The organism is Streptomyces pseudovenezuelae (assembly GCF_001513955.1).
GTDB lineage: Bacteria > Actinomycetota > Actinomycetes > Streptomycetales > Streptomycetaceae > Streptomyces > Streptomyces pseudovenezuelae.
Map to the genome: position 1 here is coordinate 66166 of NZ_KQ948147.1, position 55795 is coordinate 121960.

Genomic DNA, 55795 nt, shown 5'->3' on the forward strand with positions numbered 1-55795 from the left:
GGCGGAGTCCGACCGCCATCTCCTGGCCCGGCTGGGGGAGAACAGTGTGGACGGCCATGCCGTCGCCCTGCTGATGGCGCGACACTGGCAGGCGACCTATGCGTACTCGGTCATCTGCCTGGCGTCTTGGTCGGGTTCGGCTTCGATGGCGGCCGCGGCGGCTTTTCACCGCGTGCTCGGCCGGGCGGGTGACGGTGCACTGCGTCCCCAACTTCTCGTCGCGGTGAGGGAGTTCGTCAAGGAGTGGGCCGCGGACGACGAAATATCCGCCGTACTGCCGGAACTTCGCAAGACGATCGGAGGCCGTGGTCTACGCGCGGCGAGGTCCGTCACCCCCGAAAGGCGACTGCTCGCCGAGCGCGCATTCCGGTCTCTTCCCGGAGCCTCCCAATGCCTCTTGTGGCATGCCGAGGTCGAGGCCGAACCCATATCCGTACCGGCAGGTCTGCTGGGTGTGGACACGGCCCGTGCGGCGGCCGCCCTGGAGCAGGCGCGCGAGCAATTCCGCACCGGATGCGTCCGTGCCCACCGGGAACTCGCGCCCACCAGCGAATGCCGTTTCTACAACCGTCTCCTGGATGTCCCGATTCGTCGGGGCGGGGGCCTTCTGCCCGATGTCCGCAAACATCTGACGGAATGCCGGTACTGCCGTCACGCCGCCGAACAGCTCAGCCATTTCGAGGGCGGCCTCGAAGTGCTGCTCGCCGAGACGGTGCTCGGCTGGGGCGCCCACCGCTATCTCGACTCACGGCCCGCGCGGGCCGCCGAGCGCCCGGCCCCGTCCGGTACGGCCCGTACGAAGCCCGGCGGGCGCCACCGCCCCGATCCGGCGGGCGCGGGCTTCCTCGCCCAGCCGCGCAAGAGCGCCCGGGCCGTCCTCGTGGGCGCGGGTCTGACCTCCCTGGCCCTGCTCGCGACGGTGCTGGTCGCCAAGGGCTGGTCCGACGACGGCGAGGTTCCCACCCCGGGCGCGACCTGGGGCGCGGTGAGCGGCAACACCGTACGGCCGAGCCGGTCGGACGCCTCCCGGGGTGCCGGGGCGCCGTCCACCGCCTCCATGAGCCACTCCGTCGAGGTCGGCCACGGCAGGCTCCGCAGCGCCGACGCCGGCCTGTGTCTCGACACCCACGACGCGCGGACCGCAGCGGGTGCGAAGGCCGTCATGGCGCAGTGCTCCTCCGCCGGGTCCCAGCAATGGACGTACCAGGAGGACGGACTGCTGCGCAGCGCGACCGACCCGGGGCTGTGCCTCGACTCGGACACCGAGAAGCGGTCGGTCGTGATCGCCGACTGCCTGACCGGCACGGGGGAGGTCCGCTACGACCTCACCGTGCGCGGCGAACTGCTGCTGCGCCGGGGGAAGGGGCTCGTGGTCGCGCCCGGCGAGGGCGACACCGTCGTCGTCACCGAGCGGAACGGCTCGAAGGGGCAGCAGTGGCTGCTGGAGTCCACCGGCGAGAGCGCGCCGGCCCCGGAGGGCACGCGGTCGCCGCAGGACACGCAGCCGGGACGGCCCCCCGCGGGGCCCGGCGAGGATCCGGTCACACCCGACCGCGACCCGGCCCCGTCCTCCGGTCCCGACGCCCACGACGAACCGAGTCCCGGCCGGCCCTCGGACCAGCACGGAACCCCGCCCGGGCAGTACGGGACCCGGGTGGCCCAGGTCGACGACAGCGACGGCGGGCCGGCCGTTCCAGCCCTCCCGGGCGCACCGGTCGAGCGGGCCGGGGCCGCGGCGGGCGGGGTCATGGGCGCCGTGACATCGGTGACGGCGCACGGCACTTCGACGCTGGAGGGACTCGTCGCCGGTGCCGTGCGGGGCATCGGCGGGTGAGCTGTCGCCCCGGACGCCGGTGCACGTGAACCGGTAGGCTTCCCGGCGTGCTCCCGCAGCGGGCGCACGCCGGGAACGCGACTCAGGAGGAAGCGGCGTTGCACGTCCAGGAATGGCTCGACACCGTGCCCCCGGCCGCCGTCTATGCCCTGGTGGGCCTGGTCATCGGCCTGGAGAGCCTGGGCATTCCGCTGCCCGGCGAGATCATCCTGGTCTCCGCCGCGCTGCTGTCCTCGCAGCACGCGGGGATCAACCCCGTGGTGCTCGGCGCGTGCGCCAGCGTCGGCGCGGTCGTCGGTGACTCCATCGGCTACGCGATCGGACGCAAGGGCGGCCGGCCGTTGCTCGCCTGGCTGGGCGACAAGTTCCCGAGACACTTCAGCGAGGGCCATGTCGCCACGGCGGAGCGGTCCTTCGAGAAGTGGGGCATGTGGGCCGTGTTCTTCGGCCGCTTCGTCGCACTGCTGAGGATCTTCGCCGGGCCGCTGGCCGGTGTGCTGCGGATGCCGTACTGGAAGTTCCTGATCGCCAACGTCCTGGGCGGGATCATCTGGGCGGGCGGCACGACGGCGGTCATCTACTACGTGGGCATCGTCGCGGAGTCCTGGCTGAAGAAGTTCTCCTGGCTGGGACTGGTGCTGGCCGTGCTGATCGGGCTCACCTCGATGCTCGTGCTGAAGCGCAAGGCGAAGAAGGCGACGGCAGAGACACAGGCGGCCGAACCGGAGCCCGTCCCGGCCGCCGAGTGACGCTCACGGGGTCTCGTGCACCTCGTGGTGGGCCTTGGCCAGGTCCGCGTAGAGCGTTCCGTTCAGGGTGACACCCTGACGCTCCTCCTCCGTCAGTTCCCGCCGCACCTTCGCCGGTACACCCGCGACCAGGGAACCCGGCGGCACCCGCATCCCCTGCGGGACCAGTGCCTGTGCCGCGACCAGGGAACCGGCGCCGATCACCGCGCCGTTGAGGACCGTCGCGCCCATGCCGATCAGGCAGTCGTCCTCGACCGTCGCGCCGTGGACGACGGCGTTGTGCCCCACGGACACCCGCTCGCCGATGGTCACCGGGAAGCCGGGGTCGGCGTGGAGCGTGCAGTTGTCCTGGATGTTGCTCCGGGCGCCGACTGAGATGCGTTCTACGTCGCCGCGGGCCACCGCGCCGTACCAGAGACTCGCCCCGGCCTGAAGCGTCACGTCCCCGATCACCGACGCGGTGGGCGCCACGAAGGCCTCCTCGTCGATCCTCGGTTCCCGGCCTCCGATGCCCGTGATCAACGCCTTGTGCGCCATTTCGCCTCCTGGTTCGCGGTATCCCGAACCGTACGCCACCCGGTGGGGCGAAGATCACAAGCCCTCGGACCCATGGGGACCGCGTGTGCTCAGTACGGTGAGCTCGTGCCGAAGAGCAAGAACACGTTCTCATCCTGGCGGGGCCGCCTCGTACAGCGTGCCGTCCACGCGGGCTGGGCCTGGGTGCAGCGCACCGGCTCGGTCTCGGCCGAGCGCCCGGGGCGCTTCCGCTTCGGCGCGCTGGGCGCGCACAGCCGCCTGGCCTTTCCGCTGGGCACGGTGTTCGGTGAGCCGTGGATCCATGTCGGCTCCCACTGCATCGTCGGCGAGCAGGTCACCCTGACCGCCGGTCTGATGCCCGACCTGGACCTCGGCCCGGAGCCGATCCTGCGCATCGGCGACGGAGTCGTGCTCGGGCGCGGCAGCCACGTCATCGCCGACACCACGGTCAGCATCGGCAGCGACTGCTACTTCGGGCCGTATGTCTACGTGACGTCCACCAATCATTCCTACGACGATCCCCACGAGCCCATCGGCAAGCAGTGGCCGCGGATGGAGCCGGTGGAGATCGGGCCGGGCTGCTGGATCGGGACCGGCGCGGTGATCCTGCCGGGGGCGCGGATCGGACGGAACGTCGTGGTCGCCGCCGGTGCCGTGGTCCGGGGCACGGTGCCGGACCATGCCGTGGTGGCGGGGGCGCCCGCCCGGGTCGTACGCCGATGGACGGCCGAGGACGGCTGGCAGCCGCCGCTGCGCACGCCGGCTCCGGTGCCGATACCTCCGGAGGCCACGGCGGAGCAGCTGAACGCGTTGGCCGGGCTGGACGAGGACACCGTGGCCAGGCTGGCGGAGCTGGACTGAAGGCGGTACGGGGGTCCCGGGGCCGTTGCGGCATCGTCGTGGCCGGTCGCGCGGTTCCCCGCGCCCCTGGGTGGGAGTTGGATCAGCCCGTTGCCAGGAGCACGGTGCCCAGCAGGGCCAGACCTGCCCCCGCCGTCTGGAGGGTCCGCAGTCGTTCGCTGAGGAAGCCCCGGGCCGCCAGAGCCGTCACCACCGGGTAGAGGGAGGCGAGGACCGCGGCCACCGTCACCGGGCCGAGCCGGGCTGCCACCGCGTACGTGCCGTTGGCCGCCACGTCCGCGAGGCCGACGAAGGCGAGCGCGGGCAGGGACGGCCAGGGGAAGCCGGTGGCCGGGAGGGCCGGGGCACCCCGTCTCACCGAGACGTACAGCGCGGCGCCCCCCACCCCCACACTGACCACGCGCTGCACGAACAGGGCGAGGAACAGGCCGGTGACGGTGGTGGACGCCTCCGCGATCAGGACGAACACCGTGCCGAAACCGAGAGCCGCGATCAAGGTGAGGACGATCGCCCGACGCTGCACCGGGGCTCCGCGCATCTGGGGGCCGCCCGCCAGGATCACCCCCGCGACGGCCACCGCGATGCCCATGGCCTGCACCGGCCCGGGACGCTCGCCGAGGAAGAGACCGACGCCGACCGGGATCGCCACGCTCAGCGTGCCCAGTGGGGAGACGACTCCCATCGGGCCCAGCGCGAGCGCCTTGTAGAAGCAGATCAGGGCCACCGGTCCGGCCAGCCCCGCGGCGCACGCGAACCACAGCCGGGGTCCCGCCTCGCTCCAGCCACCCGTCGCCACCACGATCGCGCCGAGGACGGCCGCCGCGATCCCCTGCGACACGACCACCACCGTGAGCGCCGGGAGCCGCCGGGTCAGCACCCCGCCGCCGAAGTCGGCCAGGCCCCACAACAGGCTGGTGGCCAGGGCGAAGAATGCTGTCACGGCTCGCCTCGCAGTACAGTTCGGTGAACGATCGGGTGCACCCCACCGTAGTTCATTCAGTTGCACTGTGTCATACAGAATATTGGACGTGACGTGTCGGACCTCGACCTCCTGACCCAGTCCCTCGCGCGCAACGTCAAGCGCTGGCGGACCGAGCGCGGCTTCACCCTGGACACCCTCGCCGCCCGGGCCGGGGTCAGTCGCGGCATGCTGATCCAGATCGAGCAGGCCCGCACCAATCCCAGCCTCGGCACCGTCGTGAAGATCGGCGACGCCCTCGGGATCAGCATCACCACGCTGCTCGACTACGAGCAGGGACCGAAGGTGCGGATCGTCCCCGCCGAGCAGGCCGTACGGCTGTGGCACACCGACGCGGGCAGCTACAACCGGCTCCTGGCGGGCGCCGAGGCCCCGGGGCCGCTGGAGATGTGGGACTGGCGGCTGATGCCGGGCGAGGCCAGCCCCTCGGACCCGCACCCCACGGGCACGGTCGAACTCGTGCACGTCACGGCCGGCGAGCTCACCCTCACCGTCGACGGGGTGGAGCACCGGGTCCCCGCCGGCGCCAGCGCCTCCTTCGAGGCGAACACCCCGCACACGTACGGAAACCAGGGCGCGGTACCGATGGAGATGGTCATGGCCGTCTCGGTGCCGGCCGTGTCCTGAGCGGCTGTTAGCGTGCCGCCATGGACGCACCCCTCGGACACTTCGACCACGCCGCCCCCGCCCCCGCCGCCCTCGACGACCTGATCCGCCCGGTCGCCGACGCCGTGCGCCACTGGAGCGGCAGCGTCCCCGCCGAGCAGATCGTGTACGTCGAGACCGACCCGCGGTGGGCCGACACCGCCGTCTTCGTGGAGCACTACGGCCGGGAGCTCCTGGAGCGGTCGGCGAACTGTGTCGTGGTGGCCGGCAAGCGCGGTGGGGAGACCACTCTCGCCGCGTGCGTGGCCCTGTCGACCACCCGGGTCGACGTCAACGGGGTCGTCCGTCGCCAACTGGGCGCGCGGAAAGCCTCGTTCGCCTCCATGGACATCGCGACGGGGGAGACCGGCATGGAGTACGGCGGCATCACCCCGCTCGGACTCCCCGCCGGCTGGCCGCTGTTGGTCGACTCGGCCGTGGTCGACCTGCCGTACGTCCTGGTCGGCAGCGGGCGGCGCCAGGGCAAGCTGCTGGTGCCGGGGAAGGCCTTCGCGGAACTGCCGGGCGCGGTGGTTCTCGAAGGGCTCGGCGTCGCCTGACCTCAGGCCGGCGCGTGGTGGGCGAGGGCGTGATGCGGGTCCGTCTCGCCCGGCACCGGGGCCGGGTCGGCGTGCACCAGGGCTGCCGTGAGCCGGGGCACCGCGTGCAGCAGGGCGTGCTCGGCCGCGACGGCGACCGCGTGCGACTGACGTACCGTCATGTCCCCGTCCACCACGACCGCCACCTCCGCGCGCAGCCGGTGCCCGATCCAGCGCAGCCTCAACTCGCCGACCCCGCGCACCCCTTCGACCTCCCGCAGCGCGACCTCGGCCCGGTCCACGAGGGCCGGGTCGACGGCGTCGAGCACCCGCCGGAACACCTCGCGCGCCGCGTCCCGCAGGACCAGCGTGATGGCGGCCGTGATCGCCAACCCCACGATCGGGTCGGCGAGTTGCCAGCCCAGGGCCGAGCCGCCGGCCCCGACGAGCACGGCCAGCGAGGTGAACCCGTCGGTGCGGGCGTGCAGTCCGTCCGCCACCAGCGCCGCCGAGCCGATGTCCCGGCCCACCCGGATGCGGTAGCGGGCGACCCACTCGTTGCCCACGAAGCCCACCAGCGCGGCCGCGGCGACCGCCGGGACGTGCGCCACGGGACGCGGATCGAGCAGCCGGTCGATCGCCACCCACCCCGCGAAGGCGGCGCTCGCGGCGATCGTCAGCACGATCACGATGCCCGCGAGATCCTCGGCACGGCCGTAGCCGTACGTGAAACGGCGGGTCGCCGCACGCCGGCCCAGCACGAAGGCGATGCCCAGCGGCAGGGCGGTCAGCGCGTCCGCCGCGTTGTGCACCGTGTCGCCGAGCAGGGCGACGGAACCGGACACCGCCACGACGGCCGCCTGCGCCAGGGCCGTGACCCCCAGCACCGCCAGCGAGACCCACAGGGCCCGCATGCCGCGGGCGGAGGACTCCAGGGCGGAGTCGAGCTTGTCCGCGGTCTCGTGGGAGTGGGGGGTGAGGAGGTGGGCGAGGCGGTGACGGAAGCCATGGCGTCGGTGCTCGTGCCCGTGCGGATGGCCGTGCTCGTGCCCGTGCTCGTGGTCGCTCACGTGGTGCCCCTTCCGGTGCGCGCGGTGGTGGACGTACCGCGCCCACGGAGCCATTATGTGCGTATGAGCGCACGCATGCACCTATCAACTGCGCACGATGCGCACCCGCGCACCCCCGGCGAGGAACAGTTCGCGCTCGCCGCCGAGATCCTCGCGCTGCTCGGCGACCGCACCCGCCTCACCCTCCTGCACGCCCTGGCCGGGGGAGAGGCCGATGTCACCACCCTCACCGAGGCGTGCGGGGCGGCCCGGCCGGCCGTCAGCCAGCATCTGGCGCGGCTCCGGCTGGCCGGACTGGTGAACACGCGCAAGGACGGGCGCCGGGTGATCTACACCCTGCGCGACGGGCATCTGCGCCGGCTCGTCGACGAGGCCCTGAACGTCGCCGACCACCGGCTCAGCGACCGGCCGGTGCACGACTGAGGGATCAGTACGCGGCCGCCGTGCCGAGATACTGCTCCGCGAAGGCCGCCGCGGCCGCCGGTGAGGTGAACAGGCGGCGGAGGCGGGCGAAGGTGGTGCCCGCACGGTACTCGTCGCCCGACGAGGTGCCGTGGTAGACCTCCGAGAGCCACTGGGAGAACTCCTGGTAGTCCCACACGCGCCGCAGACACGCCTGTGAGTAGCCGTCGAGGCCGCTGCCGTCGTCCTTGTCGAGATAGGCGACGAGCGCGTCGCCGAGCAGGAAGGCGTCGTGCAGGGCGAGGTTCATGCCCTTGGCCGCTATGGGCGCGGTGAGGTGGGCGGAGTCCCCCGCGAGGAAGAGGCGGCCGTACGTCATGGGCTCGACGACGTAGTTGTGCATGTCGAGGACGCGCTTCTCGATCAACGGCCCCTCGGTGAGCGGCGCGCTGCCCTCCGCGCCCAGCCGCTGCTGGAGTTCGGCCCAGACGCGGTCGTGGGACCAGTTGTCGGGGTCGTCGCCGGGCGGGCACTCCAGGTAGTAGCGGGTTACCTCGGGGCTGCGGGCCATGTGCCCCGCGAAGCCGCTCGGGTGGATGCCGAACAGGACGCAGTCGGAGGACGGCGGCGCCTGGGCGAGCAGGGCCAGCCAGCCGATGCCGTAGTCGTGCCGGGCGATGCGCGTGGTCTCGGGAAGCACGGTGCGGCTCACCCCGCGGGCCCCGTCGCAGCCGGCCACGAACTCGCACTCGACCAGCTGCCGTTCACCCGTGCCGGCATCGGTGTACGACACGGACGGCCGGGGCGTCTCCAGGTCGTGCAGCCGGACGTCCCGGACGCCGAAGCGGATCTCACCGCCCCGCACGTCGGCGTACTCCCGGACCAGGTCCGTGACCAACAGGGGCTGCGGGTACACGAAGTGGTGCTGTCCCGTCAGCTCGCCGTAGGCGAAACGGAAGCGCTCGCCGGCGAAGCGGAACTCGCACTCGGTGTGCACCTGAGCGCGCTCCAGCAGGGGGTCGGCCAGACCGCGCCGCTGCAGGCCCCGTACGGCCCACTCCTCGATGACACCGGCGCGGGGCCGCTGCTCGATGAACGCGCGGGTCTCCGCCTCCAGGACGAGGCAGTCCACGCCCGCGGCCCGAAGGATGTTGCCGATCGTCAGTCCGGCCGGCCCGGCACCGACTATGACGACCGGAAAGCGCTGTGGCGCACCGGAGTTGGGAGGGGAGGTCACCCGGACATTATGTCGGCGCCGCGCCGCGCCGCGCCGCGCCGCGGCGGGGGCGGGGGCGGGGGCGGGTGCCGGGTGCCGGGTGCCGCCCCACGCGGAGGCACCCGGTCCGCCTGCCTCAGTGCGCGGGCGCGTCGGTGACGACGACCTCGTCGATGCTGCGCTCGATCTCCGCGACCGGGGACGCGGTGGCCCGCGCCCAGTAGTAGATCGCGAGGGAGAAGGCGGCGATCAGCAGGATGTCCCACCACAGGCCGATCCGGCCCGAGCCGCCGCCGAAGCCGCCCTGCCAGGAGATCAGGCCCAGGCCCACCAGATGGACCGGCAGCCACTGGGCCGCCCTCCAGTCCAGGCGGGGCGCGTCGGGCAGCCCCTTGGCGAGGGCGTAGCGCGCGTAACCGCCGAGCAGCGCGTAGCCGAGGACGATCGCCACGCCCAGCCGCCACAGGGTGTGCCAACCCGCCCAGTAGATGATGAGGTTGGCCACCACGAAGGACACCGGCGACAGGACCGAGCCGGCGGGCAGCCGGTAGGGGCGCTCGTGATGGGGCAGGCGGTCGGCGAAGACGCCGTACGCCAGCGGGGCGCCCGCGTACATCAGGACGCTCGCCGAGGTGATGAAGCCGACCAGCTGCTGCCAGCTCGGGAAGGGCAGGAAGCAGACCACGCCGGTCACGAAGGAGATCGTGAGGCCGAACCAGGGCACGCCCCGCCGGTCGGTCCGCTCGAACAGCCTGGGCGCGTAGCCGTTCCTGGACAGACCGTAGGAGACCCGGGAGGTCGCGGTCGTGTAGATGAGACCGGTGCCGGCCGGCGAGATCACGGCGTCCAGGTACAGCACCACGCTCAGCCAGCCCAGGCCGACCAGGGTCGCCAGACCGGCCCAGGGGCCGCTGATGCCCGCGTAGTCGAGTCTCGCCCAGCCGTGCGCGAACGTACTGTGCGGCAGCGCGCCGATGAACACGATCTGGAGCAGCACGTAGACGACCGCGCCGATCGCGACCGAGCCGATGGTCGCGCGCGGCAGGTCACGCCTGGGGTTGCGGCTCTCGCCCGCCAGCTGGATGGCCTGCTCGAAGCCCAGCAGGGCGAAGATGATGCCGCTGGTGCTGATCGCGCTCAGCACGCCCTTGGCGCCGAACGGCGCGAAGCCCTCCGAGTGGAAGTTGCCCGGGTGGAAGTTGCCGATCGCGATGATGAAGATGGCCGCCAGCGGCACCGCGATCTTCCACCAGGTGGCCGCGCTGTTGGTGTGCGCGAGCGCCCGCACGCCGAGGAAGTTGACGACCACGAAGACCGCCATGAGGAGCACGGCGACGAGGAATCCGCTCGTGGTGAGCGTCTTGTCCGCGTGCTGGAACCCCTGCGCCCACGACCAGTGACCGGCGTAACCGATCATCGCCTCGACCTCGATCGGCGCCACGGTCGCCGCCTGGAGCCAGGAGAACCAGCCGAAGGACATTCCGGCGAGGCCGCCGAAAGCGTAATGCGGATACCGGGCGGTGCCGCCCGCCACCGGGAACATTCCGCCGAGTTCCGCGTGGACGAGGGCGAGCAGCACGATGGCGGCCGCGCCGATCACCCAGGAGATCACGGCCGCGGGGCCGGCCACGACGACCGCCTCCTGGGCGCCGTAGAGCCAGCCCGAGCCGATGATGGAGCCCACCGAGGCCCACATGAGCCCGATCAGCCCCACGTCCCGTCGCAGGCCGCCGCCCGACGTGCCCTTTGTCCCCGGTGCTGAATCGACGCTTACCATAAATTAAGGGGCCTCTCACGAATTACATACATTTACTGTGTGAGCAGCCCCAGATTACGAATCAACCGCCTTTGGATTAAAGGCGGTTGTCGTATGTTTGACTTCTCCGCGGGGAATTCCTTGCGATGTTTCAGGAATTCGGGGGAGGGGTGATGCCATCAGTCCAGGCGGGGGATCTCGATCGCCGGGCACCTGTCCATGACCATATCGAGGCCGGCGGCGCGGGTGCGGTCGTAGGCCGCCTCGTCGATGACGTCCAGCTGGAACCACACGGCCTTCGCGCCCTTGGCCACGGCCTCGTCGGCGACCGGTCCCGCCAGGTCGCTGTTGACGAACACGTCGACCACGTCCACCGCGAAGGGGATGTCGGCGAGGGAGGCGTACCCCTGCTCGCCGTGCACGGTCTCCGCCTTGGGGTGGACCGGCACGATCCGCTTGCCGTGGCGCTGGAGCACCTCGGCGACGCGGTAGGCCGCGCGCCCCTGATTCGACGACAGGCCCACGACGGCCCAGGTGTCGCCGAGTTCGGTGAGGATCTTACGGATGGTCGCTCGGTCGCCGTACACGGTGGATCTCCTAGGGGCGGGGGCATCGGCATGGAGGGAACACCGGCCGCCGTCCTGGTCTTCCCGGCGCCGACGGGCCTTCGGCGTGCGCGCTCCCGTGGCGGAAAGTACGGTGGCGGCCAGGTGTCCGACCTCGGACACGGGACGGCTGCCCGGCAGCCGTCGGAGGGTGGAGGCGGCATGACCGAGAAGGGCGCGGAGAAGCTGACGCGCAAGACCTACGAGAAGGAACTGCTGCGTCTGCAGACGGAGTTGGTGAAGCTCCAGGAGTGGGTGCGGGCCGAGGGCGCCCGGATGGTCGTCGTCTTCGAGGGCCGGGACGCGGCGGGCAAGGGCGGCACCATCAAACGGGTCGCCGAGCACCTCAACCCCCGCGTCGCCCGGATCGCGGCGCTGCCGAAGCCGACCGAGCGCGAGCGCAGCCAGTGGTACTTCCAGCGGTACGTCGAGCACCTGCCCGCGGCCGGCGAGATCGTGCTGTTCGACCGCTCCTGGTACAACCGGGCCGGCGTCGAGCACGTGATGGGCTTCTGCACCAAGGAGGAGCACCAGCTGTTCCTGCGCCATTGCCCGATCTTCGAGCGGATGCTCGTCGAGGCCGGGATCGTGCTGCGCAAGTACTGGTTCTCGGTGAGCGACACCGAGCAGCAGGAGCGGTTCCGCAAGCGTCTGGAGGACCCGCTGCGGCGCTGGAAGCTGTCACCGATGGACCTGGAGTCCATCACCCACTGGGAGGCGTACTCCCGGGCCAAGGACGAGATGCTGGTGCACACCGACATCGCGGAGGCGCCGTGGTTCGTCGTGGAGAGCGACGACAAACGCCGGGCACGGCTGAACATGATCGCCCACCTGCTCGGCTCCGTGCCGTACCGCGAGGTGCCGCCGCCGGTCCTCGAACTGCCCGAGCGGCCGAAGTCGACCGGGTACGAGCGCCCGCCGCGTGATCTGCAGACCTACGTCCCCGACCACGCGGCGAGTCTCTGAGCGCAGCCGCTCACCCCGCCTCGGGCACGATCGCGACCGGGCAGGCGGAGTGGTGCAGCGCCCGGTGGGCCACCCGGCCCAGCTGGAGCCCGAAGTGCCGGGGCCGGCGCCTGGCGCCCACGACCAGCAGGTCGGCGTGGCGCGAGGCGCCGACCAGCACCGCCCCGGCGGGGCCCTCGACCGTACGGCGCCGCAGCTCGGCGCCGCCGGGCGCGTCCCGGAGCGCCGCGTCCAGGGCCTCGACCGCCTGCCGCTCGTGCAGCCGGGCGGTTTCCCCGGTCAGCAGCGCGTCGTCGGTGCTCTCGTGTGCCGGGCAACGCCAGGCCCGTATCGCCTCCACCGGCACCCCGCGCCGCGCGGCCTCCTCGACGGCGAAGGCCAGGGCCGAACTCGTCCGGTCACCGGCCCCGACGACGACGAGGCCGTCCCGCCCGGCCCGGACCCGGTTGTCGTGGCTGCCCCGGACGACGATCACCGGGCAGTGCGCGTGCCCCGCCACGGTCAGGCTGACCGAACCCAGCAGCGCCTCGGCCATGCCGCCGCGGCCACGGGTGCCGGTCACCAGCGCACAGGCGCCGCGGCTCTCCCGCACCAGCGCGTACTCGGGCTCCTCGAAGACCACCTCGGCGGTCACCTTCAGGTCCGGGTGACGGGCGCCGGCCCGCCGGACGGCACTGTGGACCACGTGCTGCGGCAGCGCCCGGGCGGAGGGCTCGCCGAGGTCGTGGGCCAGGGCGGCGCCCTCGTAGCGTTCCCACAGGCAGGCGTTCACGATCCGCAGCGGCACACCCCTCAGGGCGGCCTCGTCGGACGCCCAGTCGACGGCCCGCAGGCTGGGCTCGGAGCCGTCGACACCGACGACGACCGGAAGATCCATCGACATCGCGCTCACCACCCGGCAGCGAGATCGAAGACGATCCGGGCCCTGACCTGACCGCGCAGCACGTCCTCGATGGACTCGTTCACGGAGGCAAGCGGGCGGGTCTCGGAGATCACCCGGGTCCGGCCGGCCGCGTGCAGCTGGAAGACCTCGGCGAGATCCTGCCGGGTGCCGACGATCGAGCCGATCACGCTCGTCCCGTTCAGGACGGTGTCGAAGATCGGGACCTGGACGGTGCCGTGCGCGGGCAGCGCGACCATGACGAGCTTGCCGCCGCGCCGGAGCCCCGAGTTGACGGCGGCGAAGGCGTCCTCGTTCACCGCGAGGGCGATCGCCGCGTGCGCTCCGCCGTACCCCTTGAGCACCTCGCCCACGTCGTGCTTGCGGGCGTCGATGACGAAGTCCGCGCCGAGTTCGGCGGCGAGTTCGAGCTTCTCGTCGGTGACGTCGATCGCGGCCACCTGGGCTCCGGCGATCTTCGCGTACTGCACGGCCAGGTGACCGAGCCCGCCGATCCCGGAGATCGCGACGAGCTGTGCGGGCCGCACACCGGCGACCTTGAGCGCCTTGTACGTGGTCACGCCCGCGCAGGTCAGCGGGGCGGCGTCGACGGCGGTGACACCGTGCGGCACCGGCTGGGCGAAGTCGGCCCGGGCCAGCATCTTCTCCGCGTAACCGCCGTCGCAGCCGTACCCGGTGTTGACCTGCAGCTCGCACAGCGTCTCCCAGCCGGACAGGCAGTGCTCGCACCGCCCGCAGGCGCTGCCCAGCCAGGGCACGGCGACCCGCTGCCCGACGGTCAGGTGGGTGACCCCCGCGCCGAGCTTCTCGACGAGGCCGACGCCCTCGTGGCCGGGCACGAAGGGCGGGTTCGGCCTGACGGGCCAGTCGCCGCGGGCGGCGTGGATGTCGGTGTGGCAGAGGCCGGAAGCCTCGACACGGACGCGGATCTGGCCGGGGCCGGGTTCGGGGTCGGGGCGTTCCTCGATGACCAGGGGCTCGCCGAAGGCTCGGACGACCGCTGCCTTCATGGTTCAACTCCTCAGGGTTGACGGGTCAGTTGTGCGGGACGACGGCGACGGGGGCGATGGAGTGGTGCAGGACGGCGTGGGTGACGGGCCCGATGTGGGCACCGAGCGTGCGGCGGCGGATTCGGCGCCCGACCACGACCAGGGAGGCCTCGCGGGAGGCGTCGACGAGGTGGTTGCCCGGGGTGCCGTAGGACGACTCCTCGGTGACCTCGACGTCCGGGAACTTCCGGCGCCACGGGGCCAGGACCTCGGCCAGGGCGGAGCTCTCACGCCGGGCCAGTGCATCGTGGAGTTCGAGGTCCACGGCCAGGCCGTAGGCGTAGTAGGGGGGCGGGTTCCAGCCGTGCACGACCCGCAGGCAGGTGCCGCGGCGGACGGCGGCGGCGAACGCGAAGGCGATCAGCTCCTCGTCCGGGCTGTCGATGTCGAGACCGACGACGACCGGGCGGAACGGGGTCGCGGCGGACGGGATGCCGACGGGATCCGTCTCGTGCTCGTCGGCGGCCTGCTGGTCGGCGCGGACCAGGACGACCGGCCGCTCGGCGTGCGCCACGACGGAGAGCCCCACCGAGCCGACCATGAACCCGCCGATCCCGCTCAGCCCGCGCGAGCCCAGCACCAGCAGTTCGGCGTCCTTCGCCGCGCCCAGCAGCTCTTCGGCGGGCCGGCCGGACAACTGCCCGATGCTCACGTCGAGTCCGGGGTGGCGCAGCCGGATGCCTTCCGCCGCCTCCCGGGGGACGCGCTCGGTCCAGTGCTGCTGGGTCTCCGCGCCGAGCAGCGGTGCCTGTGCGATGGGCTCGGGCACCGGTTCCCAGACATGGACCAGCCTCAACGGCAGGCCCAGCAGTCCTGCCTCACGTGCGGCCCACTCGGCCGCAGCCCGGCTCTCGCGCGAGCCGTCGAGACCGGCGGTGACGGTACGGACCATGATCTCCACCTCCTGATTCGAGCGTCGTCCTCGGACAGGGCCCACGGCAGGGGTCGTACGTCCCTGCCGTGGGCCGACCGGCCCGGGCCGGTCATCGGTGCGGCGGACCCGTTTCCCCTGAACGGGGCCCGCCGCGCCTCCCGCGGTCAGCGCAGCCAGCGGGTGCGGCTGACGAGCGGGAGCCTGGACCAGAGCCTGCCGAGGCCGAGGGTGTCGCCCGCGGAGACGACGGCCAGGGCGATCAGCACGAGGGCGTAGACGAGGTGGTAGTCGGCGAAGGGGTTCGTCGACATGCTCGGCGAGCCGTCGGAGAGGTGCTGGGCGGGCGGCCACTCCGCGACCCACATCAGCGCCATCATCACGGTGCCCGCGACGGCCGCGAAGCGCAGTGCCACGCCGGCGATCAGGGCGAGGCCGATGCCGCACAGACCCAGCATGAACAGCCAGTCGGCCCAGGTGTCCCCGGCCCAGGAGTGGAAGGTGGACTCCATCGGTCCCGCGGCCACGCCGCCGAGGAAGCCCTTGGTGGGCGAGCCGCCGTCGATCCAGCCCTTGCCGGACGGGGTGGCGTACCCGAGGCCGAAGGTCTTGTCGAGGAACGCCCACAGGAAGACGAACCCGGTGAGCAGGCGCAGGGAGGCGAACACGTAGGCCGGTGCGTCGCTGCGCGCCGACACGGTGGACTCGGCTGCGGGGGTGACCCGGCTCCTGCGCAAGGACGGCAGGTGGAAGCCGCGGCTCCGGTGAGGGTGCTCGTGCACGGCCATGGTGGTGGTCCCTTCAAGGAGCTCCGGTCGGTGCTTGACGTCCCTCACTCTGCTCGGGTGCGGTGGCGTCCGCCGGGTGCCGAAGGTCGGTGGACGGGGGGCTGAACGGCCCTGTGTGGAGGGCCGGTTGGGGGAGGCGGTGCCGCCGCGGGGCTTCCGTCGCGAATTCGGCTGCCTTGGAACGGGGTTCGCCTGCGGGTGCGTCAACTGGGTTCCTTGGGTGGCGTGTAGGGGTACGGCGTCGCGAACTCCCGGGGCTTGCTCGTGGCGGGGGTGGGGGTTGCGCTCCGGGGGTGGGGTCATGCCGGACCAAGGCGGATCCGAGGTGCTGGCCACGGGAGTTGAGGGGCTCACCGGCGGGGTAGGGCGGTTCTGCCGGTCCGGAGGTGGAGCCGGGCGGTCACGTCGGCCCAGGGGCGGAGTCGGGTGGCGGCTGTTCCGAAGCCGAGAGTCGAGCGGGTCGACTGAGGGACGGGGCTCCTGGGCCGGAGACCGGGTGGTGGGCGGGCTGGAGTCGAGTGGGCTGCCCGATGGGCCGGGCTCGGGGCGGGGCGGGGCCGAGCGGGTCGGAGCCGGGGCAGCGCTCGTATCGCGGTTGCGGGGGCGTGCCTGAGAGGCCGGGGCAGGCGGGGCGGCCGGGTCAGCCCGGCCCCGTCGGGCCGAGGCGGGGGCCTGGCGCGGGGTGCCCAGAACCTGAGGTGCCGCCTGAAGGGCGGGGTTCCGGGCTGGAGTCGGGCAGCCGTCTTGCTGGAGTCGGGTGGGCTGACCGCTGGTCGTCCCGACCACGGGGCGGAGTCGGGTGAGGGGTGCACCGGAGTCGGGTGGGCGGCGGCCTGGTGGTGATGCCGGCCGGGGGCGAGCGTCGGGTGTGCCGGAGTCGAGCGGGGCGCCTGTAGGGCGGGGGCCCGGGCTGGAGGCGGGTGCTGGAGTCGGGGGGCTGTTCCTGCGGGGCGGAGGACGGCCGGGGGCGGCTGTGTTGGTGCCGGGTGGCTTGGTGGTGGGGCCGAACGGCCCATGGGACCGGGGTGGGGGCGGGCGGAGGGTGGCTGTAGCAGTACTCCGTCCGTCGAGAGACACGCCATGATCACCACGCCTGCACCCAGCATGCTGCGCGCCCTGCCCGCCGAGTACCGGCACCGGCTGATGCGCGTCGCCCGTGAGGTGTCGTTCCCGCAGGGGGCGCGGCTGTTCGAGGAGGGGGGCCGGGCCGACCGGTTCTGGATCATCCGGACGGGCACCGTCGAGCTCGACATGCGGGTGCCGGGACGCCGGCCGGCCGTCATCGAGGCCCTGCGGCACAACGAACTCGTCGGCTGTTCCTGGCTGTTCGCCCCGCACTGCTGGCACCTGGGCGCCGAGGCGACGAGCCCGGTGCGGGCGTACGAGTTCGACGCCACCGCCGTCCGCCTGATGTGCCAGGAGGACCCGGCCATGGGCAGCGCCGTGGCCCAGTGGGTCGGGGACGTGCTCGCCCACCGACTGCACGCCGCGCGGATCCGGCTCCTGGACCTGTACGCCCCGTACGGCTCCGGCACCATGGTCTGAGGGAGAAGTGGCATCATGCACGGCACTCCGCACATCGTCGGCGACGTCATGACCCGTACCGTCGCCGCCGTCGGCCGCACGGCCGGCTTCATGGAGATCGTGCGGCTGATGCGGGACCGCAGGGTCAGCGCCGTGCCCGTCGTCGACCGCGGGGGCCGGGTCGTCGGGGTCGTCTCCGAGGCCGATCTGCTGCCCAAGGAGGAGTTCCGCGACAGCGACCCGGACCGGTACACCCAGCTGCGGCGCCTGCCCGACCTGGCGAAGGCCGGAGCCGTCACCGCGGAGGAGCTGATGACCTCACCGGCGCTCACCACGCGCCCGGACGCGACGCTCGCCCAGGCCGCCCGCACCATGGCGCACGCCAGGATCAAGCGGCTGCCCGTCGTGGACGAACAGGGCCTGCTGCAGGGCGTCGTCAGCCGGTCCGACCTGCTCAAGGTGTTCCTGCGCGGCGACGAGGAGATCGCCGAGGAGGTGCGGCGCGAGATCGTGGCGTACCTCTTCCCGCCACCGGCCTCCTCGGTCCGCGTCCGGGTGGACGACGGCGCGGTGCGGCTCGTCGGCCGGGTCCGGGACACGTCGCTGATCCCCGTGGCCGCCCGGCTGGTACGAGCCGTGGAAGGCGTCGTGGACGTGGACTTCGAACCGGAGAAGGACACCGAGGAGGACACCCCGTCGGACCCCGCGGTCGCCCAGCGCTCCGGCGCACCTTGGGCCGGTCGGCCCTAGTGCGTCCGGCCCCGGCGCGCGATGATCGTCCATACGGACTGCCCGCGGTACGTCCGCCACCGGGGAACGAGGGATTGTCATGACCGAGCCAGGCACCTTCACGGAGCAGAACCCGATCCGGGTCTTCCTGCTGGACGACCACGAGGTCGTACGACGTGGCCTGACCGACCTGCTCGACGCCGAACCGGACATCTCGGTGGTCGGTGACGCCGGCACCGTCGAGCACGCCCTGGTGCGCGGCCCGGCACTGCGCCCCCACGTGGCCGTGCTGGACGTACGTCTCCCGGACGGCGACGGCATCACCGTCTGCCGGGAACTGCGCAGCCAGATGCCGGAGCTGGCCTGTCTGATGCTGACCTCGTTCGACGACGAGGACGCCCTCCTCGACGCCATCATGGCCGGGGCCTCGGGCTATGTCCTCAAGCAGATCAGGGGATCCGACCTGGTCTCGGCGGTCCGCACGGTCGCCTCCGGCCAGTCCATGCTGGACCCCGCGACCACGGCCCGTCTGATGCGCTCCCTGCGCGCCGAACCCGCCGAGACGCCGGCGCTCGCGCCCGAACTGGCGAGCCTGTCGCCCCGTGAGCGGGACATCCTCGCGCTGATCGGGGACGGACTGACCAACCGCGAGATCGGCAAGAAGCTCTACCTCTCGGAGAAGACCGTCAAGAACCACATCTCCCGGCTGCTGGCCAAGCTCGGCGTCCAGCGCCGCGTCCAGGCCGCGGTCCTGGCCTCGCAGCTGGAGCACCCGGAGTCGGACGACCGCCCCACCAGGTGAGGGCCCGCCTCCGGAGCTTTCGGCTACGGAGCTCTCGGTTGCGGGGGCACCGGCGCCGGGGCGATCGGTTGCGGCGCGGGGCGCAGTGTGCGCAGCAGTCGCACGGCAGGGGGCGGTCGATGCCCGGGTACGACCCGCCGCAGTCCCCTTCCCGCACGACGAGGGACGAGGGCGCAGAGGGGAAGGGCACGGTTGGTTGAATCCCGTGACCGTGTCCGGAATACCGGTCAGTCACCTGCGCGGAGCTCCGTGCCCGCCTACGCTCGCCCCGTGCTGCGCATCACCGACGCCCGAACCGGCGACCCCGTCGACGCCGTCCCCGCCCGCAGGGGCCTGACCCGAGTCGAAGCCCATGTGCCGGGCTACGACACCTCCGCCCTCCGTGTCCTGCTCGTCGCCGACCTCCTCGTCCGCGCCCTGGAGATCGGCGGCACGCCCGTGTGGGCGCTGCTCACCGGTGAGCGAGAACAGGCGGAGCTGCACGCGGGCGCCGCCGCCCTCGGCATCCGGCCCTTCGAGGACCGCCGGGACGTCGGCCCGGGCTGGGGGGAGAGCCAGGTCGTGCATGTCGTCGCGGAGGGCGGTGCGGCCCCGGACGGGATCCGCGTCGCCGTCGCGCCCGTCGGGACGCCGGACCTCCCGGAGGGCGCCGACCCCGCCGAGGTCCGTCTCGCCCTGCTCACCCCGCCCCGGAACACACCCGCACAGCTCGACGAGGCGGCCCTGGCCGAGGCCCACGGCACCCTCGGGCGCTGGCGCCGGGCCGTCGCCGACTGGGCCCGGCACCCGTCCCGGCCCGTCCCCGACAAGGTGCGCGGACGGCTCCGTACCGCCTGGGAGGACGACTTGGACGTACCCGAGGTGCTGCGCGTGCTGCGGTGGGTCGAGGAGTCCGATCTGCCGGAGGGCGCCCGGTTCGAGACGTACGCCTACGCGGACCGGCTGCTCGGCCTCGAACTCACGCGCGACCTGGGGTCCCCGGCATGATCGCGCGCACCGCGACGGGCCCGCTGCGCCGCCTGGTCGTGCTCAGACACGCCAAGTCCGCCTGGCCCGAGGGCGTCGCCGACCACGAACGCCCCCTCGGTCCCCGCGGCCGCCGGGACGCCCCGGAGGCGGGCCGTGTCCTCGCCGCCGCCGACCTGCTCCCCGACCTCGCCCTGTGCTCCACGGCCGTACGCGCCCGGCACACCTGGGAACTGGCGTCCGCGCAATGGGGCACCCCGCCACCGGTGCGCCTGGAGCCCGAGCTGTACGGGGCCGACGTACCGGAGCTGCTGTCGGCCCTGCGCGAGACACCTTCCGACGTCGTGGCCCTGCTGCTCGTCGGGCACAACCCCGGCCTGGAGGAGCTGGTCCTCACCCTGGCCGGGGACGGCGTCGACGACGCGCTGGACGAGGTACGGGTGAAGTTCCCGACGTCGGCGATCGCGGTGCTGGCCTGGCACGGCACGTCCTGGCGGGGGCTTGAGCCGGGGGCGGCGCTGCTCACGTCCGTGATGGTGCCGCGGGGCAGGACGTGACGAGACGGCCCGTCGGGACGCCCGCCACGACGGATTAGGCTGGCCGGATGCCGGACGAGTACCGCACAGTGGCCCGCGCGGGTGTGCACGAGACCGAGGTCAACCGCTCCCGCTTCCTGTGCGCCCTCGCCCCGGCCGCCACCGAGCGGGAGGCCCAGGACTTCGTCGCCTCCGTCCGCAAGGAGCACGCCGACGCCACCCACAACTGCTACGCGTACGTCATCGGCGCCGACGCCGCGATCCAGAAGGCGAGCGACGACGGCGAACCCGGTGGCACCGCAGGCGTCCCCATGCTCCAGATGCTGCTGCGCCGCGACATGCGGTACGTCGTCGCCGTCGTCACCCGCTACTACGGCGGCGTCAAGCTCGGCGCGGGCGGACTCATCCGGGCCTACGGCGGCGCGGTCGGCGAGGCCCTGGACGCGGTCGGCACCCGCACCCGCCGCCGGTTCCGCCTCGCCACGGTGACGGTCGACCACCAGCGCGCCGGCAAGGTGCAGAACGACCTCCGGTCGACCGGCCGCGAGGTGCGCGACGTCCGCTACGCCGAGGCGGTCACGATCGAGATCGGCCTGCCGGACGCGGACGTGGAGACGTTCCGGCAATGGCTGGCGGACGCGACGGCGGGGACGGCGGGGTTCGCGCTCGGGGGAGAGGCGTACGGAGACGCCTGAAGCTTCGCGGATTGCCCTCCTGCCGGCCGCACGACTCGGCGGGGCGGATGCCCGCCACGCGGGCGGCGGTCACCGCCGGCCTCGGCGGTGACCTCCCCCGAACGCGGGAGGAAAACCGAGGTCTGTGAGGGACCAGGTACCGACCGGCGCTAGCGTGGTCGGGTGACGACGAGGGAGCCGGTGGCCGGTCCGGTGCCGGCTCCAGGACTGGACTAGGGGTAAACATGCAGGCCGGAGCGCCACGTTGAGGTTTTTGCACACGTCCGACTGGCATCTCGGCCGCGCGTTCCACCGGGTCAACATGCTCGGGGCCCAGGCCGAGTTCATCGGTCACCTCGTCACCACCGTGCGGGAGCACGCCGTGGACGCGGTGGTCGTGTCGGGGGACGTGTACGACCGGGCCGTGCCGCCGCTGGCCGCGGTCGAGCTGTTCGACGACGCCCTGCACCGGCTCGCCGACCTCGGCGTGCCGACGGTGATGATCTCCGGGAACCACGACTCCGCCCGCCGCCTGGGCGTCGGCGCGGGACTGATCGGGCGCGCCGGCATCCATCTGCGGACCGAGCCGGCGGCGTGCGGGACTCCCGTGGTGCTCTCCGACCCTCATGGGGACGTGGCCTTCTACGGTCTGCCCTATCTCGAACCCGCCCTGGTGAAGGACGAGTTCGGCGTGGCGAAGGCGGGTCACGAGGCCGTGCTCGCCGCCGCCATGGACCGGGTCCGCGCCGACCTCGCGACGCGCCCGCCGGGCACGCGGTCCGTGGTCCTCGCCCATGCCTTCGTCACCGGCGGCGAGGCCAGCGACAGCGAGCGGGACATCACTGTGGGGGGAGTGGCCGCCGTGCCCGCCGGTGTCTTCGACGGGGTCGACTACGTGGCCCTCGGACATCTGCACGGCAGCCAGACCATCACCGAGCGGGTGCGCTACTCCGGCTCCCCGCTGCCGTACTCCTTCTCGGAGAGCGACCACCGCAAGAGCATGTGGCTGGTCGACCTGGACGCGGAGGGCGCGGTCGGCGCCGAGCGTCTCGACTGCCCGGTGCCCCGGGCGCTGGCCCGGATCCGCGGGACGCTGGAGGAACTCCTCGCCGACCCGCGGCTCGTGCCGCAGGAGGAGGCCTGGGTCGAGGCGACCCTCACCGACCCGGTCCGCCCCGCCGAACCCATGGCCCGCCTCAGCGAACGCTTCCCGCACACGCTCAGCCTCGTGTTCGACCCCGAGCGGGCACCGGACGACCCCGACGTGTCCTACGCCCGGCGGCTGGCCGGGCGCAGTGACCAGGAGATCGCCGAGGACTTCGTGGCCCATGTGCGCGGTGCCGGGCCCGACGAGCGCGAACAGGACGTGCTGCGGGCCGCGTTCGACGCCGTGCGCGCGGACGAGGCCGTGCGGGAGGTGGCGCGGTGAGGCTGCACCGGCTGGACATCACCGCCTTCGGACCGTTCGGCGGCTCCCAGACGGTCGACTTCGACGAACTGTCGGCGGCCGGACTGTTCCTGTTGCACGGTCCGACCGGCGCCGGGAAGACCTCCGTGCTGGACGCCGTCTGCTTCGCGTTGTACGGCTCGGCCCCGGGAGCCCGGCAGAGCGGCCAGGGGACGGCACTGCGCAGCGATCACGCCGCGCCGAGCACCCGCACCGAGATCCGGCTCGAACTGACCGTCGCGGGGCGCCGGTTGGAGATCACCCGGCAACCTCCCTGGGAGCGCGCCAAGAAGCGCGGCACCGGTACGACGCTCGACAAGGCGCAGAGCTGGCTGCGCGAGTACGACGGACCCGCCGGCGCCTGGAAGGACCTGAGCCGGTCCCACCAGGAGATCGGTGAGGAGATCACCCAGCTGCTCGGCATGAGCCGCGAGCAGTTCTGCCAGGTCGTGCTGTTGCCGCAGGGCGACTTCGCGCGCTTCCTGCGGGCCGACGCCGAGGCGCGCGGCAAGCTGCTGGGACGGCTCTTCGACACCCACCGGTTCGCCGAGGTCGAGAAGCGGCTGGCCGAGCGGCGCCGCGCGGCCGAGGCACAGGTGCGCGAGGGCGACGCGGCCCTGCTGGCCGACGCGCACCGCATGCAGCAGGCGGCCGGCGAGGCCATGGAGCTGCCCGAACTGGCCCCCGGCGAGCCGGGGCTGGCCGAGGCCGTCCTGAGCGCGGCCGCCGTCGCCCGCAGCACCGCCCGCGAACAGCTGACGATCACCCACTGCGGGCTCGGTGCCGCCGAGTCCGCCCAGGCCGCCGCCGAGCGCGCCCTGGCCGACGTACGCGAGGTCGACCGGCTGCAACGCCGGTTCGCCCAGGCCCACGAGCGGGCCGCGCTGCTGGAGGAGCGGGCCGACGGCTACCGCCAGGCGCAGGCCCGGATGGAGCGGGCCCGCAAGGCGGAGGCGGTGGCGCCCGCACTGGAACTGCGGGAGGCGGCCGAGGCCGAGCACCGGCGGGCCGCCGAAGCCGAGACCCGCGCGCGCGGACAGCTGCCGGCTTCCTTCGCGGACGCGGGCGCCCCCGGACTCGCGGCCGCCGCACGCCGGGCGGCCGAGGAGCTGGGCGGACTGGACTCGGCCCGGCGCGCCGAGCAGCGGCTCGCCGAACTCGTGGCTGAGCGGGTCGAGTTGGACAGCGAGGAGCGGTCCGACGAGGACGTCCTCCAGGAGGCCGAGAGCTGGCTCGCAGGGTGGCAGGAGACCCGCGCCGGGCTCCAGCAGGCCGTCGAGTCGGCGCAGGAGGCGGCCACCCGCGCCGAGCAGCTGGCCGTGCAGCGCGAGCCCGCCCGCAAGCGGCTCGCCGCCGCTCGGCAGCGCGACCAGTTCGCCCGGGACACCGACGATGCCCAGCAGCGGGTCATCGACGCGACGGACCTCGCGCTGAAGGCCCGCGCCGACTGGCTGGACGTCAAGGAGCGGCGGCTGAACGGCATCGCCGCCGAGTTGGCCGCACAGCTCACCGAGGGCGAGCCCTGCGCGGTCTGCGGCGCCACCGAACACCCTGCCCCCGCCCGCAAGGACGCCGGACACGTCGACCGCGAGAGCGAGGAGCGCGCGCTCACCGCCTCTCAGCAGGCCGACGAACAGCGGGCCGAGACCGAGCGGCGGCTCGCCTTCGTCCAGCGGGCGCTGGCCGCCGCCCAGGGCGAGGCGGGCGACGCCTCCACCGAGGAACTCGCCCTCCAGGCGGAGGACTTGGAGCGCGAGTACGCCGAGGTCCGCACCCTCGCCTCGGCGCTGCACGCCGTGACGGAACGGCTGCGGCAGGCCGAGCGGGAGCGTGAACAACGGCTGACCGCTCAGCAGGAGGCCGCGGTGCGCACGGCCACCCGTGGCGCCCGCCGGGACGCCCTGGACCGGGAACGCACCACCCTGGAAGCGGAGTTGGCCGAGGCGCGCGGTGCCGCCGGCAGTGTGGCCGCCCGCGCCGCCCAGCTGGAGCGGCAGGCCGCACTGCTCACCGACGCCGCCGACACCGCGCGCGTCGCCGAGGACACCGCCCAACGGCTCAAGGACGCGGATGCCCGCCTCGCCGACGCCGCCTTCCGGGCCGGCTTCGACACCCCGCAGGCCGCGGCCGCCGCCCTCCTCGACGACGCCGCCCACCGTGACCTCCAGCACCGGCTCGATGCCTGGCAGGCCGAGGAGGCCGCCGTACGGGCCGTGCTCGCCGAGGCCGACACCGCCGAGGCGGCCCGGCAGCCGTCCGCCGACGTGGTCGCGGCCGAGCGGGCCGCCGCCGACGCGGGACGCCGGGTACGCGAGGCCGCCTCCGCGCTCGACGCGGCCGCCCGGCGCTGCGCCGAACTCGACCGGCTCTCCGCCCGCTCGGCCACCGGCCTCAGGCGGCTCGCCCCCCTGCGCGAGGAGTACGACCGGGTGGCCCGGCTGTCCGCGCTCGCCGCGGGCACCTCCGCGGACAACGACCGCAAGATGCGTCTGGAGTCCTATGTGCTCGCGGCCCGCCTGGAGCAGGTGGCGGCCGCCGCGACCGTGCGCCTGCAACGCATGTCGTCCGGCCGCTACACCCTCGTCCACTCCGACGACCGCGCCGGCCGCGGCCGCAGCGGACTCGGACTGCACGTCGTCGACGCCTGGACCGGACGGGAACGGGACACGGCGACCCTGTCGGGCGGCGAGACCTTCTTCGCCTCGCTCGCCCTGGCGCTCGGCCTCGCGGACGTCGTCACCGACGAGGCGGGCGGGGTCCGGCTCGACACCCTCTTCATCGACGAGGGCTTCGGCAGCCTCGACGACCAGACCCTGGACGAGGTCCTCGACGTCCTGGACTCCCTGCGCGAACGCGACCGCAGCGTGGGCATCGTGAGCCATGTCGCCGATCTGCGCCGCCGTGTCCACGCGCAACTGGAGGTCGTGAAGGGGCGGACGGGGTCGGTGCTGAAACAGCGCGGCAGCGGCGGAAGCTGAGGCTGAGGCTGAGGTCAGCGCCCCACGGGCCGCCGGGGCAGCGGGGACGAGTAGACGACACTCGTGGTCACCGAGCCCAGGGTGCCGATCCTGCCCGACACCTCCTCCAGGTGCCGCATCGAGCGGGCGGCGACCTTGATGACGAAGCAGTCGTCGCCGGTCACGTGGTGCGCCTCCAGGATCTCGGGCGTCACGGCGACCAGGTCGTGGAAGGGCTTGTAGTTGCCGGTGGGGTACCGGAGGCGGACGAACGCCAGGATCGGCAGGCCCAGCCGGTCGGGGTCCACGACGGCGGCGTACCCCTGGATGACACCCGCCTCCTCCAGCCGCCGCACCCGCTCGGTGACCGCGCTCGCGGACATCGAGACGGCACGGGCGAGCTCGGCGAAACTGGCCCGGCCCTCCCGCTGGAGGACGTCGAGGATGCGCCAGTCGGTGGCGTCCGGGGAATACGCGGTCATGTCCGAGAGATAGCAGGGGAATCCCCGGCCGGGCAACACCGGTGCCGTGGAATCCCCCTTCAGGTCGGTGATCACCCGCCGTAGATTTCTGGCCATGACGACAACCCACTCGCTCACCGCGAACCCCGTCCTGCGTGTCGCCCCCGCCGCCCCGGCCGAGGCCGCCGCCTACTTCCGCGCCAACCTGGTCTTCCACGCGGACGTCTCCGACGTCGCCGCGGCCCTCACCGGGGACGGCGACCCCGGTTTCTCGGTCCTCGACTCCCGCTCCACCGCCGCCTGGGACCAGGGCCACATCCCCGGCGCGGTCCATCTGCCCACCGCCCTCATCCCCGAGCAGGCCGAACAGCTCCTGGACCAGGCCGTGCCGGTGGTGACGTACTGCTGGGGTCCGGGCTGCAACGGCGCCACCCGCGCCGCGCTCGCCCTCGCCGAACTCGGCTACCAGGTCAAGGAGATGCTCGGCGGATTCGAGTACTGGGTGCGCGAGGGCTTCGCGTTCGAGACCTGGGAGGGCCGTGAGCGGCGCGCCGCCGACGTGTTGACCGCGCCTGCCGACTCGCAGGACTGCGGCTGCTGAGCCCTGGGGGTTCCCGTCGGATTCCTGTGCAGGTGCAACCTTGCGGTTCCTGTGCGTGTAGGTTCTGGCCCATGGTGCGATACGCGGAGCCGGGCGCGGTGGAGTGGGTGGAGTCGGGCGGCGGTCCGCTCATAGCGGTGCCGGAGACGGTGCTGCCGTTCTGGGCGGGCGCCGACGGCGACGAGACGGCCTCCGACTACGACCGGGCCTGTGAAGTCGACGGCTGTGTGGGCCTGTTGCCGGTCGGGGACGCCGCGGCCCTGGTCCTCGGGGACGAGCCCGCCTCGACCTCCTATCTGCCCGACCACGACACCTTCGTACGGTGGTGCGCCGCCGACTCCGAGGACGAACTCCTCGCCGAAGTCCCCACCGCCCTCGCCGCGGCCGTCTGGGAGGACGAGGTGAGCTGGACGGTACCGGGCCCCGTCGTCCTCTTCGACGCGGCCTGGTCCGGCAACGACTCCGTCGGAACCGACCACTTGAAGGTCTCGCTCACCCCCGGCCGCTACGCGGTCCGCGCCGCCAACGTACGGCCCGGACCGGAAACCTGGCTGGGCCTGGTGCAGTTGCGGCGACTTCCGGACTGACCGGACTGACCGGACTGAGGGGATACGCGGGCGGGACGGGGTGCGGGGGAGGCCTGCCGCCTGTGCGCTCCGGACGCTGGCGCGACCTTGGCGGGTGACCCGGGGCGTGCGGGGGCCTCGGTGGGTGACCGGGGCGTGGCGGACGCCGTAACCGACCAAGGTGTGGCGGAAGTCCTGGTCGGTGACCAGGCGGGGTGACAGCCGCGACCGGCGACCGGCGACCGGCGACCGGCGACCGGCGATCGCGGTTCGGCGGTTGGCGTTCGGGGTTCAGGGTTCGGCAATCAGGGCCTGGCGGCGCGGGTCTGGCGGGCGGCGACTGGCGATCGGGGGCCGGTGACCGGAGTTCGGCGATCAAGGACTGGCGACCGGTGACCGGGGTCCGGCGACTGGCGACCGGCACGCGGCGACCGGAGTTCGGCGATCAGGGACTGGCGACTGGCGACCGGGGTCCGGCAATCTGGGCCTGGCGACTGGGGTCCGGCCGGCGGCGACTAGGGACCAGGGTTCGGCGATCAGGGACTGGCGACTGGCGACCGGGGTCCGGCAACGAGGGTCCAGGGACCCAGCGTCCGGCGGACGCCGTAGTCCGCGGTGACGTCGCCTGCAAGGCCCCGTAGTCCACGGCGGACTCGCCTGCAAGGCCCCGCCGGCGACCGGGCCGTCGTCCGGCGCTCGGACCCATTGCCCGGCGGCTCCCGGACGTCCGGACCACCCGGTGGGGCCAGCTGGGCGCCGGACTCGGCGGACGGGGCGTGCCCCGGGTCCGCCGACCCGGGGCACCCCCTTCGCTGCCGACCCGATGCGCCGGTCAGAGCTGTGACAGCTCGTCCACCAGGTCGTCGAGGCCCAGTGAACCCTGCGACAGCGCGGCCATGTGCCAGGCCTTGAGGTCGAAGGCGTCGCCGTGCCGCTCGCGGGCCTTCTCGCGGCCCAGCAGCCAGGCCCGCTCGCCGAGCTTGTAGCCGATCGCCTGGCCGGGGATCGTGAGGTAGCGGGTCAGCTCGCTCTCCACGAAGTCCGCCGGACGGCTGCTGTGCGCGCCGAAGAACTCCTGCGCCAGCTCGGGCGTCCAGCGCTCACCCGGGTGGAACGGGGAGTCCGCCGGGATCTCCAGCTCCAGGTGCATGCCGATGTCGACGATGACCCGGGCGGCCCGCATCATCTGCGCGTCGAGGTAGCCGAGCCGCTGCTCCGCGTCCGTGAGGAAGCCGAGCTCGTCCATCAGCCGCTCCGCGTAGAGCGCCCAGCCCTCGGCGTTGGCGCTCACCCCGCCCACCGAGGCCTGGTAGCGGGAGAGGGTGCCCGCGACATGCGTCCACTGCGCGAGCTGGAGGTGATGTCCGGGCACGCCCTCGTGGTACCAGGTCGAGACGAGGTCGTAGACCGGGAACCGGGTCTGGCCCATCGTCGGCAGCCAGGTGCGGCCGGGACGCGAGAAGTCCTCCGAGGGGGCCGTGTAGTACGGGGCCGCCGCACCGCCGGGCGGCGCGATGCAGGACTCCACCTTCCGTACCCGCTCGGCGAGTTCGAAGTGGGTGCCGTCCAGCGCGTCGATCGCCTGGTCCATCAGGCCCTGGAGCCAGTCGCGGACCTCGTCGACGCCGTCGATGTGCTTGCCGTGCTCGTCGAGGTGGGCGAGGGCCACCCACGGCGTCTCGGCGCCCGGCAGGATCTTCTCGGCCTCCTGCTTCATCTCGCCGAGCAGCCGGTGGTACTCGGACCAGCCGTACGCGTACGCCTCGTCGAGGTCGAGGTCGGTGCCGTTGAAGTAGCGGGCCCAGCGGGCGTACCGCTCCCGGCCCACGGTGTTCGGGGCGCCCTCGATCGCCGGGGTGTACACCTCCCGCATCCAGTCGCGCAGCTCCACCACGGAGGCGGTGGCGACGCGGGCGGCCTCGTCCAGCTCGGCGCGCAGCGCGTCGGGGCCCGCCGAGACGAAGTCCTCGAACCAGCCGCGGCCGTTGCCGTCGGTGTCCGCCCACTCGGTGAGCTGCTCGACGAAGGTGGCGGTCGGGCGCGGCGCCGCGTACAGCTTGCGCTCCAGCCCGAGTTCGAGGGACTGGCGGTAGCCCGCGTAGGCCGTGGGCACGGCACGCAGGCGCTCGGCGATCGCCGCCCAGTCCTCGTCGGTCCCGTTCGGGGTGACGGTGAAGATCTCACGGATGGAGTGCGCGGGCGTGGCCATGTTGCCGACCGCGCGCAGGCCCTCGTCGGCCTCGTGCACGGCGAGCTCGGCCGTCAGGCGTTCGCGCAGCAGCCGGCCGCACCGGCGCTCGCTGTCGCTGTCCGCACCTGGCTGCCGCTCGGCCTCGTCGAGCTTCGCGAGCGTGGCCCGCTGCAGCTCCGCGAGCGCCTCCTGGCCCGCCGGCGAGGTGTCGGGCAGCTTGCTCGAACTCTCCTTCACACCCAGGTAGGTACCGGTGATCGGATCGAGGGCGATGAGCTCGTCGACGTAGGCGTCGGCGACCTGGCGGGGCAGCGGGCTCTGAGTCTCAGACATGCCGTCCATCCTCGTACGGCGACCTCGTGGGAGTCACGCCGATTCCGCTGTGGGCGTGGCAGGCGGAAGCAGCGGCCCGCACTCCCACTGCTGGAAGATCAGCCGGGTCTCCACCCGGGCCACCTCGGGCCGGGACGTGAACCCGTCGAGCACCAGCCGCTGCAGATCCGCCATGTCCGCCACGGCCACGTGCACGAGGTAGTCGTCGGGCCCGGTCAGATGGAAGACGGTCCGCGACTCCGGCAGCGCCCGGATGCGCTCCACGAACGGCCCCACCAGCTCCCGCCGGTGCGGCCTGACCTGCACCGACAGCAGCGCTTCCAGGCCCCGGCCCAGCTTCGCCGGATCCAGCCGCAGCTGATGCCCGAGGATGACGCCCGAGCGGCGCAGCCGGGTCACCCGGTCCAGGCAGGTCGAGGGGGCGACACCCACCTGGGCGGCGAGATCGCGGTAGGTGGTCCGGGCGTCGTTCTGCAACAGCCGCAGCAGATGCAGGTCCACCGGGTCCAGTACGACAGATTCGGCCATCGGCCGAACGTAGCACGGGCTTCGACCCGCGAACGCCGTTCGGTGTTCACTCTGGGGCCATGGACTCAGCGCGCACCGCCACCGCCTCCCGTACGCCGCTCAGAGCTCTGGCCACCGAGGCCGTCCACGCCGGCCGCGACGACCTCGCCCGCCAGGGGCTGCACGCCCCGCCCATCGACCTGTCGACGACCTACCCGTCCTACGACAGCCGCGGTGAGGCCGCCCGTATCGACGCCTTCGCCGCGACCGGCGCCGAGCCGGAGGGCCCGCCGGTGTACGGACGCCTCGGCAACCCGACCGTCGCGCGCTTCGAGACGGCCCTGGCCCGCCTGGAGAACACCGAGGCCGCGGTCGCCTTCGCCAGCGGCATGGCCGCCCTCACGGCGGTCCTTCTCGTACGGGCCTCCCTGGGCCTGCGCCACGTCGTCGCCGTACGCCCCCTGTACGGCTGCAGCGACCACCTCCTGACCGCCGGACTCCTCGGCACGGAGGTCACCTGGACCGACCCGGCGGGAGTCGCCGACGCCCTGCGCCCGGACACCGGCCTGGTCCTGGTCGAGTCCCCCGCCAACCCCACCCTCGCGGAGATCGACCTGCGCGCCCTGGCCCACTCCTGCGGCTCGGTGCCCCTCCTCGCGGACAACACCTTCGCCACACCGGTCCTCCAGCGCCCCGCGGAACAGGGCGCCCGCCTCGTGCTGCACAGCGCCACCAAGTACCTCGGCGGGCACGGGGACGTGATGGCGGGGGTGGTGGCCTGCGACGAGGAGTTCGCCGGGCGACTGCGGCAGGTCCGTTTCGCCACCGGCGGCGTCCTGCACCCCCTCGCCGGCTACCTCCTGCTGCGCGGGCTGGCGACCCTCCCGGTCCGGGTCCGCGCCGCCTCCACGACCGCCGCGGACCTCGCCGGGCGCCTGGCCGCCGATCCCCGGGTCGCCCGGGTCCACTACCCGCGCATCGGCGGCGCGATGGTCGCCTTCGAGGTCGACGGCGACCCGCACGAGGTGATCGACCGGGTCCGTCTGATCACCCCGGCGGTGAGCCTGGGCAGCGTCGACACCCTCATCCAGCACCCGGCGTCGATCAGTCACCGCATCGTGCACGCGGACGACCGCCGGGGCGCCGGCGTCAGCGACCTGCTGCTGCGCCTGTCGGTGGGACTGGAGGACGTGGAGGACCTGTGGGCGGACCTGGACACCGCCCTCCGGGCGACCTCGGCCGCTACGGCGTCTCGGTCCGCGTGACTCCCACCGCGCGCTCGGACCCCGCCTGCGAACCGATGCGCGCTGTGATCACCAGGGTCCCCTCCTCGATCTGATAGTCGAGGGGGAGGCCCAGCCCCCGCATCGCGGCGACCATCCCGGTGTTCGACGACTGGGTCACGGCGTACACGCTGGCGCACCCGGCCTCGGCGGCCAGAGACACCAGCCGCTCCAGCAGCTCGCCCCCGATGCCCCGCCGCTGCCACGCGTCCTCGACGAGGAGCGCCACCTCGGTCTCGTCCCCGTCCCACAGCAGGTGCCCGAGCCCCACGATCCGCCCCGACGCGGCCCGTACGGCGAGGGTCTGCCCGAACCGCGGACTGAGCAGGTGCTTCAGATAGCGGTCGGCGTCACCGACCGGCCCGTGGTAGCGCAGGCTCAACGTCCGCGCCGAGCACCGCTCGTGCATCGCCACCGCGGCCTCCAGGTCCCCGGTGTCGGCCCGGCGCACGGTGATGTCGTGGCCCTCCGGCAGAGTCAGGACGTCCTGGCTGCGCGGCACCCGCGGACCGAGCCGGGCGTCCAGCTCGACCAGCGCCCGGGCGCGGGCGAACTCCGTCGGGGTGAACGGCAGATACGGCCGCTCCACGGTGATCACTCCGCCCTCCGGCGCCCGCAGGCGCATCACGGTGTCCTCCAGGACTCCCTCCACGGGCACCCCCTCCGGTCCTCGACCGCCTCCCACCGGGACGGCCGGCAGGGACCGGATCGTGCACCGGCCCAGCAACTGCCGCAGCGCGAGGGGCAGTTCGGCCGCGTCCAGCGCGGTGCGGGTGGCGAGGCCGAGCACCCGGGTCGGGGCGTCCACCAGATCGTGCGTGTCGGCCCGCTCGATCCAGGTGTCGGTGCCGCCGGCCCCCGCCACGGCCCGGGTGATCTCGGAGCCCTCCAGCGGGCCGGGGGCGCGCAGCAGGAACTCGTCGACCGTGCCCGCGGCCAGCGGGTGGGTCTGCAGGCTGAGGATGTCGACACGCTGTCCGGCGAGGACCGTGCACAGGGCGGCCAGTGAGCCCGGTGCGTCCTTCACCGTGGTGCGCATCCGCCACAGCGTGCTCTCCGCGGCCTCGGGGTCCGCGGTGCGCGACGGCTGGTCGGACGGCCCGGCCCGCTCGCCCTCGGGCAGCGGCCGGGCGCTCGTATCGCCCGTCGGGGGCGCGTGGCCGTGGCGGCGTGCCCACCAGGTGTGGAATCCCGCCGTGGCGGCCAGGGCCACCGCCGAGATCACCAGGAGCGCGGCACCGTCGGGGCCGTGCCCGATCAGGTTGGCCACGGTGTCGGCCACCGCGACGGCCGTGAACAGGGCGGCGAGTTCGATCACGTCGCGCCGCCAGTGGTGCACGGGGCGACCGTTCTTCGCACGGGTCACTTGGGACATGTCTCGAGTCATGCAGCCACTGTGGAGGAACGGTGTTGCGTGATCACGAACGCATTGTGACTGGGCGGTAAAGTGTGGGTCCGTACGTTTTGTGCCCTTTTCAACCGTTCGCGGGCCGCGCACCGGGGGATGACGCCGGTACGCGACCCGCCGTAGAGCGTACGGGAGTTACTGGCCGACCCGGCCCGGCTGGAGCACCTGGGTGAACAGCACCGTGCCGTCCTGCTCGCGCAGCCGCACGGTCAGCTCGCCGCTGTGGCCGTCGATGTCGACCTCGCCGAAGAACTGGTAGCCGCCCGCGGGGGAGACGTTCGAGGCGGTCGGCGCCTTCACGAACACCCGCTCCGGGCCGAAGGTGGCGTCGAGCGCGCTGGCCGGGAAGGCACCCGCGTTCAGCGGACCCGACACGAACTCCCAGAACGGCTCGAAGTCGCTGAACGCGGCCCGGGACGGCTGGTAGTGCTGGGCCGAGGTGTGGTGGACGTCGGCCGTCAGCCACACCGTGCCGGTGATCTTCCGGTGCTTGACGTACCGCAGCAGCTCGGCGATCTGCAGCTCACGCCCGAGCGGGGCGCCCGGGTCGCCCTGCGCCACCGCCTCGATGTTGGCCCTGCCCTCCGTGGCGTCGGGCACGACCAGGCCGAGCGGCATGTCGGAGGCGATCACCTTCCACACCGCCCGCGAGCGCGACAGCTCCCGCTTGAGCCACTCCAGCTGCTCCCGGCCGAGGATGCCCTGCGGGTCCACGGTCTGGTCGTCGGGCGAGTTGGCGTTGCGGTACGTCCGCATGTCCAGGACGAACACGTCGAGCAGCGGGCCCTGCCGCAGCACCCGGTAGACGCGGCCGTCCCGGGCCCCCGGCCGCAGCGTGGAGACCGGGAAGTACTCGCTGAACGCGCGCCGCGCCCGGCCCGCGAGCACGTCGACGCTCTTCTCGGTGTAGCGGGTGTCGGAGTCCAGGATGGTCTGGCCCGGGTACCAGTTGTTGCGCACCTCGTGGTCGTCCCACTGGATGATCGAGGGGACCTGGGCGTTGAAGGCCCTCAGGTTGTGGTCGAGCAGGTTGTAGCGGAAGTTGCCGCGGAACTCGGCCAGGGTCTCGGCGACCTTGGACTTCTCCTCGGTGGTGATGTTCCGCCAGGTGCTGCCGTCGGGCAGGGCGGCGGTGGCCGAGATGGGGCCGTCGGCGTAGATGTTGTCGCCGCTGCACAGGAAGAAGTCCGGGTCGAGTTCGGCCATCGCCCGGTAGATCGTGTAGCCGCCGAAATCGGGGTTGATGCCCCAGCCCTGCCCGGCGAGGTCGCCCGACCACAGGAACCGCACCCCGTCACGGCGCTTGGGGGACACCGTGCGGAAGGTGCCGGCGACCGGCTCGCCCGTGCGGCGCGGATCGTCCGGGTCGGCGAGCAGCACGCGGTAGTGGATCTGCTCACCGGAGGGCAGACCGCGCAGCCGGGTGGTCCCCGTGAAGTCGGTGTCCGCGCCGAGCAGCGGGCCGTGCCATCTGCGCGGGTTGCGGAACGACTCGGTCGCGGACGTCTCCACGATCATCCGGGCGGGACGGTCGGAACGCACCCACACCAGACCGGAGTCGCAGGTCACGTCTCCCGTCTGCACCCCCCAGCCCGCCCCGGGCCGTCCGGAGAAGGCGAAGGCCGGCGCGCCCGCGGAGACCGCGGGGAGAGTGAGGGCCGCCGACGCGGCCAGGGAGCCGCGCAGAACGCTGCGGCGGCCGGGGAACGGACGGTGGGACATGAATGCGCCTCCAAGGACGGGATCCGGCCGGTGTGTGCAGCCACACCTACTCGGGCGCCGCAGCGCACAGTGAAACCGCGGGTGAACAACCGGCCGCCGGAACAAGGGAACCCGTGCGCCCAACAGCGCGGCTCACCCGCCGGCCGCCTCGGCCATCAGCCGTACGCCCTCCCGGATCCGCGCCGGCGACAGGTGCGCGTATCCGAGGACCAGCCGCACCCCTGACTCCTCGTCGGGCTCGGCACACACGTGTGCGTAGTCCGTCAGCGGCCGGACGGTCACACCGGCCGCGCCGAGGCGCGCGAGGACCGTGTCCTGGGGGCCGTACCGGTGCGGGAGTGCGGCGATGACATGCAGTCCGGCGGCGATCCCGGACACCTGCGTGCCCGGCAGGTACGCGTCCAGCGCGGAGACCAGCGCATCGCGCCGCTCCCGGTAGGCGCGCTGGCAGCGGCGCAGTTGGCGGTCGTAGTCGCCGCGCTCCACGAACCGGGCGAACAGCGCCTGGTCGATCGTGGGATGGCCGAGGTCCATGGTCCGCTTGCGCTCGACGACCTCCTCGGCCAGCGACTGCGGCACGAGCAGCCAGCCGAGCCGCAGGCCGGGGGCGAGGGACTTGCTGACCGATCCCGCGTAGGCGACCCGGTCCGGGTCGAGCCCCTGGAGCGCGCCCACGGGAGCACGGTCGTAGCGGAAGTCGCCGTCGTAGTCGTCCTCCAGGACGAAACCGTCGACGGAACGCGCCCAGTCGAGCAGTTCCGCGCGCCGCCGTGCGGAGTAGGCGATGCCGGTCGGGAACTGGTGGGAGGGCGTCGCCACCACCGCCCGCACACCCGCGTCGCGCAGCCGGCCGACCGAGATCCCGTCCTCGTCCAGCGGCACGGGAACGGTGGTCACCCCCGCCGCCGCGTACAGGGCGTCGTGCTGCGGGCTCCCCGGACTCTCCACGCCGACCCTCGGCACCCCGCGCGCGTGGAGCGCGAATCCGAGCAGCGTCGTCGCCTGCGCCACGCCGGAGACGACCACGATCCGCTCCGGATCGGCGACCACACCCCTGCGGCGTGTCAGCAGTTCGGCCAGGGCGGCACGCAGCCGGGGCAGCCCGCGCGGGTCGGGATAGCCGAGGTCCTGGTGCGGCAGCTCCGCCAGCACGCCCCGGTGGGCGCCGGCCCAGGCGGCGCGGGGGAACAACGACAGGTCGGGCGTGCCCGCGACGAAGTCCGCGCGGCTGCCCGGCGTGCGCGGGGCCAGGTCACGCGCGCTTGGCCGGGCGGCCCGCACGGCGCCGCCCACCCAGGTCCCGGCACCCCGGCCACTGCGCAGATAGCCCTCCGCCGTCAGCTGCTCGTACGCCTCGGTGACCAGTCCGCGCGACACCCCGAGGTCGGCGGCCAGGTCCCGGCTCGACGGCAGCCGCGTCCCCGGCACGAGCCGCCCGGACCTGACCGCCTCCCGCAGGGCCGCCTGAAGGGAACGCCCACGCGTGCGTGCCGGTGCGGAGGCGGCGGGCAGCAACAGCTCCCAGGCGGCCGACCCGACCGGGCCTGCGGGCGGCCGTTGCTCCGGATTGGTCCCCGATGACGTCATGGCACTGGACCTTAAACCGGGCCGCGGCCCTTCCTAGCGTCGTTCTCCATGACCACCACCACGCGAGGCGTCCTCCTCGCCACGTTCGCCTGCGTCCTCGTCGGAGCGTCCTTCACCGCCAACAGCCTCCTCGGCGCATACCCGTACGCCGGTGGCCAGTTCCTGCGCTTCGGTCTGGCGGCCCTGTTGCTGGTGCCCCTGGCCGCCCGGGGCGCGGCGGCACGACTGCGGGCACTGGAGCCCCGGCAATGGATGCGTCTCGCGCTGCTGGCGGCGGTGGGCATGGTCGGCTTCAACCTCGTCGTCATCGCCGCCGAACGCACCGCGGAACCGGCCGTCCCCGGCGTCTTCGTGAGCTGCGCCCCCGTGCTGGTCGCCGTCCTCGTCCCGCTGCTGGAGCAACGTCGGCCCCGGCCAGGGGTGTTGCGGGGGGCGTCGCTCGTGGCCCTCGGCGCCTTCGCCGTCCAGGGCTGGGGCCGTACGGACGGGGCGGGTATCGCCTTCTCGGCGTGCGCGCTGGCCGGGGAGGTCGGTTTCGCGGTGCTCGCCGTACCGGTGCTGCGGGCCCTGGGCCCACGGCTGCTGTCCGCCACCGTCTGCGCGGTCGCCGCCGTCGAGGCCGCGGTGGCCGGACTCCTCCTGGACGGGACGGCGTGGCTGCGCAGACCCGACCCCGTCGAGGCCGCCGCGCTGCTGTGGCAGGCGGCGGTCGTCACCGTCGTCGGCTTCGTGTGCTGGTACATGGGCATGCAGCGGATCGGCGCGGAGCGCGCCACGCTGTTCTCCGGGCTCATCCCGGTCGCGGCCGCCTGCACCGCGCCCCTGGTCGGCACGGGCTCCTACGGCGCCGCCCAGGCCCTGGGCAGCGCCATGGTCGGCGTCGGAGTCGCCCTCGGATCGGGGGCGTTGAGCCGCGGACCGAAGGTGTCAGCGGCTGCCGTCGAGGATGACCCGCGCGACCAGAGCCGGGTCGTCGTTCATCGGGCAGTGGCCGCAGCCGGGCAGCCGTACGAGCCGGGCCCGCGGAATGATCTGCTTGGCCCGCACGCCCTGCCGGCGCACGAGCAGCAGGTCCCTGGTGCCCCAGGCGACCGTGACCGGCAGCCCCGGGACGTCGTCGCCGAACTGGACGGCCGTACCGGCGCGGAGCGTCTCGTCGAACCCCGTGGCCCGCGCGAGGGCAAGCGTCTCGGCGATCACGGCCTCGGGTGAACGGCGGCCCGGGCGGGCGTAGATGGTGCTGGTGAGCATCGTGCGGCCGGCCGCGGTGCGCGCCAGCCGCTCGACCAGCGGCAGCGGCAGCCGCCGGGAGATGTGCCGCATCGCGAGCAGCACGCCGAACGCGTAGCGCCGCTCGGGCCCCGACCAGAACCCGGCGGGAGACAGCGCGGTGACGGACCGTACGAGCCGCTCGCGGCCGAGCTCCAGGGCCAGCAGGCCGCCGAGTGAGTTGCCCGCCACGTGCGGGCGGTCCAGCTCCAGTGCCTCGCAGAACGCCCCGAACACGGACGTCGTGGTGGCCAGGTCGTACGACAGGCCCTCGGGCAGGCCCGGCGACGCGCCGAACCCGGGCAGGTCGACGGCGATCACGTCGCGCTCGGTCGCCAGGATGTCCACCACCGGGTCCCAGGCCTGCCGGTGGTGGCCTATGCCGTGCAGCAGGAGCAAGGGCTCCCCGCGCCCCACGCGCGCGTAGGAGACGGTCACGGGCTGCGGCCCCGTGGCGGAGGGGACCTTGAAGGAGACGGTGGCGGACATGTGGGCTCCTAGACGGCGACTCACGGGCTGAGGGGTGCGGAGGGCGCGCTGTAGACAGCTTGTCAGCAATTGCTACTGGCGGGTAGACCCCACGGGTCCCCAGGGCGCGCCGCACACCCACTTCGCCTGGACACGCACCGGCTACTGCGTTGGGATGAACCCGTGGCCACTGAAACCGAGACCGACGTATTCGAAGAACACCGCCCCGTCCTCCTGGGCGTCGCCTACCGCATGCTCGGCCGCGTCGCCGACGCCGAGGACGTGGTGCAGGAAGCCTGGCTGCGCTGGTCGGCGGCCGACCGGAGCGAGGTGCGCGAACCGCGCGCCTACCTCGTCCGCGTCACCACGCGCCTGGCGATCGACCGGCTGCGCCAGGTCAAGGCGCGCGGCGAGACGTACGTGGGCCCCTGGCTGCCCGAGCCGTACGTGACCGACTTCGGGGACACCGTGCCCGACACCGCCGAGCAGGCGGTCCTCGCCGACTCGGTCTCCCTCGCGGTCCTGGTCGTCATGGAGTCGCTGTCACCGCTGGAGCGGGCGGTGTTCGTCCTCAGGGAGGCCTTCGGCTACCCCTACGCCGACATCGCCGCCATGCTCGACCGCGGCGAACCCGCCGTACGGCAGCTCGCCGGACGGGCCCGCAGGCACGTCGAGGAACGACGGCCGCGCTTCGAGGTCGACCCGGTCCGGCGCCGCGACCTGACGGAGCGTTTCCTGGCCGCCGCGGGCGGAGGCGACCTGAAGGAGCTGATGGCGCTGCTCGCCCCGGACGTCCGGCTCATCGGGGACAGCGGCGGCAAGAGCAAGGCGCCGCTGCGGGTGCTGGAGTCCGCCGACCACGTGGGCCGCTTCCTCGTCGGTGTCGCCGAGAAGGGCGTCCCGGACATCAGCTGGCGGTTCCTGGAGCTCAACGGCGGGCCCGCGTTGCTCGTCCTGTCGGGTGGTAAGCCCGACTCCGTCTTCCAGTTGGACATCCTGGACGGCCGCATCCAGTCCGTCTACATCATCCGCAACCCCGACAAGCTGCGCTCCCTGGCTGCCGTCTGAACACCTTGTCAACGCTGGGTGGCGCCGGGCCCGCGCGCTCCGCAGGGGATCGAGGATTGGTCTTGACCAAGGGTGGGGGTCGCCCTATGGTCGCAGAGAAGTGCAACAACCTTTAATAAACAAGGGCGCTAAAACGCCGCCGGACCACGGCGATTGCGGAGGACAGGGTGGGGACCACGCAGCTCGAATCGGTACCGGAACCGAAGTACTGGCATCTCAAGACCGTGCTCAGTGAGGCACTGGACTCCGAATTCTCCGTGGGCGAGATCCTGCCCAACGAGCGCGACCTCGCCGCCCGTTTCGGCGTCGCCCGCGCCACGCTCCGTCAGGCGCTGGAGCAACTGGAGCTGGAAGGCAGGCTCCAGCGCCGCCGCGGTGTCGGGACGACCGTCGCCCCGCCGCGGGTGGGCGTGGCCGTCGGCAGCGAGCAGCACGCCTGGCCCGGTACGGCCGGCGACGACTGGCAGACCGTCGACTGCGCCGCCGCGGTGCCGCCCGCGTCCGTCGCGGACGCGCTCGGGACCGACCGGGAGCAGCCGGTGCACACCGTGCGCCGCTCCCGGATGACCCACGGCCAGCCCGTCGCGGCCGAACTGCTGTACATCCCCGAGGCGTCGGTGCCTGAGCTCTCCGCCATAGACGCGCCGTCCGGGGCCGCACGCGCGCGTGCCGTGCTGCGCGAACTGCAGCGCCTGGAGCTGGAGAGCCGGGAGAACGCCGTCGAACTCGGCTCGGCCCGCGCGGACGACGCGAAGGAACTGGACCGCCTGCCCGGCGCCCCGGTGCTCGTCGTCACCACCCGCTACCTGGCCGCGGGCCGCACCGCGGCGGTCTCGGTGGCCACCTACCGCGCGGACACCTGCCGGCTGACCTTCGGGGACTCCGGCGCGGTGGAGATCCACGAGGGTCCCGAACGCCGGGCCTCCTGAGCGGTACGGCGGTGCCCCGGACCTGTGTCCGGGGCACCGCCGTATGCCGTCGGTCCGCTCACCGGCGCGCGGTCACCGTGCCCTCCACCGCGAACAGCTGCTCCTCCACATGGTCGAGGGCCAGCCGCAGCGCACCCGTCGCCACGGCCGCCTCGCCCAGGAGCGACAGGGCCACCTTCGGCGGGCGCAGACAGTAGCGGGCCAACTCGCGCCGCAGCGGCTCCAGTACGCCGTCCAGGCCGGCCGCCCAGCCGCCCACCACGACGAGTTCCGGGTCGAGGGCCAGGACAAGGGCCGCCACGTCGTGCACGAGCCGCTGGAGGAAGCGGTCCACGGCCGCCCGGGCCCGCTGGTCGCCCTCCCGGGCCTGCGCGAAGACCTCGGCGACGGCCTGCTCGTCGAGCGGGTGCAAGGGCTCGTCCGTGGTGGACAGCAGCGTCTCCGGGGTGACCTCGCGGCCCAGCAGATGCAGTGCGCCGATCTCCCCGGCCGCCCCGCCGTACCCCCGGTGCAGCCTGCCGCCGATCAGCGAACCCGCCCCCGGGCTCAGTCCGGCCAGCACGAACACCACGTCGTCGGACTCGGTGGCGGAGCCCTTCCAGTGCTCGGCGACCGCGGCGGCGTTGGCGTCGTTCTCGACCAGCACCGGGCACTTGAAGGAACGGCTGAGCCGCTCGCCGAGGCGCAGTCCCGTCCACTCGGGCAGTGCCGCGCACAGCCGTATGGTGCCGTCCGCCTCCACGATGCCCGGCGAGGCGACCCCCACGGCCCACAGGGAGTCGCGGGCGACCCCGGCCCGGCGCAGCAGTTCGGCGACCGCGGTGCGCAGCCGCTCCAGGCGCTCGTCCGCGGAGGCCGTCTCGTCGACGTCCTTGGCCACGGCGCCGAGCACCTTGCCGTCGAGGTCGGACAGCAGCGCGGCGACCCGGTGCGGCCCGATGTCGAGGCCCAGCAGATGCCCGGCCTCGGCCCGGAACCGGAAGCGCCGCGCGGGCCGCCCCTGCCGGCGGGCGACACTGTCGTCCGCCGCCTTCTCGACGACCAGGCCGCCCTCGATGAGGCCTTCGACGACCCCCTCGACCGTCGGCCGGGACAGGCCCGTCACCCGGGTGATCTCGGTCAGCGTCGCGCAGTCCGTGGCACGCAGCGCGTGCAGCACCACCGCGGAATTGATCCTTCGCAGGAGCGAGGGGTCCCCGCCGGTCAGTCGCCCCAACGTCCGTCCTCCCAGCTCGTGCGCGTGTTGGGCGGATCGTACTCGGCGGGAGGCTCCGCGGGCAGTGCCGGGCTCGCGAAGACTGCCCGCGGCCCGTCGGGACACCGGGTTCACCCCGGCGCCACGAACCCCGACTCGTACGCCGCGATCACCGCCTGGGTGCGATCGCGCGCCCCCAGCTTCGCCAGCACGGCGCTGACGTGCGACTTCACGGTCTCGGTGCCGACGACCAGGCGGGCGGCGATCTCCGCGTTGGACAGACCGCGCGCCATCAGCCGCAGCACCTCGGCCTCCCGCTCGGTCAGCTGGGCCCGCTCCATCGCGGCCCGGGCGGCCCGGTTGCCGCCCTCGTCGCCGTATTGCGCGGCCAGCTGCCGCACCGAGGCGGGGAACAGCAGCGACTCGCCCTCGGCGACCAGCCGCACCGCGTGCACGATCTCGGCCGGCCGGGCCCGCTTCAGCAGGAACCCGTCGGCACCGGCCCGCAGCGCCTCGTACACGTACTCGTCGTTCTCGAACGTCGTCACCACGACGATCTTCGGCGGCCGCTCGACCGTCCGCAGCACCGCGCGCGTGGCCTCGATGCCGTCCATCAGCGGCATCCGTACGTCCATGGCGACCACGTCGGGCCGCAGCCGCCGTACCAGGGGGATCACCGCCGCCCCGTCGGCCGCCTCGCCGACGACCTCGATGTCGGACTGCGCCTCCAGCACCGCCCGCAGACCGGCGCGTACGAGGGGTTCGTCGTCGACGAGGAGAACGGTGACCGGCATCCCGTCAGCCTAGATCAGCGCAGCGGCAGCTCGGCATGCACCTGCCAGTCGCCCCGGTCGGGTCCGGTGTGCGCGTGGCCGCCGAGCAGGGCCGCCCGCTCGCGTATGCCGCGCAGCCCGCTGCCCCGCCCGGGGCCCGCTATGTCGGCCGTCAGCGGATTGCGGACCTCCAGGGCGAGAGCCTCGGCCGTGACCTCGACACGCACCCGGACCGGGACGCCCCCGGCGTGCCGCAGCACATTGGTCAGCGCCTCCTGGAGGATCCGGTAGCCCTCCCGGGAGACCGGCCCGGGCACGGTGTCCACCGGCCCGGTCAGCTCGGCGTCCACCTTCGCGCCGGACGCGCGCGCGGACTCCAGCAGCCGGTCGGCGTCCGTCAGCGTGGGTCGGCCGCTGACCGGCCGCTCCGACTCGCGCAGGATGCCCAGGACCCGCTCCAGGTCCTCCAGCGCGGCCCGGCCGGTCTCCTCGATGGCGTCCAGGGCGCGGTCGGTGAACGCCGGGTCGCCGGCCGCCCTCGCGGCGCCCGCCTGGACGACGGCGACGGTCAGGGCGTGCCCGATGGAGTCGTGCAGCTCACGCGCGATACGCGTGCGCTCCAGGAGCTGCTCGGTGCGCTCCTCCATGGCGGCCAGACGCTCGGCGGGGGAGGGGCCGAGCAGCCGCAGCGCGAGCGCGGTGATCAGCCGGCCCGAGCCGACCACCGTCGCCGCCAGCGCGGCCAACGACACCGGTGCCAGCAGGGCGTGCCACCCATGGTGGCCGTCGAGGAGGATCAGCACCCCCTCGTCGACGTCCCGGCCGAAGGCCGACGCCACCAGGTCCACCGAGCCGAGGAGCAGTTGCACGCTGAGCATCGCCGTCGCCCAGCCGAGCAGCAGCCGCGCCTCCAGCCACACCACGAGCCGCCCCCGGTCGCTCCAGGACACCGACGGCGCCACGACGATGTCGCTGCTCTCGCTGATGTGCCGGTGCCCGGTCAGCAGCAGCCTCGCCTGCAGCCCCTCCACGGTGCGCATCGCCGGCACCAGCCCGGCGGGCGCGAGCGTCACGGCGGCGACCAGCCAGGTCCACCACGCCTCCTCGACGAACATCCACAGGGCCGGCCACACGACGGCGATGAACAGATGCAGCCATCGTGTGTACGTCACCGCCCGGCCGAACGGGCGCAGCAAGCGGACCATTTCGTCATCGTGCCAGCCGCCACCGACAACGAGCCTCCCCCGCACGGGGGAGCCGGACTCCACCCGCGGGGGAGGCCCCGCCCCCGCCGCACCGGCCAGGCTGCTGCTCATGACCAGCATCGAAGTCCAGTCCCTCACCAAGGAGTTCGGCACCCGACGAGCCGTGGACGACCTCACCTTCCGTGTCCTGCCGGGCCGGGTCACCGGCTTCCTCGGACCCAACGGCGCCGGAAAGTCCACCACCATGCGGCTCGTCCTCGGCCTGGACCGCCCGACCTCCGGGACGGCCACGATCGGCGGCCGCGCCTACGCCACGCTCGACGAACCCCTGCGCCACGTCGGCGCCCTGCTCGACGCCCAGGCCGCGCACGGCTCCCGCACCGGCCGCGACCACCTGCGCACCCTGGCGTCGAGCAACCGCATCCCCGACCACCGGGTCGACGCGGTGCTGGCGGAGACGGGGCTGGCCCCGGTCGCCCGGCGCCGGGTGCGGACGTACTCCCTCGGCATGCGGCAGCGGCTCGGCATCGCGGCCGCCCTGCTCGGCGACCCCGGTGTGGTCATGCTGGACGAGCCCTCGAACGGCCTCGACCCCGAAGGCATCATCTGGATCCGCGAGTTGCTGCGCCGGCTGGCCGCGGAGGGCCGCACGGTGCTGGTCTCCAGCCACCTCATGAACGAGACCGCGTCCTTCGCCGACCACCTCGTCGTCCTGGGCCGGGGGCGGCTGCTCGCCGACACACCGATGCGTGAGTTCATCCACGCACGCGTGCGGCCCGGCGTCCGCATCCGCACCACGGACCCCACCGCACTCAAGAGCGCCCTCGCCCGGCACGGCCATGACGCCGTGGAACACGAGGACGGCCACTGGACCGTGCAGCACGCACGCGTGGACGAGATCGGCGCCCTCGTCTCCGCAGCGGGCGTCCCCCTCCTCGAACTGGCCGCGGAGGAAGCCACCCTGGAGCAGGCCTACCTCGACCTGACCTCCGCCGAGACCGAGTTCACCGCACACCCCCAGGAGGCCTGACATGCCCTTCGCCCCCGTTCTGCGCTCCGAGTGGCTGAAGATCCGTACGCTGCGCTCGCTGCTCGGCGCCCTGTTCGCCCTGTTCGCGGCGACCACCGGGTTCTCCGCGATCGCCGGAGTCTCCGATCCCTCCGACCCCGGGTCCGACCCCCTGTTCATGGCGCTGTCCGGGGTCGCGCCCGGCCAGATCGCGGCCATCTCCTTCGGCGCCATGGCGGTGTCCTCGGAGTTCCACGGGGGTGGGCTCCGGCTGTCGCTGGCCGCGGTGCCGCGGCGCGGGCGGTGGTTCGCCGCGAAGGCGACGGCCATCGCCGTCCCCACGCTGGTGGTCGGCCTTGTCACCGCCTGCGCCGCGCTCGTCGTGGCACGGGCCGGTCTCGGCGCGGCGGCGAGCGGTCTCAGCACCGGTGAACAAGTACGCGGTGTCGTCGGCTGCGCGACCTACCTCACCCTCATGGCGCTGCTGGCCGCCGGTCTCGCGGCGGTGCTGCGCAGCGGGGTGGCGGCGCTCTCGCTGCTCATCCCGTTCGTCCTGGTCGTGTCGTTCGTGATCGGCGACGTGGCCGGCGGGGTCACCGACTTCATGCCGGACCGGGCGGGCCAGATCGTCCTGTACGAGACGCCCGAGGGCACGCTGGGACCGTGGACGGGCCTCGCGGTCACCGCGGCCTGGGCCGCCACGGCCCTCGCCGCGGGGGCCTGGAGCCTACGGCACCGGGACGCCTGAGAGGGCACATCGCCTGACGCCCCGCCAAATGTCAGTGGCGGCCGGTTTACTGGATCACATGGACAGTGCGAAGTACCTCGCCGCCATCGACTCGCTGTGCGCCCGGGACCTGACCGCGGCGGACGGCGAGTCGGGCGCATACAGGTCGGGGCCCGGTTACCGCATCGAGTCGTTAGAGGTCAGCCACGGGACGCGGGACGCGGACGCGGCACCGCGGATGGCGGTCGTGGGGGACTTCTACGCCCTGAAGAGCCGCATAGGCCAGGAGCTGGACGACCGCTGGGGCAGGCAGCAGCGGCCCTGGGGCATGGGCACGCTCAAGCTGCGCCTCGACCGCGGTGAGGAGATACCCGAGCCCTGGTTCACGACGAGCATCGTGACGGACGACCTCGACCTGTGGCAGCCTCCGGGCTCGGACCGCTGGATCGCCCTCGGCGTGGGCTACCGGGACGAGGCCGACGAGGTCCATGTCCTCGCCGTCGTTTCGGACATCGACCCGGTGTGAACCGCTAGCCCTGCTCCGCCGCCACCCGCAGCCGGGCGAACTCCTCCGCCATCGTCGCCGCGGTCCAGTGCGCGTTGAGACCGCTCGGATTGGGCAGCACCCACACCCGCGAGTCCCCGATCGTCCGCTCCTGCGGCCCGACCACCGCCTTCTTGTCGTCGAAGGCCGCCCGGTAGGCGGTGACCCCCACGACGGCCAGCCAACGCGGCCCGAGCCGCGCCACCTTCTCCGCCAGCAGCCGTCCGCCCTCGCGGTACTCCTCGGCACTCAGCTCGTCCGCCCGCGCGCTCGCCCGGGCCACCACATTGGTGATCCCGAGCCCGTACGACAGCAACTCCCGCTGCTCCGAGGGCTTCAGCAGCCTCGGGGTGAAGCCGGACAGATGGAGCACCGGCCAGAACCGGTTGCCCGGCCGGGCGAAGTGATGCCCCGTCGCGGCCGTCATCAGACCGGGGTTGATGCCGCAGAACAGCACACGGAGACCGTCCGCGACCACGTCCGGTACCAGACGGTCGCGGGCGGCCTCCAGCTCCTCGGGGGTGAAGCGCGTCATCGCGTGCGGCGGCTCAGAGGATCGCCCCGGGCGTGTAGCCCGCGGCCGCCGGGTGCTGCTTGACGATCTCCTCGATCCGGCCGACGACGACGGCGACCTGGTCGGCCGCGGCGCCCGTGAAGGACAGCTTGTCCGCCATCAGCGCGTCCAGCTGGGCGCGGTCGAGCGGAATGCGCTCGTCGGCGGCCAGCTTGTCGAGCAGCTCGTTGCGCTCGGCACCCTGCTCCCGCATCGCCAGGGCGGAGGCGACGGCGTTCTCCTTGATCGCCTCGTGCGCCACCTCACGGCCGACACCCGCGCGGACCGCGCCCATCAGCACCTTGGTCGTGGCGAGGAAGGGCAGGTAACGGTCCAGCTCGCGCGCGACGACGGCCGGGAAGGCGCCGAACTCGTCGAGCACGGTGAGGAAGGTCTCCAGCAGGCCGTCGAGCGCGAAGAACGCGTCCGGCAGCGCGACCCGGCGCACCACCGAGCAGGACACGTCGCCCTCGTTCCACTGGTCGCCCGCCAGCTCGCCCGTCATCGACGCGTAGCCGCGCAGGATGACCATCAGGCCGTTGACGCGCTCGCAGGAGCGGGTGTTCATCTTGTGCGGCATCGCCGAGGAGCCGACCTGGCCCGGCTTGAAGCCCTCGGTCACCAGCTCGTGCCCGGCCATCAGACGGATCGTCTTCGCCAGCGAGGAGGGAGCCGCCGCCAGCTGCACCAGCGCGGTGACGACCTCGTAGTCCAGGGAGCGCGGGTAGACCTGGCCGACCGAGGTGAACGCCTGCGAGAAGCCCAGGTGACCGGCGATCCGCTGCTCCAGTTCGGCCAGCTTCGACGCGTCCCCGCCCAGCAGGTCCAGCATGTCCTGCGCGGTGCCGACCGGGCCCTTGATGCCGCGCAGCGGGTAGCGGGCGAGGAGCTCCTCGACCCGGCCGTACGCCACGAGCAGCTCGTCCGCGGCGGTCGCGAAACGCTTGCCGAGGGTGGTGGCCTGCGCGGCCACGTTGTGCGAGCGGCCGGCCATGACCAGCTCGGCGTACTCGCCCGACAGCTTGCCGAGGCGCGCCAGGACGGCCACCGTGCGGTCGCGGACGAGCTCCAGGGAGAGGCGGATCTGGAGCTGCTCGACGTTCTCCGTGAGGTCCCGGGAGGTCATGCCCTTGTGGACCTGCTCGTGCCCGGCGAGGTCGTTGAACTCCTCGATCCGCGCCTTCACGTCGTGCCGCGTGACCTTCTCGCGCTCGGCGATCGAGGCCAGGTCGACGGTGTCCAGGACCCGCTCGTAGTCGGCGAGGGCCTGCTCCGGCACCTCGATCCCGAGGTCCTTCTGGGCCCGCAGCACGGCGAGCCAGAGCTGACGCTCAAGCCTCACCTTCTGCTCGGGCGACCAGAGCGTGGCGAGCTCGGCGGAGGCGTAGCGTCCGGCGAGGACGTTGGGGATGCGGGGCTTGGCGGGAGCGGAAGTCACGTGTACGGATTCTACTGGCGATTCCTGCAGGCCAGCGTCAGGGTCCCGTTCGTCGGAACCTACGAGAGCTCCTGCGCGAGTTCCGCCAGGACCTCGGCATGGCACGGTTCGGGCGCGCACCAGCAGGCCAGGGCCTTGCCGCGAAGCCCGGGCAGCAGAGCGAGCAGATCCGGCCGCCCCAGCAGATGGGCCCGGTACTTCGCCATCACCTCGGCCCGCGTGCCGTCCCGGTGGCGCGCGGGGGTGTCGTAGGCGAAGGGGTTGTACAGCGGGTGCTTCGGCAGGTCCCAGCCGCCCAGGGTCCAGCGACGGCCGACGTAGACGAGGTCGGCGGGCGCGTGTTCGAGCCGGGGGCCGTACTCGTGGATACGGCCCCTGACGTTGACCACGCGCGTGTGCACGGCGTCCTCAGTGCTCGTACGGCAGGAGGTCGGGGCGCTTCGGGGGCAGACCGTCGCCCGAGGAGCGGCCCGTCAGGCGCCGGCCGATCCAGGGCAGCAGATATTGACGGGTGAACCGTACGTCGGCGATCCGGCGGGCCAGCCAGGGCGGCGGCACGGTGGCCGGCAGCGGCGTGCGCCACTCCGTGTCCTCCGGGTCGTAGCCGAGGGTCTGCCACACGGCCTCGCAGACCCGGCGATGGCCCTCGGCCGTCAGGTGCAGCCGGTCCACGTCCCACATCCGCTGGTCGGACAGCGAGGCCGCGCCGTACAGGTCGACGACCACCGCGCCGTGCCGTGCGGCGAGTTCGTCGACGACCGTGAACAGTTCCTCCATGCGGGGCCGGAAGCGCGCCTGGACCGGGCCCTGGCGGCCGGGGCTGTGCATCAGCACCAGCTGCTTGCAGGACGGGGCCAGCCGCTCCACGGCCGCTGTCAGCAGATCGCGGACGCGGACCATGTCGCACTTGGGCCGCAGGGTGTCGTTGAGGCCGCCCACCAGCGTGATCACGTCCGGCTGCATCGCCGCCGCGACGTCGACCTGCTCCTCGACGATCTGCTGGATCAGCTTGCCGCGCACGGCGAGGTTGGCGTAGCGGAAGCCGGGTGTCACGGCGGCCATCCGGCCCGCGAGGAGGTCGGCCCAGCCCCGGTAGGAGCCGTCGGGCAGCAGGTCCGACATGCCCTCGGTGAAGGAGTCGCCGACCGCGACCAGGCTGGAGTAAGTGGGATTCGTCTGCATGGCGGAAGAAATGGTAACGCGCTCACATACTTACCGGTCGGTGGGTTCGGACACCCTCACACCTGCTGTCCGAACAGCTCCCGCAGCACGTCCTCCATCGTCACCAGCCCCGCCAGCCGTCCGTCCGCGCCGAGCACCGCCGCCAGGTGCGTCCGGCTGCGCCGCATCGCCGTGAGCACGTCGTCCAGGGGCGTGCTCTCCCGGATCCGCGCGATCGGCCGCATGTCCCGCACCGGGAACGGCAGATCCCGCGGCGAGGCGTCCAGCGCGTCCTTGACGTGGAGATAGCCGACGATCCGGCGCCCCTCGTCCACCACCGGGAACCGCGAGAACCCGGACTCGTTCGACAGCGCCTCCAGCTGCTCCGGGGTGACACCCACGCGCGCGTAGACCACGCTTTCCAGGGGCAGCACCACGTCCCGTACGGGGCGCCGGCCCAGCTCCAGCGCGTCGTGCAGCCGCTCCCGCGCACGCTCGTCGATCAGCCCCGCCTCGCCGGAGTCCCGCACGATCCGCGCCAGCTCGGCGTCCGAGAACGTGGCCGTGACCTCGTCCTTGGTCTCCACGCGCAGCAGCTTGAGCAGGGCGTTCGCGAAGGCGTTGACCGCGAAGATCACCGGGCGCAGCCCGCGCGCCAGCGTGACCAGCGGCGGCCCCAGCAGCAGCGCGCTGCGCACCGGCTCCGCCAGCGCGATGTTCTTCGGGACCATCTCGCCGAGCAGCATGTGCAGATAGGTCGCCAGGGTCAGCGCGATCACGAAGGACACCGCGTGCCCGGCGCTCTTCGGCACCCCCACCGCGTGGAACACCGGCTCCAGCAGATGCGCGATCGCCGGCTCCGCGACCACACCCAGCACCAGCGTGCACAACGTGATCCCGAGCTGCGCGGCCGCCATCAGCGCGGAGACGTGTTCCAGCCCCCACAGCACGCTCTTCGCACGCCGGTCGCCCTGCTCGGCATAGGGCTCGACCTGGCTCCGGCGCACCGAGATCAACGCGAACTCGGCCCCGACGAAGAAGGCGTTCACCACGAGCGTCGCCAGACCGATCAGCAACTGGACGGCGGTCATCGCTCGGTCCTCTCTCCGGCCAGGGGCGCGTGCAGCAGCACTCGTGCGGCCCTGCGTCCCTGCGCGTCCGTCACGTCGAGCCGCCAGCCGGTGACCTCCACCGAGTCGCCGACGGCCGGAATCCGGCCCAGTTCCGTCGCCAGCAGTCCGGCCAGCGTCTCGTACGGGCCCTCGGGAGCCCGCAGGCCCACGCGGGCGAGCTGGTCGATGCGGGCCGAGCCGTCCGCCCGGAAGGTCTCCCTGCCGTCCTCGTCGGTGCCCGCCGGGGCGAGGTCGGGTGTCTCGTGCGGGTCGTGCTCGTCGCGCACCTCGCCGACGACCTCCTCGACGATGTCCTCCAGCGTGGCCACGCCCGCCGTACCGCCGTACTCGTCGATGACGACGGCCATCGTGCGCTTGCCGGAGAGCCGGTCCAGGAGCCGGTCCACGGTGAGCGACTCGGGCACCAGCAGCGGCTCGCGCAGCAGCTCGGCGACCGAGGCGCGGGGGCGGCGGTCGGCCGGGACCGCCAGGATGTCCTTGATGTGCGCGATGCCGACGACCGAGTCCAGGCTGCCGCGGTAGACGGGGAACCGGGACAGCCCGGTGGCGCGCGTCGCGTTCGCCACGTCCTCGCAGGTCGCCTGGACGTCCAGGGCGATCACCTGCACCCGCGGGGTCATCACGTTCTCCGCGGTCAGGTCGGCGAGGTTGAGCGTGCGGACGAACAGCTCGGCGGTGTCCGCCTCCAGCGCGCCCGCGCGGGCGGAGTGCCGGGCCAGCGCGGCCAGCTCCTGCGGCCCGCGCGCGGAGGCCAGCTCCTCGGCGGGTTCCAGGCCGAAGCGGCGCACCACCCGGTTGGCCGTGTTGTTGAGATGGGTGATGAAGGGGCGGAAGGCGGCGCTGAACCAGCTCTGCGCGGTGCCCACCCGCTTGGCCATGGCCAGCGGCGAGGAGATCGCCCAGTTCTTGGGCACCAGCTCGCCGACCACCATCAGGAAGACGGTCGACAGCGCGGTGCCGAGCACCAGCGCCAGCGACCGGGACGTGGACGACGAGAGCCCGAGCGACTCCAGGGGCCCCGCGATCAGCGCCGCGATCGACGGTTCGGCGAGCATGCCGACGACCAGATTGGTCACGGTGATCCCGAGCTGCGCCCCGGACAGCTGGAACGTCAGATTCCGTACGGCTTTCAGGGCGCCGGACGCACCCCGCTCACCGCGCTCCGCCGCCCGCTCCAACTGGCCGCGCTCCACCGTGGTCAGCGAGAACTCCGCGGCCACGAAGGCACCGCAGGCCAGCGAGAGAAGGATCGCCACCAGCAGGAGGAGCACTTCGGTCATCGGGTCACCTCCGTCCCATGATCGGACAGGGTCCCCAGGATCGCCCGTCCTAGCCGGCGAGGGGCTTCACCCAGCGCCGCCACTTTTCCTCGGGCGCATACCCCGCCGCGCGCCAAGCGTGCTGTGCCGTCTCGTTGCGCACCAGCACCATCGCGTCCCCGCGCCGCCCGCCGAGCCGCACGAACCGCTCCTCCGCGGCCGTGAGCAGCGCCGCCCCGATGCCCCGCCGCCGGCGCTCCGGGTGCACCGCGAGCCGGTACAGATGGCACCGCCAGCCGTCGAAGCCCGCGATCACCGTGCCGACGAGTTCGCCGTCGAGCTCGGCCAGGATCAGCGCCTCGGGGTCCCGGGCGACCAGCCGCTCCACGCCGTCCCGGTCGTCGCTGATGCTCGTCCCCTCGGCGGCAAGCTTCCAGAAGGCCAGCACGGTGTCGAGGTCGCCGGGCGTCGCGGCCCGTATGCGCAGGTCGGTCATACGCCGATCCCATCACGCCCGGCGGCCCGGCACCCGCGGTTCCGGCATCCGGACAGGCCCTGGCGGCCCCGCAGGTGCGCCATCACGGGAGCGAACGCCTCCATGGACGCCTCCAGCACCGTCAGATAGGTGAAGCCGTACCGCTCGCGCTGCGCCAGCACCTGCGCGACGATCTCCTCGACCGTGCCGATCAGCATGATGGGCAGCTCCAGGGCCTGCCGGAGGGTCAGGTCCGGCAGCCGGTGCAGGAACGGGGTGGCGACGGCCTCGCGGTCGTCGGTGACGACCACCGTCTGGATGAGCAGGTTCAGTTCGGCCGGCTCCTTGCGCCCCTCGGCGAGGCGCAGATAGTGCGCGACTCGCTCGTCGAGCTGCTCGGCGGTGGTCGGGGTCACCTTGCCGGTCGGGTCGCCCGGCACCAGGGTCGCCCCGGTGAAGGCCGCGATGTCGGCGTGCTCGGCGGACAGCTTGAGCACCCGGTTGCCGATCCCGCCGATCAGCAGGGGCACCCGGGGCCGCTGCACGGGCTGCGGCACATGGTCCGCCGAGGACAGCAGCCGCTCCAGCTCCTCGACCGTGCGCCGCAGATGGTCCACCCGCTCGCCCGGCGAGCCGAACGGCAGCCCCGCCCGGTCGTGCTCGGACCGCACATAGCCGGTGCCCAGGCCGAGTTCGAGGCGGCCGCCGGTCAGGGCGTCCACCGTGGCCACCTCACGGGCGAGCAGGGCCGGGTTCCAGAACCCCGCGTTGAGGACGAACGTGCCGAGCCGTGGCCGCTCGGTGACCTCCGCCGCCGCGACCAGCGCCGGGAACGGCGCGATCTTGCCGAGATGGTCGGGGACCAGGATCACGTCGTAGCCGAGTTCCTCGGCCCGACGGCACTTGGAGCGCCAGTCCTCGTCGGTGGCGGCGGCGGTCAGGTTGACGGCGAAACGGAAGGGGCGGGGCATGAACTCTCCTCAGCAGCAAGCGACTTGAGTTGTCTGCCCCGCGATTGCATCACTCGTGCGCGATCGCCGCCAGTACGTTCATGCGCGAGGCGCGCAAGGCCGGCAGCAGCGCCGCCACGATCCCCACCACCGCCGACCCGACGACGACCGCGACGATCGTGCCCCACGGGATTGCCAGCGCGTTCAGCCCCTGGAGCGCCAGCACCTGCTGGGTGCACACCCCCCACACCAGCCCCAGGGCGAGCCCGAGCACCGCGCCGAACACGGCGATGACCACCGACTCCAGCCGGATCATCCGCCGCAGCTGACGCCGGGCGAGCCCGATGGCGCGCAGCAGCCCGATCTCCCGGGTGCGCTCCACGACCGACAGGGCGAGGGTGTTGACCACTCCCAGCACCGCGATGACGATCGCGAGCCCGAGCAGCGCGTACACGAGGTAGAGCAGCACGGCGATCTGGTCGTGGACCAGGTCCTTGTAGTCGGCGAGGTCGCGCACCTGGACCTGCGGATACGGGTCGAGTGTCTTCTCCAGGCCCGCGCGCAGCCGGTCGGCGTCCGTGCCGGGGGCGGCGTTGACGTACAGCGCGGAGTCCTGGCCGCCCGGCGCGAACCGCTCCAGGGTGGACAGGCCGAAGTAGATACCGCCCTGCGTCCCGAACCCGTCAGCGGAGTCCTGGTCGGTGAGGGCGCCCACGGTCAGTTCGGTGCGACGCCCGCCCTGGAACTCGACGGGGATCCTGCTGCCCACCCTCACGTGGTGGTCGCGCGCGAAGTCCAGGTCCATGGCCAGGTGCCCGGAGGCGAGCGCGGCCGCGGTGTCGCCCTGCGCGTAGGTGATGTGCGCGACCTCGTCGAGCTGCGGGTCGTACCCGGCGGCCGTGGTCTCCACGCGCCTGCCGTCCGGCAGCCGTACGGCCACGGGGGCGAACCTCGACCGTACGACGAGCCCGGCGCCCTCGGTCCCGCGCACCGCGTCCGTGACCTCCTGCGGGAACGGCAGGAAGTTGCCGTTCTGCACGACGAAGTCGGCGCCCAGCGTCTTGTCGATCTGGTCGTCGAAGGACTTGGACATCGAGGCGCTGGCCACGGACATCCCGCCCACCAGGGCGAGACCGACCATGAGGGCGGCCGCGGTGGCGCCGGTGCGGCGGGGGTTGCGCAGGGCGTTGCGCTGGCTCATCCGCCCGACCGGGCCGAAGAGGGCCGGGAAGGCTCCGCCCAGCACCCGGATCACCGGCCGCACCAGCAGCGGTCCGGCGATCACGGTGGCCAGCAGCGTCAGGACGACACCGAGGCCGAGGAGAGAGGCCGCGGACGCCGTCTTCGACGAGGTGACACAGCCCAGCAGGGCGGCCGCGCCCGCCGCGCCGACGATCCCGCCCACGATCGCCCGCACGCGCAGCGGCTTTCCGATCCCGGCGATCTCGGCGTCCGCGAGGGCCGCCATGGGGGAGACCCCGGCCGCGCGCCGGGCCGGGAGATAGGCGGCGACGAAGGTGACGCCCACGCCGACGACGTAGGCCGCGACGGGGGTTCCCCAGCCGATGACCATCTCGCCGGTGCGGATGTTCATGCCGAAGGCGTTCATGAGCGCGATGAGCCCGACGGCGAGCCCGATGCCCGTGCCGAGCCCGACCGTGGAGCCGACCAGCCCGAGCAGCGTGGCCTCGGTCAGCACCGAGCGGCGGACCTGGCGCCGATCGGCGCCGAGCGCGCGCAGGAGGCCCAGCTCACGGGTGCGCTGGGCGATCAGCATGGAGAAGGTGTTGACGATCAGGAAGATGCCGACCAGGACGGCGATGCCCGCGAAACCGAGCATGACGTACTTGACGACGTCGAGGAATCCGCCCAGCTGGTCGACGTCCGACTTCGCCTGCTCCTCGGCGGTCCGGTACTCGTAGGTGCCCGTCCCGAGCGCGGCGGACACGCGCTGCTTGAGCTGGTCGTTGCTGACCCCCTCGGCGGCGTCGACCGAGATGCTGGTGGCGGCCCCGGCGGAGCCGAGCAGCTTCGTCTGAGCGGTCGGCGGGTCGAGGTACAGCAGCGTGGCACCGGGGTTGGTGGTGGTGAACGTGACGATGCCGACGATCCGCACCTTGAACGAGCCGGGCGGCGCGATCACGGTGAGCGGGTCGCCGAGGTGCAGCTTTTTGCGGTCGGCGGTCTCCGAGTCGAGCAGCGCCTCGGCCGGACCGTGCGGGGCGTGGCCGGAGGTGAGCTTCACGGGGCTGCGCGAGGTCGGGTTCCAGTCGGTGCCGATGGTGGGGGCACCGGTGGTCGAACCCACCGACTCGTTCTCGGCGTCGGCGACGGTGATGCCGTCGTCCTCGGCGTCGAAGCGCGCGGCACCGACCCCGTCGACCCGGGCGACCCGGTCCGCGAGCGCGGCCGGCAGGGTGGCCGTCGTGCCGGACGGGATGGCCTCGCTCAGGTCTTCCTTGGGGCTGATCGTGAGGTCGGGCGCGGTCGAGGCGAAGAGCCGGTCGAAGGTGCGGCTCAGGGTGTCGGAGAAGATCAGGCTGCCCGAGACGAACGCCACGGACAGCACCACGGCCAGCGCGGAGAGCAGCAGCCGTCCCTTGTGGGCGAGAAAACTGCGCAGTGTCGCCTTCAGCACGGGGTCAGCCCTCGTCGGTGTCGGCGTCGACCTGGCCGCGGATCACGTCGAAGCGCTTCATGCGCTCCAGGACGGCCTCCGCGGTGGGGCGTTCCATGCTGTCCACGATCCGTCCGTCCCCGAGGAAGAGCACCAGGTCGGAGTGGGCGGCGGCACCCGGGTCGTGGGTGACCATGACGACGGTCTGCCCGAGCTGGTCGACGGCCTCGCGCAGGAACCCGAGGACCTCCAGGCCGGCCCGTGAGTCGAGGTTGCCGGTCGGCTCGTCCGCGAAGATCAGCTCGGGCCGGGAGGCGAGCGCCCGGGCGCACGCGACGCGCTGCTGCTGACCGCCGGAGAGCTGTGCGGGGCGGTGCTTGAGGCGGTCCCGCAGGCCCAGGGTGTCGATGACCTGGTCCAGCCACTTCTCGTCGGGCTTCTTGCCCGCGATGTCCATGGGCAGGGTGATGTTCTCGGCCGCGTTCAGCGTCGGGATCAGGTTGAACGACTGGAACATGAACCCGATCCGGTCCCGGCGCAGCCGGGTCAGCTCGCGCTCCTTGAGCCCGGTGATCTCGGTGCCGCCGAGCCACACCTGTCCGGCCGACACGGTGTCGAGACCCGCCAGGCAGTGCATCAGGGTGGACTTCCCGGAGCCCGAGGGCCCCATGACCGCGGTGAAGCGGCCCCGCGCGATCTCCACGTCCACCGCGTCCAGGGCGATCACGGCCGTCTCGCCGGAGCCGTACGCCTTGGTCAGACCGCGGGCGCGGGCCGCGATCGCCTCGGCCGGGGCGGGCTCCGCAGCAGCTGTGGACAAGGCTCTCTCCTCGCTAGTGGGCGGCGTTCGCGCACGGTGCTCGCGGACCGGATGGTCCTCATCCGGCCGAGGGTAATGTGATCCACCCCACACCGGATATCCCCCGTGGGGTCGAGACGGTCTCCATCGCAGGTCGGGCA

At 73.0% G+C, this 55795-nt stretch carries 53 protein-coding genes and 1 pseudogene; 24 read left to right on the plus strand and 30 right to left on the minus strand.

Features of this window, described 5'->3' with window-relative positions; translation table 11 throughout:
- Positions 1–46: 46 nt before the first annotated feature.
- Together AQI94_RS16720 and AQI94_RS16725 are read left to right on the plus strand one after the other, a co-directional pair.
- A complete protein-coding gene (locus AQI94_RS16720; RefSeq protein WP_031059302.1) occupies positions 47–1834 on the plus strand; it encodes a ricin-type beta-trefoil lectin domain protein in 1788 nt (595 codons plus the stop codon).
- Between the two features lie 98 nt (positions 1835–1932).
- Positions 1933–2583: a DedA family protein gene (locus AQI94_RS16725; RefSeq protein WP_031059301.1), complete on the plus strand. Its 651-nt coding sequence runs from the start codon at positions 1933–1935 to the stop codon at positions 2581–2583.
- Between the two features lie 3 nt (positions 2584–2586).
- Here AQI94_RS16725 and AQI94_RS16730 read toward each other — a convergent pair whose 3' ends face one another.
- Positions 2587–3120 carry a gamma carbonic anhydrase family protein gene (locus tag AQI94_RS16730; protein WP_031059299.1) on the minus strand — a complete coding sequence of 178 codons (534 nt, stop codon included), beginning with the start codon at positions 3118–3120 and terminating at the stop codon, positions 2587–2589.
- Between the two features lie 105 nt (positions 3121–3225).
- Between AQI94_RS16730 and AQI94_RS16735 the strand changes: the two genes are divergently transcribed.
- Positions 3226–3981 carry an acyltransferase gene (locus tag AQI94_RS16735; protein WP_031059297.1) on the plus strand — a complete coding sequence of 252 codons (756 nt, stop codon included), beginning with the start codon at positions 3226–3228 and terminating at the stop codon, positions 3979–3981.
- 82 nt (positions 3982–4063) lie between these two features.
- Here the strand turns inward: AQI94_RS16735 and AQI94_RS16740 are convergent, their stop codons facing one another.
- Positions 4064–4921, minus strand: a complete 858-nt coding sequence (locus tag AQI94_RS16740; RefSeq protein ID WP_031059295.1) for an EamA family transporter — start codon at positions 4919–4921, stop codon at positions 4064–4066.
- Between the two features lie 93 nt (positions 4922–5014).
- Between AQI94_RS16740 and AQI94_RS16745 the strand changes: the two genes are divergently transcribed.
- Entirely contained in the window at positions 5015–5587 is a 573-nt protein-coding gene (locus AQI94_RS16745; protein WP_031059293.1) for a helix-turn-helix domain-containing protein, read from the plus strand.
- Between the two features lie 20 nt (positions 5588–5607).
- Entirely contained in the window at positions 5608–6165 is a 558-nt protein-coding gene (locus AQI94_RS16750; protein WP_031059291.1) for a YbaK/EbsC family protein, read from the plus strand.
- A 2-nt stretch (positions 6166–6167) separates the two neighbouring features.
- On the opposite strand, the gene AQI94_RS16755 is transcribed toward AQI94_RS16750, so the two are convergent.
- On the minus strand, positions 6168–7268 hold the full coding sequence (locus tag AQI94_RS16755) for a cation diffusion facilitator family transporter (protein WP_391268842.1): 1101 nt from the start codon (positions 7266–7268) through the stop codon (positions 6168–6170).
- A 9-nt stretch (positions 7269–7277) separates the two neighbouring features.
- On the opposite strand from AQI94_RS16755, the gene AQI94_RS16760 reads away from it, so the two are divergent.
- Positions 7278–7637, plus strand: coding sequence for an ArsR/SmtB family transcription factor (locus tag AQI94_RS16760; RefSeq protein WP_037945310.1), 360 nt, complete (start codon positions 7278–7280; stop codon positions 7635–7637).
- A 4-nt stretch (positions 7638–7641) separates the two neighbouring features.
- Here AQI94_RS16760 and AQI94_RS16765 read toward each other — a convergent pair whose 3' ends face one another.
- The 3 genes from AQI94_RS16765 to AQI94_RS16775 form a co-directional block, all read right to left on the minus strand.
- On the minus strand, positions 7642–8853 hold the full coding sequence (locus AQI94_RS16765; protein WP_031059287.1) for a 4-hydroxybenzoate 3-monooxygenase: 1212 nt from the start codon (positions 8851–8853) through the stop codon (positions 7642–7644).
- A 115-nt stretch (positions 8854–8968) separates the two neighbouring features.
- The gene (locus AQI94_RS16770) at positions 8969–10609 is read right to left on the minus strand and encodes an APC family permease (protein WP_031053177.1); all 1641 of its coding nucleotides are present in this window, start codon (positions 10607–10609) and stop codon (positions 8969–8971) included.
- 158 nt (positions 10610–10767) lie between these two features.
- Positions 10768–11175, minus strand: coding sequence for a CoA-binding protein (locus AQI94_RS16775; RefSeq protein ID WP_031053176.1), 408 nt, complete (start codon positions 11173–11175; stop codon positions 10768–10770).
- A 180-nt stretch (positions 11176–11355) separates the two neighbouring features.
- Here AQI94_RS16775 and ppk2 point away from each other — a divergent pair, with 180 nt between their 5' ends.
- Positions 11356–12159 (plus strand): polyphosphate kinase 2, encoded by an 804-nt coding sequence (gene ppk2, locus AQI94_RS16780; RefSeq protein WP_031053174.1) that lies wholly within the window; start codon positions 11356–11358, stop codon positions 12157–12159.
- Positions 12160–12169: 10 nt separating this feature from the next.
- Here the strand turns inward: ppk2 and AQI94_RS16785 are convergent, their stop codons facing one another.
- From AQI94_RS16785 to AQI94_RS16800, 4 genes are all read right to left on the minus strand, one after another.
- A complete protein-coding gene (locus AQI94_RS16785; RefSeq protein WP_062229857.1) occupies positions 12170–13036 on the minus strand; it encodes a universal stress protein in 867 nt (288 codons plus the stop codon).
- Between the two features lie 11 nt (positions 13037–13047).
- A complete protein-coding gene (locus AQI94_RS16790) occupies positions 13048–14070 on the minus strand; it encodes a zinc-dependent alcohol dehydrogenase (protein ID WP_031049153.1) in 1023 nt (340 codons plus the stop codon).
- A gap of 25 nt (positions 14071–14095) precedes the next feature.
- Positions 14096–15001 (minus strand): universal stress protein, encoded by a 906-nt coding sequence (locus AQI94_RS16795; RefSeq protein WP_031049152.1) that lies wholly within the window; start codon positions 14999–15001, stop codon positions 14096–14098.
- A gap of 146 nt (positions 15002–15147) precedes the next feature.
- Complete coding sequence (locus AQI94_RS16800; protein ID WP_031049150.1) at positions 15148–15768, minus strand: DoxX family protein; 621 nt, start codon at positions 15766–15768, stop codon at positions 15148–15150.
- 1080 nt (positions 15769–16848) lie between these two features.
- Between AQI94_RS16800 and AQI94_RS16805 the strand changes: the two genes are divergently transcribed.
- The 8 genes from AQI94_RS16805 to AQI94_RS16840 all read left to right on the plus strand — a co-directional run bounded on the left by AQI94_RS16805 (position 16849) and on the right by AQI94_RS16840 (position 25424).
- Complete coding sequence (locus AQI94_RS16805) at positions 16849–17313, plus strand: Crp/Fnr family transcriptional regulator (RefSeq protein WP_031049148.1); 465 nt, start codon at positions 16849–16851, stop codon at positions 17311–17313.
- A 15-nt stretch (positions 17314–17328) separates the two neighbouring features.
- Entirely contained in the window at positions 17329–18042 is a 714-nt protein-coding gene (locus tag AQI94_RS16810; RefSeq protein WP_031049146.1) for a CBS domain-containing protein, read from the plus strand.
- A 79-nt stretch (positions 18043–18121) separates the two neighbouring features.
- Positions 18122–18823 carry a response regulator gene (locus tag AQI94_RS16815; protein WP_031049143.1) on the plus strand — a complete coding sequence of 234 codons (702 nt, stop codon included), beginning with the start codon at positions 18122–18124 and terminating at the stop codon, positions 18821–18823.
- Positions 18824–19093: 270 nt separating this feature from the next.
- Positions 19094–19810 carry a hypothetical protein gene (locus AQI94_RS16820; RefSeq protein WP_031049141.1) on the plus strand — a complete coding sequence of 239 codons (717 nt, stop codon included), beginning with the start codon at positions 19094–19096 and terminating at the stop codon, positions 19808–19810.
- Complete coding sequence (locus tag AQI94_RS16825) at positions 19807–20346, plus strand: SixA phosphatase family protein (RefSeq protein ID WP_031049140.1); 540 nt, start codon at positions 19807–19809, stop codon at positions 20344–20346. Before AQI94_RS16820 ends, AQI94_RS16825 begins: the two co-directional genes overlap by 4 nt.
- Before the next feature lie 47 nt (positions 20347–20393).
- On the plus strand, positions 20394–21020 hold the full coding sequence (locus AQI94_RS16830) for a YigZ family protein (protein ID WP_031049138.1): 627 nt from the start codon (positions 20394–20396) through the stop codon (positions 21018–21020).
- A gap of 244 nt (positions 21021–21264) precedes the next feature.
- Positions 21265–22428 carry an exonuclease SbcCD subunit D gene (locus AQI94_RS16835; RefSeq protein WP_031049136.1) on the plus strand — a complete coding sequence of 388 codons (1164 nt, stop codon included), beginning with the start codon at positions 21265–21267 and terminating at the stop codon, positions 22426–22428.
- Positions 22425–25424: an AAA family ATPase gene (locus AQI94_RS16840; RefSeq protein ID WP_062229792.1), complete on the plus strand. Its 3000-nt coding sequence runs from the start codon at positions 22425–22427 to the stop codon at positions 25422–25424. The genes AQI94_RS16835 and AQI94_RS16840 overlap by 4 nt, the downstream gene beginning before the upstream one ends.
- A gap of 14 nt (positions 25425–25438) precedes the next feature.
- Here AQI94_RS16840 and AQI94_RS16845 read toward each other — a convergent pair whose 3' ends face one another.
- Positions 25439–25885 carry an Lrp/AsnC family transcriptional regulator gene (locus AQI94_RS16845; RefSeq protein ID WP_031053394.1) on the minus strand — a complete coding sequence of 149 codons (447 nt, stop codon included), beginning with the start codon at positions 25883–25885 and terminating at the stop codon, positions 25439–25441.
- 94 nt (positions 25886–25979) lie between these two features.
- Here AQI94_RS16845 and AQI94_RS16850 point away from each other — a divergent pair, with 94 nt between their 5' ends.
- Complete coding sequence (locus AQI94_RS16850) at positions 25980–26465, plus strand: rhodanese-like domain-containing protein (RefSeq protein ID WP_031053396.1); 486 nt, start codon at positions 25980–25982, stop codon at positions 26463–26465.
- Between the two features lie 71 nt (positions 26466–26536).
- The gene (locus tag AQI94_RS16855) at positions 26537–27052 is read left to right on the plus strand and encodes an immunity 21 family protein (RefSeq protein WP_031053399.1); all 516 of its coding nucleotides are present in this window, start codon (positions 26537–26539) and stop codon (positions 27050–27052) included.
- A gap of 811 nt (positions 27053–27863) precedes the next feature.
- On the opposite strand, the gene AQI94_RS16860 is transcribed toward AQI94_RS16855, so the two are convergent.
- Positions 27864–29555 (minus strand): DUF885 domain-containing protein, encoded by a 1692-nt coding sequence (locus AQI94_RS16860; RefSeq protein ID WP_031040255.1) that lies wholly within the window; start codon positions 29553–29555, stop codon positions 27864–27866.
- 33 nt (positions 29556–29588) lie between these two features.
- The gene (locus AQI94_RS16865) at positions 29589–30083 is read right to left on the minus strand and encodes an Lrp/AsnC family transcriptional regulator (RefSeq protein WP_031040258.1); all 495 of its coding nucleotides are present in this window, start codon (positions 30081–30083) and stop codon (positions 29589–29591) included.
- Positions 30084–30142: 59 nt separating this feature from the next.
- Between AQI94_RS16865 and AQI94_RS16870 the strand changes: the two genes are divergently transcribed.
- Positions 30143–31327 carry a trans-sulfuration enzyme family protein gene (locus AQI94_RS16870; protein ID WP_031040259.1) on the plus strand — a complete coding sequence of 395 codons (1185 nt, stop codon included), beginning with the start codon at positions 30143–30145 and terminating at the stop codon, positions 31325–31327.
- Here the strand turns inward: AQI94_RS16870 and AQI94_RS16875 are convergent.
- From AQI94_RS16875 to pdxR, 3 genes are all read right to left on the minus strand, one after another.
- Positions 31305–32732, minus strand: a complete 1428-nt coding sequence (locus tag AQI94_RS16875; RefSeq protein WP_031040263.1) for a GNAT family N-acetyltransferase — start codon at positions 32730–32732, stop codon at positions 31305–31307. The genes AQI94_RS16870 and AQI94_RS16875 overlap by 23 nt on opposite strands.
- 156 nt (positions 32733–32888) lie before the next feature.
- Positions 32889–34475 (minus strand): alkaline phosphatase D family protein, encoded by a 1587-nt coding sequence (locus AQI94_RS16880; RefSeq protein WP_031040266.1) that lies wholly within the window; start codon positions 34473–34475, stop codon positions 32889–32891.
- Between the two features lie 132 nt (positions 34476–34607).
- Positions 34608–36062 (minus strand): MocR-like pyridoxine biosynthesis transcription factor PdxR, encoded by a 1455-nt coding sequence (gene pdxR / locus AQI94_RS16885; protein ID WP_031040269.1) that lies wholly within the window; start codon positions 36060–36062, stop codon positions 34608–34610.
- Positions 36063–36110: 48 nt separating this feature from the next.
- On the opposite strand from pdxR, the pseudogene AQI94_RS42815 reads away from it, so the two are divergent.
- Positions 36111–36896: pseudogene (locus AQI94_RS42815) on the plus strand (EamA family transporter); the annotation flags it as partial.
- 93 nt (positions 36897–36989) lie between these two features.
- Here AQI94_RS42815 and AQI94_RS16895 read toward each other — a convergent pair.
- The gene (locus AQI94_RS16895; RefSeq protein WP_031040276.1) at positions 36990–37820 is read right to left on the minus strand and encodes an alpha/beta fold hydrolase; all 831 of its coding nucleotides are present in this window, start codon (positions 37818–37820) and stop codon (positions 36990–36992) included.
- Between the two features lie 162 nt (positions 37821–37982).
- Between AQI94_RS16895 and AQI94_RS16900 the strand changes: the two genes are divergently transcribed.
- Both AQI94_RS16900 and AQI94_RS16905 read left to right on the plus strand, forming a co-directional pair.
- Positions 37983–38867 (plus strand): RNA polymerase sigma-70 factor, encoded by an 885-nt coding sequence (locus AQI94_RS16900; RefSeq protein WP_031040281.1) that lies wholly within the window; start codon positions 37983–37985, stop codon positions 38865–38867.
- A gap of 167 nt (positions 38868–39034) precedes the next feature.
- A complete protein-coding gene (locus AQI94_RS16905) occupies positions 39035–39796 on the plus strand; it encodes a GntR family transcriptional regulator (protein WP_031040284.1) in 762 nt (253 codons plus the stop codon).
- A 58-nt stretch (positions 39797–39854) separates the two neighbouring features.
- Here AQI94_RS16905 and AQI94_RS16910 read toward each other — a convergent pair whose 3' ends face one another.
- The 3 genes from AQI94_RS16910 to AQI94_RS16920 form a co-directional block, all read right to left on the minus strand.
- Positions 39855–41012 (minus strand): ROK family transcriptional regulator, encoded by a 1158-nt coding sequence (locus AQI94_RS16910; RefSeq protein WP_031040286.1) that lies wholly within the window; start codon positions 41010–41012, stop codon positions 39855–39857.
- Positions 41013–41122: 110 nt separating this feature from the next.
- Positions 41123–41785: a response regulator transcription factor gene (locus tag AQI94_RS16915; RefSeq protein ID WP_031040288.1), complete on the minus strand. Its 663-nt coding sequence runs from the start codon at positions 41783–41785 to the stop codon at positions 41123–41125.
- 14 nt (positions 41786–41799) lie between these two features.
- Entirely contained in the window at positions 41800–42969 is a 1170-nt protein-coding gene (locus AQI94_RS16920; protein ID WP_031040290.1) for a sensor histidine kinase, read from the minus strand.
- A 109-nt stretch (positions 42970–43078) separates the two neighbouring features.
- Here AQI94_RS16920 and AQI94_RS16925 point away from each other — a divergent pair, with 109 nt between their 5' ends.
- The 3 genes from AQI94_RS16925 to AQI94_RS16935 are packed head-to-tail and all read left to right on the plus strand — an operon-like array spanning position 43079 to position 45231.
- Positions 43079–43999 (plus strand): ATP-binding cassette domain-containing protein, encoded by a 921-nt coding sequence (locus AQI94_RS16925; protein WP_031040292.1) that lies wholly within the window; start codon positions 43079–43081, stop codon positions 43997–43999.
- 1 nt (position 44000) lies between these two features.
- The gene (locus tag AQI94_RS16930) at positions 44001–44726 is read left to right on the plus strand and encodes an ABC transporter permease (protein WP_031040294.1); all 726 of its coding nucleotides are present in this window, start codon (positions 44001–44003) and stop codon (positions 44724–44726) included.
- 58 nt (positions 44727–44784) lie between these two features.
- Positions 44785–45231: a hypothetical protein gene (locus AQI94_RS16935; RefSeq protein WP_031040295.1), complete on the plus strand. Its 447-nt coding sequence runs from the start codon at positions 44785–44787 to the stop codon at positions 45229–45231.
- Between the two features lie 4 nt (positions 45232–45235).
- Here AQI94_RS16935 and mug read toward each other — a convergent pair whose 3' ends face one another.
- From mug to AQI94_RS16985, 10 genes are read right to left on the minus strand one after another with little or no spacing between them, the layout of a single operon-like run.
- The gene (mug, locus tag AQI94_RS16940) at positions 45236–45784 is read right to left on the minus strand and encodes a G/U mismatch-specific DNA glycosylase (protein WP_031040297.1); all 549 of its coding nucleotides are present in this window, start codon (positions 45782–45784) and stop codon (positions 45236–45238) included.
- A 13-nt stretch (positions 45785–45797) separates the two neighbouring features.
- Positions 45798–47240, minus strand: coding sequence for an adenylosuccinate lyase (purB, locus tag AQI94_RS16945; RefSeq protein WP_031040300.1), 1443 nt, complete (start codon positions 47238–47240; stop codon positions 45798–45800).
- Positions 47241–47299: 59 nt separating this feature from the next.
- Positions 47300–47641, minus strand: a complete 342-nt coding sequence (locus AQI94_RS16950) for a DUF4326 domain-containing protein (RefSeq protein WP_031040303.1) — start codon at positions 47639–47641, stop codon at positions 47300–47302.
- Between the two features lie 7 nt (positions 47642–47648).
- Positions 47649–48422 (minus strand): SGNH/GDSL hydrolase family protein, encoded by a 774-nt coding sequence (locus AQI94_RS16955; protein ID WP_031040305.1) that lies wholly within the window; start codon positions 48420–48422, stop codon positions 47649–47651.
- Positions 48423–48478: 56 nt separating this feature from the next.
- The gene (locus tag AQI94_RS16960) at positions 48479–49492 is read right to left on the minus strand and encodes a hemolysin family protein (protein ID WP_031040306.1); all 1014 of its coding nucleotides are present in this window, start codon (positions 49490–49492) and stop codon (positions 48479–48481) included.
- On the minus strand, positions 49489–50814 hold the full coding sequence (locus AQI94_RS16965) for a hemolysin family protein (RefSeq protein ID WP_031040309.1): 1326 nt from the start codon (positions 50812–50814) through the stop codon (positions 49489–49491). Before AQI94_RS16965 ends, AQI94_RS16960 begins: the two co-directional genes overlap by 4 nt.
- Positions 50815–50863: 49 nt before the next feature.
- A complete protein-coding gene (locus AQI94_RS16970; RefSeq protein WP_031040312.1) occupies positions 50864–51289 on the minus strand; it encodes a GNAT family N-acetyltransferase in 426 nt (141 codons plus the stop codon).
- Positions 51286–52239, minus strand: a complete 954-nt coding sequence (locus tag AQI94_RS16975; RefSeq protein ID WP_225890206.1) for an LLM class F420-dependent oxidoreductase — start codon at positions 52237–52239, stop codon at positions 51286–51288. The genes AQI94_RS16970 and AQI94_RS16975 overlap by 4 nt, the downstream gene beginning before the upstream one ends.
- Positions 52240–52288: 49 nt before the next feature.
- On the minus strand, positions 52289–54856 hold the full coding sequence (locus AQI94_RS16980; protein WP_031040320.1) for an FtsX-like permease family protein: 2568 nt from the start codon (positions 54854–54856) through the stop codon (positions 52289–52291).
- A gap of 4 nt (positions 54857–54860) precedes the next feature.
- Entirely contained in the window at positions 54861–55655 is a 795-nt protein-coding gene (locus AQI94_RS16985; RefSeq protein ID WP_031040321.1) for an ABC transporter ATP-binding protein, read from the minus strand.
- Between the last annotated feature and the right edge of the window lie 140 nt (positions 55656–55795).

Excerpts from the sequence above, each read along its gene's own strand:
- AQI94_RS16805 (WP_031049148.1), top strand. The coding sequence starts at position 16,849 with ATGATCACCACGCCTGCACCCAGCATGCTGCGCGCCCTGCCCGCCGAG.
- ppk2 (WP_031053174.1), top strand. The coding sequence starts at position 11,356 with ATGACCGAGAAGGGCGCGGAGAAGCTGACGCGCAAGACCTACGAGAAG.
- AQI94_RS16830 (WP_031049138.1), top strand. The coding sequence starts at position 20,394 with ATGCCGGACGAGTACCGCACAGTGGCCCGCGCGGGTGTGCACGAGACC.
- AQI94_RS16795 (WP_031049152.1), bottom strand. The coding sequence starts at position 15,001 with ATGGTCCGTACCGTCACCGCCGGTCTCGACGGCTCGCGCGAGAGCCGG.
- AQI94_RS16935 (WP_031040295.1), top strand. The coding sequence starts at position 44,785 with ATGGACAGTGCGAAGTACCTCGCCGCCATCGACTCGCTGTGCGCCCGG.
- AQI94_RS16895 (WP_031040276.1), bottom strand. The coding sequence starts at position 37,820 with ATGTCCGCCACCGTCTCCTTCAAGGTCCCCTCCGCCACGGGGCCGCAG.
- AQI94_RS16800 (WP_031049150.1), bottom strand. The coding sequence starts at position 15,768 with ATGGCCGTGCACGAGCACCCTCACCGGAGCCGCGGCTTCCACCTGCCG.
- AQI94_RS16730 (WP_031059299.1), bottom strand. The coding sequence starts at position 3,120 with ATGGCGCACAAGGCGTTGATCACGGGCATCGGAGGCCGGGAACCGAGG.
- AQI94_RS16750 (WP_031059291.1), top strand. The coding sequence starts at position 5,608 with ATGGACGCACCCCTCGGACACTTCGACCACGCCGCCCCCGCCCCCGCC.
- AQI94_RS16770 (WP_031053177.1), bottom strand. The coding sequence starts at position 10,609 with ATGGTAAGCGTCGATTCAGCACCGGGGACAAAGGGCACGTCGGGCGGC.
- AQI94_RS16965 (WP_031040309.1), bottom strand. The coding sequence starts at position 50,814 with ATGACCGAAGTGCTCCTCCTGCTGGTGGCGATCCTTCTCTCGCTGGCC.
- AQI94_RS16845 (WP_031053394.1), bottom strand. The coding sequence starts at position 25,885 with ATGACCGCGTATTCCCCGGACGCCACCGACTGGCGCATCCTCGACGTC.
- AQI94_RS16880 (WP_031040266.1), bottom strand. The coding sequence starts at position 34,475 with ATGTCCCACCGTCCGTTCCCCGGCCGCCGCAGCGTTCTGCGCGGCTCC.
- pdxR (WP_031040269.1), bottom strand. The coding sequence starts at position 36,062 with ATGACGTCATCGGGGACCAATCCGGAGCAACGGCCGCCCGCAGGCCCG.
- AQI94_RS16960 (WP_031040306.1), bottom strand. The coding sequence starts at position 49,492 with ATGACCGCCGTCCAGTTGCTGATCGGTCTGGCGACGCTCGTGGTGAAC.
- AQI94_RS16865 (WP_031040258.1), bottom strand. The coding sequence starts at position 30,083 with ATGGCCGAATCTGTCGTACTGGACCCGGTGGACCTGCATCTGCTGCGG.
- AQI94_RS16825 (WP_031049140.1), top strand. The coding sequence starts at position 19,807 with ATGATCGCGCGCACCGCGACGGGCCCGCTGCGCCGCCTGGTCGTGCTC.
- AQI94_RS16875 (WP_031040263.1), bottom strand. The coding sequence starts at position 32,732 with ATGACTCGAGACATGTCCCAAGTGACCCGTGCGAAGAACGGTCGCCCC.
- AQI94_RS16755 (WP_391268842.1), bottom strand. The coding sequence starts at position 7,268 with ATGGCTCCGTGGGCGCGGTACGTCCACCACCGCGCGCACCGGAAGGGG.
- AQI94_RS16955 (WP_031040305.1), bottom strand. The coding sequence starts at position 48,422 with ATGCAGACGAATCCCACTTACTCCAGCCTGGTCGCGGTCGGCGACTCC.
- AQI94_RS16850 (WP_031053396.1), top strand. The coding sequence starts at position 25,980 with ATGACGACAACCCACTCGCTCACCGCGAACCCCGTCCTGCGTGTCGCC.
- AQI94_RS16930 (WP_031040294.1), top strand. The coding sequence starts at position 44,001 with ATGCCCTTCGCCCCCGTTCTGCGCTCCGAGTGGCTGAAGATCCGTACG.
- AQI94_RS16920 (WP_031040290.1), bottom strand. The coding sequence starts at position 42,969 with ATGGTCCGCTTGCTGCGCCCGTTCGGCCGGGCGGTGACGTACACACGA.
- AQI94_RS16925 (WP_031040292.1), top strand. The coding sequence starts at position 43,079 with ATGACCAGCATCGAAGTCCAGTCCCTCACCAAGGAGTTCGGCACCCGA.
- AQI94_RS16790 (WP_031049153.1), bottom strand. The coding sequence starts at position 14,070 with ATGAAGGCAGCGGTCGTCCGAGCCTTCGGCGAGCCCCTGGTCATCGAG.
- AQI94_RS16915 (WP_031040288.1), bottom strand. The coding sequence starts at position 41,785 with ATGCCGGTCACCGTTCTCCTCGTCGACGACGAACCCCTCGTACGCGCC.
- AQI94_RS16860 (WP_031040255.1), bottom strand. The coding sequence starts at position 29,555 with ATGTCTGAGACTCAGAGCCCGCTGCCCCGCCAGGTCGCCGACGCCTAC.
- AQI94_RS16760 (WP_037945310.1), top strand. The coding sequence starts at position 7,278 with ATGAGCGCACGCATGCACCTATCAACTGCGCACGATGCGCACCCGCGC.
- AQI94_RS16970 (WP_031040312.1), bottom strand. The coding sequence starts at position 51,289 with ATGACCGACCTGCGCATACGGGCCGCGACGCCCGGCGACCTCGACACC.
- AQI94_RS16855 (WP_031053399.1), top strand. The coding sequence starts at position 26,537 with ATGGTGCGATACGCGGAGCCGGGCGCGGTGGAGTGGGTGGAGTCGGGC.
- AQI94_RS16975 (WP_225890206.1), bottom strand. The coding sequence starts at position 52,239 with ATGCCCCGCCCCTTCCGTTTCGCCGTCAACCTGACCGCCGCCGCCACC.
- AQI94_RS16870 (WP_031040259.1), top strand. The coding sequence starts at position 30,143 with ATGGACTCAGCGCGCACCGCCACCGCCTCCCGTACGCCGCTCAGAGCT.
- AQI94_RS16785 (WP_062229857.1), bottom strand. The coding sequence starts at position 13,036 with ATGGATCTTCCGGTCGTCGTCGGTGTCGACGGCTCCGAGCCCAGCCTG.
- AQI94_RS16810 (WP_031049146.1), top strand. The coding sequence starts at position 17,329 with ATGCACGGCACTCCGCACATCGTCGGCGACGTCATGACCCGTACCGTC.
- AQI94_RS16815 (WP_031049143.1), top strand. The coding sequence starts at position 18,122 with ATGACCGAGCCAGGCACCTTCACGGAGCAGAACCCGATCCGGGTCTTC.
- mug (WP_031040297.1), bottom strand. The coding sequence starts at position 45,784 with ATGACGCGCTTCACCCCCGAGGAGCTGGAGGCCGCCCGCGACCGTCTG.